A 57,671-nucleotide genomic window follows, 5' to 3' on the forward strand; every position below is an offset into this window, starting at 1 on the left:
CGCGATGCCCAGGCACCAGGCCACGGCCACGATCGCGTTGGTGCCGATCTCCGAACCCATCAGCAATCCGCGCAGGGTCTCGGTGATGGGGGTGAAGGGCTGGTACTGCGCAACGTGCCGCACACCGGTGGGCATGGTGTCGGTGGGCACCAGGCCGCTGCCCAGCATCGGCAGGTAGGTGATGAGGCTGGGCGAATTGCTGGCGGCCTCCACGGTGGAGGCGGACATGCCGAAGCCTGCCCCGAGCCAGCACAGGGCGAACAGCACCAACCCGAGCATCCCGAAGGCGGCCAGCCACTCGAGCACAGTGGCGTTGGGCCGGAATCCGAGCAGGAGCGCCACCCCGATCATGAGCGCGAGCCCGATCAGGCCCTGGATCACGGTGCCGATGACCTGGCCGCTGAGCATCGAGGAGTGGGCAACCGGCAGGGACCGGAAGCGATTCACGAAGCCCTTGGTCATATCGGAGGCGACCGCGACCGACACGACGACGACCATCAGTGCCGGAATCATCAGCAACATTCCCGGCGTGAGGTAGTTGAGGTACTTGCCGCCGCCCATACCCTTGCTCACCGCACCACCGAGGATGTAGTTGAACAGCAGGAGCAGACCCACCGGCATCACGAGGACGAATCCGGTCATCGAGGGATAGCGCTTGGCGTGCAACAGGTTTCGATGCAGCATGGTCTTGGTGTCGACCATGGAATAGGTCATCGTGCTCATCGTGCGGTTTCCTTGTCGGGGATGGATTGTCCGGTGAGGGTGAGGAATACGTCGTCGAGGTCGGGGGTGTGCACGGACAGCGCCTGCGGTTCGACTCCGATCTCGTCCAGGCGGTCGAGCAGGAAGCGCAGTGACTTCACCGAGCCATCCCCGGGCGTCACCAGGGTGAGTTCGTCGACTTCGGTGGTGTTGCCGATGATGCGGGCGGCGGCGGCCAGTTCGGACCGGTCGGCGAAACTCAGCCGGATATGTCCGCCCGGCACCAGTCGCTTCAACTGATCCGCGGTGCCCTCGGCGACGATGCGGCCGTGATCGAGGACGGCGATCCGATCGGCCAGTTCGTCGGCCTCCTCCAGATACTGGGTGGTGAGGAAGATCGTGACTCCGCCCGCGACCAGTTCGCGGATGATGTCCCACATGCCCCGTCGGCTGCGCGGGTCGAGTCCGACGGTCGGTTCGTCGAGGAAGATGATGCGCGGATCGCCGACCAGGGTCATCGCCAGATCGAGTCGACGCGTCATGCCACCGGAATAGCTGCTCGCCGGTTTGTCGGCGGCGTCGACCAGGTCGAAGCGGTGCAGCAGTTCGTCGGCCAGCCGGCGGCTCTCGCTGCGCGGCAGATGATGCAGATCGCCCATCAGCACCAGGTTTTCGCGACCGGTAAGCAGTTCGTCGACGGCGGCGAACTGGCCGGTCAGCCCGATCGCCGCCCGCACCGCATCGGGTTCGGCGTCGATATCGTGGCCGCCGACCCGGATCTCGCCGTCGTCGGCGCGCAGCAGCGTCGACAGGATCTGCACCGTCGTGGTCTTGCCGGCGCCGTTGGGCCCCAGGAGCGAGAAGATGGTGCCCTCGGGGACGGTGAGGTCGATGCTGTCGAGCACGACGTGGTCGCCGAAGGATTTCCGCAGGCCGGCGACCGAAATCGCCGGGAGGGGATACCCGCTGTACATGGGCGTCCTTCCATCAATGAATAGGGATGAATGCATGGGTCGACCGAGCCGTGACCGCGGAAGCGTGCGGTCAAGGTCTGGTCGGTGTTGCTCGGTTGTGCGGGCCGCCGGGCCCGTCGGTCAGATGTCGAGATCCTCGATCTGCGGATGTTCCGCCAGGTCGAGCACCCGCGCGTAGAGCGTGTCCGGAATCCTCCCCTTCAGGTCTGTCACCGAGTCGTAGATGTCGAGGCTGAAGTCACCCCAGTCGGGATCGCCCACGCCGAGCAGGCGGCGCCAGTCCGTCAGCTCCTTGAGCCAGTTCTTCTGGGCCTGCGTGTTGCGGATCTGCGTAGGCATCTCCGCCCACTTGCTGTACTGGGTGTGCAGCGCGAACTTGCCCTTCCGGGTGCGGAAGACGCGAATGCGCTCCCACTGCTTATCGTTGACGTCGCGCCATTCACCCAGCAGTGCGCCGGAGAAGCGGACCTGGCGGGTGCCGCTGCTGCCGACCCGGACGACGACCTCGTCGTAACCTTCCTGTCGGCCCTCCTCCAGTTCGATGAACCGGCGCAGCGCCGTCACGATCGCGCCGGACAGATTGCCGCCGACCAGCTCCTGTGCGCGCTGGAACAGGGGCAGATCGTCGTCGGATACGTACACGGTCTTGTTGGGCATGACTCCACTATATGTAGACGTATACGTACATGCAAGGCTCGGGCGCGATGGGGCCGGTGAACGCCTGCTTTCGCGTATCGACGTGCTGATCACCCAGACGCAGCTGCCGACCAATCCGGTGATGGGCTGTGGCCCCACTCGCGCAGGCGCCCGTGCCCGGCGACGGCTGCGGTGTCGGGCTCGCAACGGCTCGGTCGTGCTGATGGCGGCCTTCGCGCATGCCGGGGATTTCGCGGGAGCGGCGGCGGTGCGCTACGACCTGACCCTGAGCGAGAACCCTTTCCCCCATTGCCTTCGGTGCTCGAGGCGATGCGGCACGCGCTGGGCCGCGCCAACCGATGTCCGGAATTCCTGCCCCAGCGACTGCCCTGCCTGATCGCCGACCATCACCGTGGTGCGCGCCGGCGAGCTGAAGGCGTTCCTGTTCGGAATTCCTGGCGACGTGCCTGTGGTGCTGGACGAGGCGTACGTCGAATTCCTGGTGCCACCGATACTCTCGATCACCTGGAGCTCATCGCGCGCTATCCGAATCTGCTGGTGTTGCGCACCTTCTTCAAGGCCTACGGCCTGGCCGGGCTGCGCATCGGCTACGCGTTCGGGCAGGCCGAACTGGTGCGTCGGGTGCGCAGGCTGCAGCTCCCCTCCGGGGTTCCGGAGACGGCGGCGGCCTCGTATGCCGCCGGGGCCGAGCTGTCCGAGCGGATCCTGCGCATCACCACCGAGCGAGAGATGTTGCGAATATCGTTGCGCAGCAACGGTATCCGGGTCCCGCGCAGCCGGGCGAACTTCCTCTACCTGCCGGGCCCGGGCATTGTCGAGGCGCCGGCGCGGGCCGGTATCGCGGCCAAGAGTTATCCGGACGGGAGCGCCCGCGTTGCCGTCGGCGACCCCGACGCGGCTGCGGCGGTGCGCCACGTGCTGGAAAGTGGTGCGCCGGAGGGTATTCGGCGCTCGCTTCGCCGAGAGGGCACCGGCCTGTGGTCGCTCACCGTCCGCTCCGACCAGCAGCGTCAGGTCGCCGCCCGCAGGATCGTCGTCCCGCTGCTCGACCTGATCTCGACGGACGCGATCTGCCCGGGTGCCAGGTCCGTGGTTCGCGACAGGGTCAGCGCGTCGCCGGGTCCGGCCGACCATCCGAACAGCTTCGACGCCGCTCCCGCTCGCGGCGTCATCCACAGCTCGAAGTTCGCCTGATAGGGCGGGCCGACCGTGGCGTACCGGCACGACATCTCCACCGTCGCCTTGCCGTCGGCATCGATCACCTTGACACTGGCCGAGACCGGTGTCTGGACGACCGGATCCAGCCGACGTTCGGCGACCACCTGGGTGGCGGCGTGTGGCGTGCCGCGTTCGGTCACCGTCACCGTGATCGGCACGGCGATCGCGACCGCCGCGGCAGCCGCGACCACCGCCCCGCCGATCGCCGCCAACCGGCCGCGCCGACGATGCTCACGCGTCCGTTCCACCAGCCGGGGAAGTATCTCCGGCGGGTCCGGGGCGGCGACGGTCTCCGGCTCGTTCGGCTCCGTCAGCGCCAGCGCAACGCTGCCCTCGACCCGGCCGAGCAGGCCCGGCAATCCGGCCAGCTCCGCCACCGCCGCGCGGCACGAGGGGCAGTGCGCCAGATGTGCCTCGTACTCCAGGCGCTCGGCGCGACCGAGGGCGCCGAGCACGTACGGCCCGTCCCACGTCGCGTACTCGTCGCCCCGCTCGGGGCCGGCCGCGGCCCGGTCGTCCCAGGGTCGCGGGACGTCCGTCACTTCGTCACCCCCATCTGCTGTAGTGCCGAGCGCAGCGCGCGCATGCCGTAATGCATCCGGGACTTCACGGTGCCCTCGGGTATGGCCAATTCCGTCGCGATCTGCTGCGTCGACAGGCCACGGTAGTAGGCCCGCACGATCACCTCGCGGTGGTCGGTGCTCAGCCGGGCCAGCGCGTCGGCGATCAGCCAGCCGTCCACGGCACGATCCGCTTGATCGGGAGTCGGCTGCTCGGGCGGCTTGTCGGTGCGGTACTCGCGCCGGCGCCGGGCGCTGCGATGCTCGTCGACGGCCAGATTGCGGGCCACGGTGAACAGCCACGCCCGCGCGGATGCGGTGGTTTGATCGAGGACGTGCAGGCGCTGCCACGCCCGCAGCAGCGTCTCCTGCACGATGTCCTCGGCCCGCCCCGAATCCCCGACGAGACTGTAGGTGTAGCGCCACAGCGCCGTCGCGTGCTCGTCGTAGAGCGCCCGCAGCAGCTGCGCCTGCTCCGAATCGCCGTCCCGGCCGTCCCCGGCCGGCGAACCGGCACCGCGCGAGGGCCGGGTCTCTGCCCCCTCCCCGGGCGGGCGTGGTGAGCCGGCCATGTGCTCACCGCGTCAGTCGATAGGGCCGAGGTCGCAAGGAAGTGCCCACACTCGGTACATACGTATGTCAGTTCCGCTCTAGTTCGATCGGGTGTGTCGCCAGCAGCGACAGCGGCAGGGGTTGGCGGCGCAGCACCTGCGCCCACAGGTCGGTGCGGCCCGCGATCGGATCCGACGGCAGTGCCGACAGCACGATCCAGTCGCCGCGCTCCAACTCGCCCTCCAGCTGTCCGAACGTCCAGCCCGCATAGCCGGCGAAGATGCGGATGCCCTCGACCAGCGGTGCGACCACGTCCGGATCCGAATCCAGATCCAGCAGCGCCACCCGGCCGTCCACTCGGCGCAGGCCCGTCATCCGGTCGATGGCCATCCCGACCCGCACGGTCGCCAGGCACAGCGCGGCGTCCCGCTTGACCGGGCCGCCCAGATACAGTGCGCGCGGCGCGGCGGCCAGTTCGGCCCAGCGCGGCAACACGTCGGCCACGGCCGTATCGCTGGGGCGGTTCAGCACCACGCCGAGGCTGCCCGCGTCGTTGTGTTCCACGATGTACACCACGGTGCGCCGGAAGGACGGCTCGACCAGATCGGTCGCCGAGACCAGCAGCGTGCCGGGCCGGACCGCCTGGTCCTCGTGCCGGAATTCGCGTCGCGAGCGATCGCCGTGTTCCTCTGCGCGTGCCACCCCGCCATCATCGCACCGGAATCGCCCCTCTGTCGTTCAAGCTATGTCCATTTGCCGCTCATCGCGGCAATCCGAATCGCTCCCGCGCCCAATGCGGCACCAGCGCTAGATATTCCGGACGGGATTCGACGAAATGGTGGACCATCGGGCACAGCGGCAGAATCCCGTAGCCTTCGTCGCGGGTGGTGTCCAAGGCCGCCTTCACCAATTTGCGGCCGTAGCCCTGTCCCTCGTAACGGGGGTAGATCTCGGTGTGCACGAAGGCTCGTTCGCCCGCCGTGTCCTGATATTCCGTGGTCCCGGCGAGGTTGCCGTCGATATGCAGCTCGAACCGATCGAGGGAGGTGTTGTTGGTGACTGTCAGGCCGGATGACACGCCCTGAGCGTAGGGCCTGCCGGTAGCCGATGGTGGCCAAGTGACCGGCTCGGCGCGTCTCGAGTTGTCGTCGTCGGCGCGGCTGCTCAGAATGCTGTAGATCGGTGGTAACGACCGGAGAGAATGACGCGGATGGTGACACGACGGGGAGCCCGCCTGTCGGCAGGGGTGTTTGCCTTGTGCCTGGCCGCGAATCTGCTCGGTGCGACGGCCGACGCCGACGCCGCGGCGGTCTTCGGTCCCTGTCCGGACGGCGCGGTGACGCAAGGCCGGGGCGCCGAATGCGCGGTGATCGCGGTGCCGCGGGACTACACCACACCCGGCGGGCCGCGAGTCGAGTTGACGGTCAGTCGTATTCGGGCCACCGGCGAGCGATACGGCACGATCTTCGCCAATCCCGGCGGGCCCGGCGCCGATGCCCTCGATTATTGGGCGCGCCGCGCACCGGAGTTCCCCGCAGACCTGAGCGCCCACTACGACCGGGTCGCGGTGCAGCCGCGCGGGATGCCCTTTGCGACGCCGCTGGACTGCCGCGGTGCCGGGCACAAGGATCGCGGCGCCACCCGATCGGCCTGCGACGCCGCCCAACCCGGTTACGTGCAGACCATCACCACCGAGAACACCGCCCGCGACCTGGATGTGGTCCGGGCCGCGCTGGGGCTCGAGCGCATCGACTTCCTCGGCATCTCCTACGGCACCTATCTGGGCGCGGTGTATGCCTCGCTGTTCCCGGAACGGATCGACAAGTTGGTGCTCGACTCCAACGTGAATCCGGCCTGGGTGTGGACCGAGCAGTTCGCCCAGCAGCAGGTGGCGGGCAAGCAGCGGCTCGACGACCTGTTCTCCTGGATCGCCGCGCACGACGACGACTATCACCTCGGCGCGACCGCGCTGCGCGTGTATCAGAACTGGGTGCGGCTGGTGGTGGCCCAGGGCGGTGGCTGGTACGCCAACCTCACGCCGCCACCGGCGGCCACCGATGATGTTCCGGGGAATCTGCCCGCACCGCTGGCCGATATCGCTCGCGACGGATTCAACGGCAGCCGCGATCAGGTCGGTCAACTGCAGAATCTGGTGCGCACGTTGGCATCCGGGGGAGTGTCGGCGCAGGTGCCGCTGGTGGCGGCCACCGCGGTCGCCACCTACACCCGCACGTTCTGGCCGAGTTTTGCCCGGGCCATGGCCGAGGCCCAGGCCAACCCGTCCGACACCGGCCGGTTGCGGGCGCTGGAAGGGCTGGCCACGACCGATCCGACGGGCCGCGACGTGTTCTCGGCGATCACCTGCAACGAGAATGCGGTGCCGGGTCGGCCGGAGCTGATCGGTTCGGCCGCGGCGACGGTGGCATCGGGCGGTAATGCGTTCGACGCCCGCGCCGACCTGATTCGCTCCGGAGTGGCCTGTGACGGCTGGGATCCGGTGACCACCCCGGTGCCCATCGCCGACCACGGCCTGCGCACCCCACCGCTGGTGCTGCAGAGCCGTCACGATGCGCTCACCAAGTACGAGGGCGGGCCGGTCATGGCCGCGGCCCTGCACGGCAATCTGATCACGGTCGAGGGCGGCGACCACGGCACCTTCGCCCGCGGCAACACCGCGCTGGACCGGGCGGTCCTCACCTACCTGTCCACCGGCAAGGTCACCATCGACCGCGTGGACCAGGCTCCACTGGACTGAACGCCCGCCCGTCCGTCTCTCCGGCGGGCGTCGAGTCACTCGTCCGTCGAGTGCCCGGCGCGGTCGCGTGTCTTCTCCCATCGCAGCGCCGTCGAGTCGGTCTCGAAGGCGGACGGGCAGCAGAATGGCGTGATGCAGGAGAAACGAGTTCGGGTGGTGGTGGCGCCGGACAAGTTCAAGGGGTCGCTGACCGGACCGGAGGTGGCGGCGGCGGTGGCGGCGGGGATCGTGCGGGTGCGGCCGGAGGTGGAGGTTCGGCGGCTGCCGGTGGCCGATGGCGGGGACGGGACCGTCGAGGCGTTTCTGGCGGCGGGATGGGAGCGGGTGCCGGTGACGGCTGTCGGGCCGACCGGGGAGACGGTCGAGACCGCCTATGCCGTGCAGGGCTCGACGGCGGTCATCGAATTGGCGGCGGTCGTCGGATTGTCGAAACTTCCTGGCGGGCAATTCGATCCGCTGCATTCCAGTACCCACGGTCTCGGTCTGGCGATCGGGCATGCGCTGGACCGCGGGATGCGCGACATCGTGCTGGGGGTGGGTGGGAGCGCCTCCACCGACGGCGGCGCGGGCATGCTGCAGGCGCTCGGGTTGCGGATCCTCGATGCGGACGGACATGAATTGCCCAGGGGCGGAGCGGAACTCGTGCGAGCGGCGCGGGTGGATCGTTCCGGACTGCATCCGGCACTGGCCGGTGCGATGTTCACACTTGCCAGTGATGTGGACAATCCCCTGCTCGGAACACGCGGTGCCGCAGCTGTTTTCGGGCCGCAGAAGGGCGCCGATGCCCATCAGCGCGCGATTCTCGAAGCGGCGATGGCGAATTGGGCGGGACTGATAGACCCCGACTGTGCGGAGTGGCCCGGCGCGGGAGCCGCGGGCGGTACCGGATTCGGTGCCATGGCCGTGTTGAAGGCCGTCGAGCGCTCGGGTATCCGGGTGATCCTCGACCTGATCGACTTCCGCGCCCACCTGGCCGGTGCGGAGCTCGTGATCACCGGTGAAGGGTCGCTCGACGAGCAAACCCTGCACGGTAAGGCCCCGATGGGCGTGTGCGCGACGGCTCGTGCCGCCAACGTCCCGGTGGTCGCCGTCGCCGGGCGCTGCCTGCTCCCCGAGAGCAGGCTGCGCGCGGCGGGTTTCGACGCCTGCTTCGCCCTGAGCGATCTCGAACCCGATCCGGGTCGGTCGATGGCCGACGCGGCGCGGCTGCTCGAACGGCTCGGTTCGCTGATCGCCGAGCGCTACCTCGGTACCTGAGTTCAGGCAGGTGCCAGGGCGCACCCGAGCAGCTTGTCCCGATGCTTGTCACCCCAGGCTTCCAGCGGGCGCAGGGCCTCGTTGAGTTCCTCGCCGAGCGGGGTGAGTGAATACTCCACGCGCGGCGGCACTTCCGGATAGATCTCGCGGCGCACGATGCCGCTGGCCTCGAGTTGGCGCAGATTCTCGGTGAGCACCTTCTCGCTCACGCCGTCGAGCAGCCGCCGGATCTGCCCGAACCGCTGGGGGCCCAGGCCCAGCACCCACATCAGGTGCAGCTTCCACTTACCGCCCACCACATCGATGGCCACCGACATCCCACACACCGTCTCGTGATCTGCATCACCGTCTGCCCGCACCGCAATCCTCCTGACCGTATTTCGAACCTCTAGGTAAGCAACCCCATATCGAAGTGCGTTATTGCCGGGTTGCCGGTTCGTGGCAAGTATCGCAGTGCATCCCGGCCGAAAAGCAGGCCGGGAAACGAAGACCGGGCAGGCCGGGAAACGAAGACCGGGCAGGCCGGGAAACGAAGACCGGGCAGGCCGGGAAACGAAGACGGCTTGCCGGAGAACCGGAGGAAACACCATGTCAGAGCGTCGATCTGTGACCGTTGTCGGCTTGGGGCCGATGGGGCAGGCGATGGTGCGGGCCTTCCTGGATGCCGGTGTCGCGGTGACCGTCTGGAACCGCAGCGCCGACAAGGCCGAGGCCATGGTCGAACTGGGCGCGCAGCGGGCCGCGACGATCACCGAGGCGCTGGACGCCAACGAGGTGATCGTGCTCAGCCTCACCCACTACGCGGCCATGTACGACGTGCTCGGCCCGGCGACAGACCACCTGCCGGGCAAGGTGATCGCCAACCTGTCCTCGGATTCGCCCGAGAACGCCCGCAAGGGCGCCGCCTGGGTGCGTTCGCATGGCGCCGAGTTCATCTCGGGCGGTTTCATGTCCGCGGGGGACAACATCACCCACCCGGCCTCCTACCTGTTCTACAGCGGTCCCGAGGAGGTCTTCGAGGCGCACGCCGAACTGCTGCGGCCGCTGAGCCCGCAGGAATACCTGGGCACCGACGACGGTCTCGCGCAGGTCTTCTATCAGGCCCTGCTCACCATCTTCCATCCGTGGACCCTGGGCTACTACCAGGCGCTGGCCATGATCGAGAACTCCGGCCACGATGTCGAACAGTTCCTGCCCTACGCGCTGCGCTCGCACGAGGCGTTTCCGTTCTTCATGACCGAGTACGCGGCGGCGGCGAAGGCGGGTGGCTGGGGCGATCTGGCGAGCTACAAGATGATGGACGCCGGTGCGCAGCACATCATCGACGCCAGCGAGGAGGTCGGTGTGGATGCGACGCTGTCGCACACCGCACAAGCCTTGTGGCGCAAGGGTGTCGAGGCCAACCGGCAGTCCCGCCCGATCACGCTGTACCAGTTGATGCGTGGCGAGCGGCGGGAATGATTCCGCCGACCCGGGGCTGGGTGACCCTCAGGCACTTTCGCTGTTGGAGCCCAGCCTCGGGAACGGGCGGATCGAGAAGATCACCTCCACCGGGACCTCGAAATATTCCGAAAGTCGCAGCGCCAGATACAAGCTCGGGCTGTACTCGCCGCGCTCGAGATATCCGATGGTCTGGTAGTGCACGCCCAGCGCGTCGGCGAGCTGGCGCCGCGAGATGCCGCGCTCGGCACGCAGCATCGCGATGCGGTTGTAGATGACTTCAGTAGGCACGCTGCATCGCCTTCTCGCGGCGGGCCGCCACGCGGGAGCCGGATTCCCGGCGGGCCATGCGCCGCAACACGATCGGAGCGATCAGCAGACCGACGACGGTCCAGGCGGCCAGCACCCCGAGGGTCTCCCAGTGCCGCCAGGACTGGCCGAGTTCCACGACGGCCGCGTCGGCGGGCAACAGCGCCGAGCGCATACCCAGCCCCAGCCAATAGATCGGGAACACCTGCGCGATCCCCTGCACCCAGCCGGGCAGCGACGTGATCGGGTAGAAGATTCCGGAGATCGCGATCAAACCCATGATGGGGAACGAGACGAAACCGATCGTGCGCGGGTTTTCGAACAGGGATCCGAAGACGGCTCCCATCGGCAGGGTCGCCAGCATGCCGAGTGCGAATACCCAGATCAGGGTGAGCCAGGCGGTGGGACGGCCGAGGTCCAGGCCGCCGACGATGAGCTGGCCCAAGATCAACACCAGCAAGACCTGCAGCAGCACGGTGCTGGTGACGGTGACGATCTTGCCGACCAGGTATCCGGCCATGCCGTGCGGGGTCGCCTTGGCGCGCAACAGGGTTCCGTCCTCGCGATCCACGGCGAGGAACTGGGAGATGCCGAGCAGGCCGCTCGAGGCCACCAGCATGCCGAGCACGCCGGGCAGTGCCAGCGAGCCCAGCCCGATCCCGGTCTCCTGGAAGTGCCCGTCCCGCATGAAATACAGCGCTACCAGCACCAGGATGGGCCAGAAGTACTGCGAGAAAAGGTCCATGCCGTTGGTGAGCATCTGGCGGGTCTCGATCAGCCCGCGGACGACTCCGGCACGGGTCGCCGTGGTCAGCGGTGTCATCGGGTGACCTCCTCCAACGTGCGGACCTCGGCGTCGCCCTGACCGGATTCGAAGCGCTGAACCAGCGTCATGTAGGTGTCCTCCAGGGAGGCCCGGCGCACCTCGAGTTCGCCGATGTCCTTGCCGTACTGCATGAACAGCTCGTAGACGAACTTGGTCGATTCGGTCGTGGTGTGCACGAACCGCTGCCCGTCGCGGGTCCACTTCACCTCGGCCTCGCCGGCGATGCGCCGCGACAGCTCATCGGCGGAACCGTCGGCGATGATGCGGCCACCGGCCAGGATCAGGATCCGGTCGGCGAGCTTCTCGGCCTCGTCCAGGTCATGAGTGGTGAGCATGATGGTGGTCCGGTCGTCGTCGGCCAGTCGATGGATCAGATCGTGGAATTCGCGCCGCGCCTGCGGGTCGAAGCCCGCGGTGGGTTCGTCCAGGAACAGTAGTTCGGGACGGCCGACGATACCGATGGCCACATCGAGGCGGCGGCGCTGACCACCGGAGAGCTTGGCGATTTTGGTGTCCGCCTGTTCGGTCAGCCCGACGGCCGCGATCAATTCGTCTGTGTCCCAGGGACGTTCGATCGCCGCCGTCGAGTACGGGGCGTAGTAGGAGCCCAGATGTGACAGCAGTTCGCGCACCCTCCATCGGCCGTGGTCACGCCAGGACTGCAGGACCACGCCGATGCGGGCCCGCCAATCCTCGCTCGCATGGGCCGGGTCGACGCCGAGCACCGAAACCTGCCCGGCCGAGCGCATGCGGAACCCCTCCAGGATCTCGATCGTGGTGGTCTTCCCCGCCCCGTTGGGCCCCAGCAGGACCAGCACCTCTCCGGCACGCGCCTGAAAGGTCACATCCTGCAACACATCTCGGGTGCCGTACCGCATCCGCAAACCCTGTACGTCGAGCACGACATCGTCGCCTACCGTCATCCCGCCTCCGTAGCAAACCCAGGATGACATGTAGCATATCTACTACATCTTCCGTCCGACAAGACATTTTCCGGCTCCGTCGAGCCCCTGGCCCCGGCGCTGGCGCGCCGGGGCCAGGGATGTGAGAGGGGCTTTCGCCAGGGATGTGAGAGGGGCTTTCGCCAGGGATGCGAGACGGGCTCTGGCCAGGGATGCGAGACGGGCTCTGGCCAGGGATGCGAGACGGGCTCTGGCCAGGGATGCGAGAGGGGCTCTCGCCAGGGATGCAAGACAGGCTCTCGCCAGGACGCGGAACAAGCTCGCCAGGACGCGAAACAAGAAGGCGCCTGCCGGGAACGGAACGCGAAGGCGCGCCGGCTCCCCTCGCATCCCTGGCCCGGGGGCCTTCTCGCATCCCTGGCCCGGCGCGCCAGCGCCGGGCCAGGGTCAATGAATTACGTTCGCAGGCATAAGAATTCGATGGCTGCCGCGTAGCCTTGAATGCCCATGCCTGCGATTACCGCGGTGGCGATGGGGGAGATGTAGGAGTGGTGGCGGAATTGTTCGCGGGCGTGCACGTTCGAGATGTGCACCTCCACGATCGGGATCTCCGGGATGACCAGTGCGTCGCGCAGGGCCACCGATGTGTGGGTGAGCCCGCCGGGGTTGATCACGATGGCCGACTCCGCCTCGCGTGCGGCGTGGATGCGGTCGATGAGTGCGCCTTCGGAATTCGACTGGAAGGTAGTGATCTCGCGGTCGAAGCGGGCGGCGGTCTTGCGGCACAGCTCGATCACGTCGTCGAGGGTCTCCGAGCCGTACACCTCGGGCTGGCGGGTGCCCAGCATGTTCAGATTCGGGCCGTTGAGCACGAGGATCGGTGCCATGCCGGTCACCCTACCGCTGCGCGGGGTAACGATTCCGGAGGCTCGTATCGACTGCGCACTCGGTCTACAGCCCGCGGGGTCCCTCGGCGCGTAGATCGTCCACCTTGCGCATGGCCGCCCGCAGTTCCTCGAGCCATTCCTCGGCGTGCTTACCGGCCAGCTTGACAGTCCAGGCGAGGGCGTCGGCCCGGGAGCGCGCGACGCCCGCGTCGACGAGGGTGTCGAGCACCTTGCGCTCGGGCTGGCGCAGCCGGGTCATCACCGGAACGGCCAGGTGGGTGAACAGGGTCCGCTCACCGTTGACCGAGACGCCCCAGGCGACGTTGCGGCCGAAGCGGGCCTGCGCCTCCTGGGCGATCTGCATCCGGGCCGGGCGGGTCGACTCGCGGAAGCGCGCGATCAACCCCTCCCGGGTGGCCCGCGGAACCTCCGCCGTCGGCGGTTCGGCGTCGGCCGGTTGTTCGGCGTCGGCCGGTTCGGGCGCGGGCATGGGCAGTTCGCCGATCACGACGATCTCGTCGCGGTCGATCTCGACCACCGGAGGTCCACTGAACCAGTCGGCGGGCAACCTTCCCGCGAACCAGTCGGGGGCGTCCGCGGCATCGGGAAGATCGGCCTGCTGCCAGCCGCCCGGGCGGCCGAATCCCCGCCCTCGATGTCCGTGTCTCATGCGTTGTACCTCGCTTACCAAGAGGTCTTTGTAACAGTGATTACAAGATTACGCCGAAATCGGATAGATGGATTCCGCCCTGGGAGAACGGCCTGGAGGTGGCGACACAGTGAACACGGCTAACGATTGCGTGACCGGTCCCGCGGATGACGGGATCCGGGCACTATTGTGGTCCCTGAGCATGGTGAATGTGGGCGGCGCCAAGGTGGCACCGCGGGCATCTCCTTCGGGTACCGTTGGTCTTGTTGCTGAAGTGACAAGAGTGAAGAGTGGGCGATATGGATGTGTGGGGATCCCGCCGCTTTCGCGTTCGGGTGGCAGTGGCACTAGCGGCGATTGCTGCCCTCGCGATCGTGATGGGGTCGTGCGGGTTTCACGACAAGCCCCACGATCCCCAGGCCATCGTCAAACGCTTCACTCAGCTGCTGGACTCCAAGGACGCGACGGCCGCGGCACAGCTGACCTCCTACCCCAGCGGGGCCGAGGCCACCCTGAAGCAGATCTTCGACGGGCTCAATCCTGGCAAACCCGATTACGAGATGGCGCAGTACATCGGGCTCGACGGCGATTCGGGCATGTTCAATCTGAAGGCCGACTGGAATTTCGGGCCGGGTAAGGATTGGACCTACGACCTGCAGGGCACCATTCGCAAGTTGGCCATCGGCTGGCGAATCTCCTGGGAACCGTCGGTGGTGATGCCGCAGCTGGACTACAAGCGGACGGTCAAGCTGGTGAAAACCGACGCCACGCCGTCGCCGAAGGTGAACGACAACGCCGGCGAGCCGCTGATGACCGAGCAGATCATCAACGTGATCAAGCTCGATCCCAGCAAGACGCCCGACCCGGTCGCCTCGACCAATGCGCTGGCCGACGCCATCGCCCCGGTCGCCCCGCTGATCACCGGTCCGGCGCTGATGCAGCAGCTGAGCGCCTCTCACGGCAAGCCGATCGTCGCGGTGAACCTGCGCGAGGACGACTTCGCCATCCTGGAACCGCGGATGGCGCCCATCCCGGGCGTGGTGATGGACAAGCAGCCCCAGCTGATCGCCGCCGACCGCCGCGTCTGGTCACCGCTGCTGGACGCGCTGCGCAAGGTATGGCAGGAGAACCGCGACCAGCATGCGGGCTGGGGTGTGCAGGTGTTCGAGCCGGACGGTAAGCGGGTGGCCCAGCTGGCCGGACAGCAGGGCCCGCCCGGACCGGATATCGCCTCGACCATGGACCAGCGGCTGCAGCGCGCCGCCGAGGACGCGGTGGTCAGCGCGGGCACTCCCGCCTCGATCGTGGCCATCCAGCCGTCCACCGGCGCCGTGGTGGCCGCCGCCCAGAACACCTACGCGAGCGCCAAGGGCCCGGTGGCATTCACCGGGGCATACCCCACCGGCGGGATGAACGAGCTGTTCAAGTCCGTCGCGGCGGTCGTGAAGAAGAAGGCGCCGCAAGACGTTTCGGTGCAGGATACGGCCGAGGCCGCGGCCCTGCTCGGCGTCGGCATCGGATTCAAGGTGCCCGGCCTGGACCAGACCACCGGTCGGCTGCCGATCGGCGGCCGCGGTGTCGAACAGGTCCGCCAGGGCGGCGCGGACCCGATCCTCGCCAGTCCGTTCGGTATGGCGATCGCCGCGGCGACCGTCGCGCGCGGTTCGGTGGCTCCGCCGATGATCGAGATCGGCCGACCGGCGACCACCGAGGCCGATCTGGCGCCGCTGCCCGGCGAGGTCACCGATCGGCTGCGCGGCATGTTGCGCGACGCCATGGGGGGCCCCGAACTGGCCGGGCTGCGCCGCTACGCCGACGTCACCGCCTATGCGGCCACCGCCGGATCGAGCGGCTGGCTGCTGGGCACCATGGGCGATCTCGCCTTCGCCCTGCACATCGACGACGTCGACAGCGGCGACGCGACAGCCCGCATGGCCGCGCGCATGCTGCAGTCGCTGGCCGCACCGGACGACCGGTAATTCCGATCAGCCCAGGGCTTTCCAGGCGACTCGCCAGCCGAGCAGGAACAGCGCCAGTACCGTCGCCGCGACCAGGACGAAGCTGAATGCGATGCCCTGCCCGCTGATCACCCGCAGCACCATGCCGCCGATCAGGGTGGACAGCCACACCACCACGCCGGTGGGCCACAGCACGCGGCCGTCGAAACGCCGTACCGCGGCGGCGAATTCGCCGCGCGTGAAGATCCACAGCCCGAGCAGCCAGCCGATGATCAGACCGGTGCCGAACGGCCACACCGTCCGTAATAGGCCCGCCAGCACGGCCTCGCTGTGACTGCGCCGGCCGATGGCGCAGAACACGATCACCAGCAGGGCGTCGATCACGAACGGCACCAGTTTCTTCACGCCGCACAGGGTAATGGGGGCCCTCAGCCGGCCTGCGCGTCGCCCTCAGGACGGCGTCGCTCGGCGAGGATCGCCGAACGCTGCTCGAATTCCTTCTCGAATTCCTCGTCCTCGGCCTGCGGCTTGCGGAACAGGAACGCGAAGACGATCCAGCCGACGATCGCCACCAGAATGAGGCTGATCAGCCGGTAGACGAAGGCGGCCGTCACCGCCTGCGCGAACGGCAGGCCCGCGGCGGCGGACAGGCTGGCGACCAGCGTGAGCTCGACGTAGACCAGCCCACCGGGCGCGAAGGGGATGGTGCCGACCGCCTTGCCCGCGCTGAACGCGATCATCAACCCGGCCAGACGCGGATCGGCGCCGACCGCGTAACAGGCCGCGCCCAGGCAGGCCACGTCGCCGAGCCGGTGCATCAGCGCCCACAACCCGACCAGCGCCCCGTCGCGGCGGCCCAGGTCCACCGACTCCAGCTGATGCAGGATCTCGTCGACCCTATCGATACCGTCGTCGGCGGGGCGTCGCCGAATTCTGTTCATCAGCTGCACGGCCCGCCGCGTCAGTGCGCGCACCGAGCCCGGATGATTGGAGATGTAGTTGCCCGCCCACACCAGCGCGATCACCGCGCCGAGGGAGAAGATCAGCTTCCAGGGTCCGACCGTCTTACCGGCCAGGAAAGCTCCGCCCACGGCCAGCAGCACCATGCCCGCGGCGGCGACCAGCCCCGACATCGCCAGCTGCCAGGAGGCCAGGATCGGGCTCGCGCCCCAGCGTCGGGTCTGGCGGTAGGTGAAGGCCGTCGAGAACACCTGCCCGGCAGGCAGTGTCACCGACATCGCCGTGGCGCCGTAGACCACCGAGACCGAGGTGCGCTGACTGACGTTCACGCCGCCGGCGTGCAGTAGTTGTTTCTGGATCCGGCCGTAACCACTCATCGACACGGCCTGCATGAGGATGCAGGCGGCGACCCAGCCCCAATGGATTTCGGTGAGCGACTTCCACGAGTCGTGCAACCGTGGCCACAGGTAAATGCCCTCGGCGATCAGCAAGCCCGTGACGGCAACGCCGAGAACCCATTTCACCCACCGGAACCGATTTCGACGGCCCGGCTGCCCAGGCGACGCGGGGTCGCCGGCTAGTTCACCGTGGGCCGTCACGTCGTCAGCCTAACAGCGCCGAATTGCGCCGCCCCCGACCTCGTTGTTCCCGGCCCGCTATCCCGGCGAATGGGATTCCTCGGCGTCGAGCGCGGTATACGGGTCGAAACTCTCCTTCGGCCAGGCCAACTTCGTCTTGCGCCGCCGCCCGCGCAGTTGCACCTCGTCGCCGGATTCCCAGAATTGCTGTTCGAACTCGTCGGCGAAATACAGTGCACTGCCCGAGGCGAGCACCCGTCCGGGATGTTCCTTGGCCAGTTCCGTGAGCCGGGAAGCCTCGTTGACGGGATCGCCGATCACCGTGTATTCGAATCGGTTGGCCGCGCCGATATTTCCGGCGACCGCCAGGCCCGCCGAAACTCCGATTCCGATATCCAGGCCCGGCACCTCGCGCAATGCCTCGCGCAGTTCGCGGGCCGCACCCAGGGCGGAGGTCGGTGCGTCGGGCCGGTCCAGCGGCGCACCGAAGATGGCCAGGGCGGCGTCGCCGACGAATTTGTTGATCAGGCCGCTGTGCCGGTCGACGACGTCGACGACGATCCGGAAGAACTCGTTGAGCAGGCTCACCACCTCGGTCGGCGGTCGTTCCGCGGCGGTCGCGGTGGAGCCGACCATATCGACGAACAGCACCGCCACGAACCGGGTCTCACCGCCGAGTTCGGTGCCGTACTCCAGCGCGCGCCGGGCCACCTCCTCGCCGACGTGCTGGCCGAACAGTTCCTGCAGTTCGCGGCGCTGCGCGGCCTCCTCCATCATCCGGTTGAAACCCACCTGCAGCAGCCCGATCTCGCTGCCGTCGAACACCTCCACCTGCACATCGCGCGCACCCTCCTGCACCCGGTCGATGGCGCGCGAGAGCTGGCGCACCGGATCGGAGATGCTGGAGGCGGTCAGCATGGACAGCGCCAGCGCCTGCAGGATGACGACCCCGCACAGCAGCAGGATCGACACCGCCAGCGAGCGCGCCGAGAACTGCACCTGCGAGGTGATCTGGGTGACGCACAGCAGCACGATCGCGATGGTCGGCGCGAATGTGCCCATGCCCCAGGTCATCGCCATCCGGGTGCCGACGCCGGGGGTGAGGGTGTGGTCGAAGGTGCCGGTCTGCAGCGCATGCGCGGCGACCGGGCGCAGAATGCGCTCACCGAGCATGTAGGTGAAGCCGAACACGATGGTCGCGGCCATACATTCGGTGACGATGACCGCACCCGCGAGCTGCGGGGTGTCGACGATGATCGTGGCGGCCAGCACCGCGCCGCCGACCAGCCACAGCAGCAGATGCACGATGGCCTGCCGCAGCGGGGCGTGCAGGGCCGCCATCTGTTCCTGGCGGCTCGGCGGCCCGCCGCGCACCTGCCAGCGCATCACCGGGCGCAGCATCAGCGCCGACGCGGTCAGGCTGAGGGCGCCGCCGACGAAGAACACCAGCGCCGGGACCAGCAGGCCGGTGCGGCGGATGCCGTTCGGGCTGCCCTCGGGGGCGGGCAGACCGTATTGAATGAACGCGTACACCAGAATCGCACCGAAGGCGTTGGCCGCCAGCATCGATGCGAGGTACAGCGGCCAGCGCGTTCGCATGGTCTGTTTGACCGCTTCCAAGGGCGCTGACACGATCACCAATCTAGCGTTCGGTACCGACTCGGCGTCGCTCCCGGCACCCTCTGCGGTGACTCGAGCTGCCGCATCCGCCCGCCACACGGCGGGCGCTGGCGTGCCCGCCGCGGCCGAGCCGGATAGGCTCGCGGCGTGAGCGAGCCTGCGAGCGAACCATCGGCACAGCGCGCATCGCGCACGGCGGCGCCGAGCGCCAGCGAGGTGGCGGCGTGAGCGAGCCTGCGAGCGAACCATCAATACAGTGCGCGTCGCGCACGGCGGCGCCGAGCGCCAGCGAGGTGGCGGCGTGAGCGGGCCCGTGAGCGCATCGACACAGCGCGACGGTAAGGCAGGGCCGCGGAGCCGGGTGCGCGGTGACCGGGACGGGCGGGCGGCGGCCGAAGCGGTGCATCCGCTGGTTCGCGAGGCCGCCGAGTGGTGCTGGCGGTTGTTGATCATCCTGGTCGCGGTCCTGGCCGTCGCCTATCTGGCGCACAGGCTGACCACCGTGGTGATCCCGCTGGCGATCGCCCTGCTGGCGGCGGCGCTGCTGGCACCGTTGGTGGACTGGATGCAGCGGCTGGGAGTGCCGCGCGGCATCGGGGTGTTCGTGGCCCTGGTCGGGTCGCTCGGACTGGTGGCGGGGATCTTCACCTTCGTGATCGAGCAGGCGGTCACCGGTGTGCCGCAGCTGACCGACGAGTTCAAGACCAGCGTTCACCAGATCCAGGACTGGCTCATCAACGGCCCGATGCATCTGAGCAACGATCAGATCCGCGACGTCGGCAACAAGATCATCAAAGCCATCGAGTCCAACCAGGATGCGCTCACCAGCGGGGCGTTGACCACGGCGGCCGCGGTCGGCGAGTTCCTCACCGGCACGTTCCTGACGCTGTTCATCCTGATCTTCTTCCTCTACGGAGGGGATCACATCTGGGAATTCGTGACCCGGATCGTGCCGACACCGCAGCGCGAGCGGGTCCGCAACGCCGGGCGGCTGGGTTTCGGAACGCTGATCGGGTGGGTGCGCGCGACGGTCATGGTGGCCGCGGTGGACGCGATCGGCATCGGGTCGGGCTTGGCGATTCTCAATGTGCCGCTGGCCCTGCCGCTGGCGTCGCTGGTGTTCATCGGTGCGTTCATTCCGATCGTGGGTTCGGTGCTGGCCGGGTCGATCGCGGTGTTCCTGGCGCTGATGACCAAGGGGTGGGTCACGGCGCTGATCGTGCTCGGTATCACGATCGCGGTGATGCAGTTGGAAGGCCACGTGCTGCAACCACTGCTGCTGGGACGCGCGGTCGATATCCACCCGCTGGCCGTGGTGCTGGCGATCACCGCCGGCGGGGTCCTGGCCGGAATCGCGGGTGCGCTGCTGGCGGTGCCGTTCGTGGCGGTCATGAATACCGCGATCCGCTCGTTGCTGGCCGACAGCCCGCAGGAGCTGTATCAGGAGCTGAACACCGGCGACGGGGAGCTGTATCACGCCGAACCCGACGAACCGGACGAGGGCCGATTCGACTCGACACCCCCGGCAGCGCAGGCCGAGTCCGCGCGCCCGGGGACACCGGGCACCAATTCCGGCGGCGAGGCGGGCGACCGCTGAATATGAGCCCGCCACCTCAGGGATTGCCCTGATGTGCGGGCGCGGCCGCGTCGGTACCCTCGACCGCATGGGTGGTGAGACGATTTCCACTCCCGGGATGCAGTCTCCACAACCGACCGGGGGTGCGGTGGGCGATCGGGATCTGCGGGTGTCGGATGCCGAACGCGAACATGTGGGGATGCTGCTGCAGCGGGCGGTCGGGCTCGGCATGCTGTCGCTGGGTGAATTCACCGAGCGGATGGATACCGCGCTGGCGGCCAAGACCCGCGGCGAGCTGAATGCCGTTCTCGTCGACCTGCCCGGAATCCGGTTGGCGGGACAGCCGAACCCCGTGGTGCCGCCGGTTGCGCGGCCGCCGCGCCCCGGTGTGCCGCCCGCCGGGGGCAACACCATTCGCGCCCGCCTATCAGGAGTGACGCGCAAGGGCCCCTGGCAGGTGCCGTCGAGCCTGTACCTGAACAACTTTCTGTCCGGCATCACGCTGGACTTCACCCAGGCGATCATGTCCACCCAGGTGGTGGAGCTGCGGGTCGACGACTTCTGCAGCTCACTGACGCTGATCGTGCCGGCCGAGGCCACCGTCGACCTCAACGGCCTGGAGCTGGTCGGCTCCAGCGCGAACAACAAGGTGCGCACCGGACCGCCGATCGGGCCGCTGCATCTGGTGGTGCACGGCCGGACCCGATTCGGCTCGGTCACCGCCAAACACCCCTTCGCAGCACAGTGGCGCCGCCTGATGTCGGGCCTCTGACGGCGGCGCAACAACGGGTTTCGTGAGGATATTCGGGTACGCCCGGGACTTGGTGATCGGCTAACGTTGGACCTGTGACCAAGTCGAGTGGCTCCCAACTGGTACGGCCTGAAGACGCGGAGAGGCGGGCTAGCGTGGTGGTGCCGGAGCCCTGTCATCGCGCCGGTCGAGGGGAACCCTTGCTGCTGGTGCACGGCATGTTGCTCACGTGGCAGTCGTGGGGCACGGTCCTCGACGAATTGGCAAGCGACTACGAGGTTCTGGCGCCGACCCTGCCCGGCCACTGGGGTGGGCCGCAGGCCCAACGGCCCGCCGGAATCACCGCCCTCGCCGACTTCGTGGAGTCGGTGCTGGACGAAACAGGTTGGTCGACAGCACATTTGGTAGGGAACTCGCTCGGCGGCTGGCTGGTCCTGGAATTGGCCGCGCGTGGCCGCGCCCGCTCGGTCACGGCCATCGCGCCCGGTGGCATGTGGGATTCGGATGCGCGCGCCGCTCGCCAACTCATTCGCAAATACCGGGCGCTGGGCCCGGTCATCGGAGTCGGCGCGGGCCCCGAGGCCCATCCGATGGCCCGCAGCCTGGTGACACCGCTGCTGGCGCACCGCCCGGCCGACGTCCCGCACCGCCTCGCCACCGCCAACGCCGCCGCCCCCGCCCACTGCGTGATCGTCGACGACCTGGCCGAAGACCCCACTCTCTCGGCGGGTTTCACCCGCTTCGCCGATATCACCGCCCCGGTCACCATCCTGTTCTGTGAACACGACCGAGTCCTCCCACCCCGCTTCCACAGCCACCTCCCCGACCTCCCCACCATCCACTCCCGCACCCTCCCCGCGGTGGGCCACGTCCCCATGCTCGAGTCCCCCGCCCTGATCACCAGCGAAATCCGCACCGCCATAGCCCGCGCCCACCCCGCCCCCACGCCGTAAGACCCTGCGGCGCGGGGGAATCGACGGGCGGGTCAGCCGTCTCCTTCGGATGACCGTGTTCGACGAAGTGCTCGAAAGGTTCGGCCCCGGTAGCCGAGGTCGTCAGTCGCGGTTTTGGCGGCGGAGCAGTTCGTTGACGCTGACCGTGCGGCCGGGGGTGTCGGTGTGTTTGCCGTCGTCCGGGTCGGGCGAGCCGGTGCGGCGGCGGGAGGAGCGCAGGTCGGCCATCCACTTTTCGATGCTGCTGCGGTTGGAGTCGTCCGGCTGGGTGGGCTGGGTCGGCTCCGCCGGTGGTTCGGCCGGGGTGTCCGCCGTCGGCTCCGGTTCGGGGGACTCGGTGCCCTGGTACAGCTGGGCGCGGCTGGCCGGGTGCGGGGGGACAATGGGCAGCTTCGGCTGCGGCGGCAGGACGCGCGGAGTCGCGCCGACAGGGGCCGTGGGGGCGGCCGGATCGGCCGGTGCGGAATCGCCCTGTCCGTCGGTCGGTTTCACCAGGCGCGGGGGTGCGGCCGGACGGGAGATCTGCGGGGTCGATGGGGTCGACACCGTGGGCAGGGGCGGCGACGGGGGAGCCGCGGGATTCGAATCCTGTTGCGGCGCAGTCGGAGTCGCCGGGGGTGAGGGCGGAACCGCGTCGGCCGACTTCGGTCCCGGTTGCGCCGGAACCGGAACTACCTGGGGCGCGGCGGACGCCTCCGGAGTGGACGGCGGTGTGCCCGGTGCCGATGCCTCGGAATCCGAAGCCGCGGACAGTCCCCGCAGGAGGGTGGGTTCGGGCTGCGCGGTCGCCTCCGGCGACGGGGACTCCGCGGGCGCCTGGTCCAGCCGCTCGGTCGGCGCCTCGCTGTCGACGTTGCGAATGAACCTGGCCCGCTTGGGCTTGCGGGCGGGTTTGGCCGGGGTGCCGTCGGGCAGCATCGGAATCTGCATGGTCACCGGATCGGTGACCGGCGTCGTCTTCACCAGATCGACGACGGCGTCGCTGCCCGGGCGCTCGCCGTGCAGAATCGGCTCGCCGAGACCGATCTTCTGCTGGATGCGCTTCATCCAGGCCGGGGCCCACCAGCAGTCGTCGCCCAGTAGCTTCATGGTGGCGGGCACCAGCAGCATGCGCAGCACGGTCGCGTCGATGAACAGCGCCGCCACCATGCCGTAGGCGATGTACTTCATCATCACCAGTTCGGAGAAGGCGAACGCGCCTGTGACCACGAGCAGGATCAGGGCCGCCGCGGTAATGATGCGGCCCGTCTGTGCGGTCCCGACGCGGACCGCCTCGGTCGTGGACGCACCTTGGCTGCGCGCCTCCACCATTCGCGACAGCAAGAAGACCTCGTAGTCGACCGACAGGCCGTAGACGATGGCCATGATCAGCACCAGGACCGGCGACATGATCGGCTGCGGGGTGAAGTTCAACAGCCCGGCGCCATGACCGTCGATGAAGATCCACGTCAGAATGCCCAGTGTCGATCCGAGGCCGAGCGCACTCATCAACGCCGCCTTGATCGGCAGCACCAGCGAGCCGAAGGTCAGGAACATCAGCAGCGTGGTGGCGAGCACGACCAGCGCGATCATGATCGGCAATCGCGTCATGAGCGAGTCGATGCTGTCCTTCTGCAGCACCGGCGCACCCGTGATGAGGACCTGCAGGTCATCGGGCACATCCATGGACCGCAGGTAGTCGATCGTGGCGTCCGGATTATCGGGATCCTTCAGCTGGGCAGTGGTTTTCCAGACGTCCGAACCCTTGGGCGGGGAGCCCGGGGTCGGGAACGGCTGCGCCAGCCCGGGGGCCTTCCCGGCCTCCTTGACGATCGCGCCGATCTCTTTTCCGTTGGTGCCGACGATGACCAGCTGGATCGGATTGGTCCGGTAGCTCGGGAAGAGCTTGTCGAATTTCTCCTGCGCCACCCGGGTCGGATTGTCCGGCGGCAGATAGCTCTCGCTGATTCCGCCGAACTTCAGATTCTTCACCGGAATGATCAGCAGGAGCAGGATGATACACAGCGGGATGGCCACCTTCAGTGGATGCTTCATCACCCACTGGGTGCTACGGCCCCAGAAGCCGTTTTCCACCTCTTCGGCGGTCTTGGTCTTGCGGAACCGCTTGAGGCCCAGCCAGTCCACCCGGCGCCCGAGGATGCCGAGGATGGCGGGGAGAACGGTAATGGACCCCAGCGCCGCCAGCAGGACGGTCGCGATCGTGCCGTAGGCCAGCGACTTCAGGAAGCCTTGCGGGAACAGCAGCATGCCCGCACTCGCCGCGATGATCATGATCGCCGAGAAGGTGACCGTCCGGCCCGCGGTCATCACGGCTCGCCGCACCGCGGCGGGAGTGTCGTACCCCTCCGCGAGTTCCTCGCGGAACCGGCTCACGATGAACAGGCCGTAGTCGATGGCCAGACCGAGACCGATCATCGAGACCACCGCACTGACGAACGAATTCACCTCGGTGAAGTTGGTGATGATCCGCACGATTCCATTGGCGCCCAAGATGGTCAGGCCACCGATGATCAACGGCAGGGCCGCGGCGACGATGCCGCCGAAGATGAAGAACAGCAGGACGCCTACCGCCGGGATGGCCAACAGTTCCATTCGGTGCGTGTCGGTGGCGATGGTGTCCTGCAAGGTGCCCGAGACGGCCTGCAGGCCCGCGACCTGAACATCGATGCCCGGGATGTCGAAGACGTCCTTGACGTCCCGGAAGTTGTTCATCGTGTCGGTGTCGTTGTCACCCTTGATGGCCAACGCCGCGAAGGCCACCTTCTTGTCGGAGGTGGCCAGGAACGGCGTGGAGGTCGTCTCCGGGTTGTTGAGCCGCCAGTACGAGTAGTTGATCTTGGTGATCTTGTCCGGATACTGCTGCGGCAGGCTGTTCAGCGAATCCTTGATCTTGCCGCTGAACTCCGGATCGTCGACGGTCTTCCCGTCCGGTGCGGTGTACAGCAGCAGGACGTCGCCGGAGTGGTCGCGACCGTAGGTCTCGTCCAACATCTGTGACGCCCGCGAAGCCTGCGAGCCGGGATCGAACCACCCGCTGGAGCTGAGGTGTTTCTCCAGCCCGAATCCGTAGCCGCCCAGGCCGAGCAGCGCAACCACCACCACGCCGAGCACGGCGTAGCGCAGTCTGTAGACCAGGTCGCCCCAGCGGGTGAACACTAAGCGACTCCTTGAGCGGGGCGGGAGGTGAGCAGGGCCGACAGCGGTCGGAAGGGCTGCAGCCAGGCTCCCTCTTCGGGCAGCGAGTCGAGGCTGACCCGGGGCAGCGGTTCGCGGAACACGCCCGGGATGTCCTCGAGATCGATGAACTCGAGGATATCGGACGTCACCGCCCAGCTGGCGTGCTCACGGAACCCCAGCACCTGCACCGGGATTCCGGTCCCGGCGATCTCCTCGAGCGGTTCGCGGAAGGCCTGACCGTCGGCCGAGGCGACCATGATCCCGGCCAGTCCCGCGCCGCGACGGCGTGCTTCGATGTGCGCCAGCATGTCGCTGTCGACATCGGAGTCCTCATCGATCTTGGGTTTGGCGAAGACCGCATAGCCGACGTTGCGCAGCGCCTCCACCCACGGCCGCACCACATCGGCGGTGCCGGGCGCGATATTGGTGAAGACCGTCGCCTCCGCCTCCACCCGGTGCACGCTGCCCACCGACAGCTCCGCGGTGCGGGCGAGCAGCCAGCGTCCGAGCGCGTCGAAGCGCGGCCGATAGGCGGCGGTGGGTCTGCCGCCGAGGATCGCGCCCAAGCCCATATCGAGATTGGGCGCGTCCCACACCAGCAGCACTCTGCGCACATCGGTCCCGCCCGGCAGCCCGGGGACCGCACCGGGCCCGGGGGAGGTGCCGTTCATGATTTCGGCAACATCCATGACCTCATGCGCCATCTCGCTCACGCTCATGATCGGACCTCGCCCGTGCTCGGCACGATCATGGCGACCATGATCGCTGAGCTAATTTTTCGCTCGCTGCGCTCGCTCATGATTCGATCTTCCCCCAAATAAACTCCGTAATGGCGCTACCGGCGCGATGCGCCTTGCTCTCGAATTTTGTGACGGGGCGTTCGAACCCGATCGGAGCACTGTCGCGGAAGGCGTCCGGATCGCCTCCGGTCGCCTTATTCATGCCGATGAACTGCGGTTCTGCCGCACCGACCTCGGCGATGTGCTCGGCATAGCCGGCGTGGTCGGTGGCCACGTGCAACACGCCGCCGGATTTCAGGCGACTCGCGATAAGCGACATCGTGTGGGGCTGCAGCAATCGCCGCTTGTGATGGCGCGCCTTCGGCCAGGGGTCCGGAAAGAAGACGCGAACTCCCGTCAGCGAATTCTCGGCAACCATGTGTTCGAGAACGTCGACGGCATCACCGCGCAGCAGCCGGATGTTATCGATGCCCTCCCGCTCGATGCGCTGCACCAATTGCGCCAGGCCGGGCTTGTAGACCTCGATGCCGATCAGGTTGAACTGCGGCTCGGCCTGCGCCATGGCGGCGGTCGCGGTGCCGGTGCCGCAGCCGATCTCGACGATCAGCGGCGCCTCGCGCCCGAACCAGGCCGTCGCGTCGAGCGGCTCGTCGGACACCTCGCGGCCGATGCGGGGCCAGGTCCGCTCCCAGGCCTGCTGCTGGGTGGCCGTGAGTGCGCCCCGGCGGGAGCGAAAGCTCGTCACCCGCGGATACAGGCGGGAGCCGGTGACACCCCGGCCGCCTCGGCCCGGGGCCCCGTCGACGGACAGAGAGGCGGTGGACCGCGGCCCGGGGACTGACTCTGCAGTGTGGTTCGCGGCGTCGTTCACGGCGTCCATTGTCCAGTATTCGATGATTAGCGCAGCAATCGACCGCGCGACGGGGCGGTCGCCCCGCTCAGGCGGCGAGGGTGCGGGCCGGTCGCAGCACCGGCTCGGACTCCTGCCGCAACGGCCGCCCGAGTGCGACTCGCGTTGCGGTGCCGATCATTTCGAGGAGACCGCGCCAGCTCCCCGGCGCGGCCGCCACGGACCAGACCGTGCGCGTCGTGGTATCGGTCACGGGACGCCCGGCGATGCGGTCGGCCAGCCAGTCCAGGCTCAGCGGGGTGGTCAGCGGCAGTAGCGAGAAGTGGTCGCTGAGCCGGTCGCGCACGTAGGCGACGGCGGCGCCGCCGCGACGGTACCGGTCGACCTGGCCGTCGATGCCGTCGACGTGGATGATCTGGTCGTGGACCGGTTGCACCACCAGCAGCGGACACGCCGGGGTGCTGCCGCCCAGCCGCATGTCGTCGAACATGGCCCGCAGTCCGGGCTCGTCCAGCACTTCCTCCAGCGGTCGGTGCAGGTGATCGGCCACGTTCTGGTTGGCCAGCCGCGCCAGCGCGACGATCGGGGTGAGGCGGGCGGCGCTTTCGACCATGCGCAGGCCGCGGGCCGTGAGGTCCTCGTCGATCACCCGGGTCAGCGCCGGGTACACGTTGCGCAGGGCCGCGATCACGATGGCCGGGAATCCCGCGTACCGGCCGCCGTTGAGCCGGATGAAGACCTGCAGCGGATCGCCGACGGGCGCGCCGAGCACCGCGCCGACGATATCGAGTTCGGGGGCGTAGGTGGGCGCCATCTCCACCAGCCAGGAACTGGCCATTCCGCCGCCCGAATAGCCCCACACGGCGATGGGTGTCGCGGAGTGCAGGCCCAGCGGTTCGAAGCGCAGGGCGGCGCGGATGCCGTCCAAAGCGCGGTAGCCGGGTTCGCGCGGGGCGCCGAAGGCTCCGTGGCGTCCCTCGTGATCGGCGATGCTCACCGCCCAGCCGCGCCGCAGCGCATTGGCGACCAGCAGCCATTCCAACTGGGTGATGGATCCGGGAGCGAAGGCGCCGCGGCGCAGGGCATACGAGGGTGCGCAACGGTCGGTGACGGCGTCGATGGCGGATTGGAACGCCAGCAGCGGCCGCTGTTCGGCGGGGTCGGCACCGGCGGGCAGCAGCACGGTGGTGACGGCGGCCTCGGGGCGCCCGTGTAGGTCGTTGCTGCGGTAGAGCAACTGCCAGGCCGAGACCTGCTGCGGCACCAGGCCCAGCAGGGCCACTTCGACCGGGCGGCTGCGCAGGATGGTGCCCGGCGGCCGAGCGGCCAGATCGGTGGGCGGCCGAAGGAACGGATCCTTCGACGGTGGCAGTGGTCGCCTCGTGCCGGTGGCCTCGGCCCGGCCGGACGCCGAGTCGACCTGCTCGATGACGTCGCCGATGACGGTCATCGCAACCTCCTTCCATCCCGGCGGCCCGTGGCGCACAGACGCCGGCCGAATCCGGGGACTGCACCGCCGAAGCCGCGCGTCGGCGGTGCCGCCGATCGCCCCAGGGTAGGCGATCGATCGACTGACCAGAAAGATCGCCTGCACTGAATTGTGCTGTCGCACAGCACAAACCATGACGCGTAGTGACGGATTCCCCGCCCGCCCTCGCGATGGTCCGGTACCGCCCCACCTGCACCGCGGCCGCCCCGGCCCGAACCCCCCAGGACCTGCGCGAAGGCCGCCGAATGTCGAACGACTGTGATACACGGCACATTCCGTACTCTGCGATCATGTTTCCGGCGACGGCCCGATCCCGCGCTGCCTACCGACAAGTGGGTGTGCTTCTGACAGAATCGTGCGCCGGAAGGGGGTATTACTCGTGTCGACAGGCACCGCATCGTTCGGGCTGGTGAGTGAATACGGCGGGCGCGCACCGGCACTCGATCGGCTGGTCGCCGACCTGCGGCTGAACGCGGGCGGGGAGGCTCGCCTCGCCGAACGGCTGGTGGGGGCGGTCGCGGCGTGGCGGCGGCCGTTGCGCATTCAGGTGACCGGGCGGGCGGGGGCCGGGAAGAGCACGCTGCTGCGGGCCTTGGCGCTCATGTCGGCGGAGGAGACGGCGCCGGTGGACGAACCCGGACGGCCGGATCCGCTGCTCGACGGCGATCTCGTCGTCTATGTGCTCGCGGCGGCGCCGCAGCCCGCCGACCGTGCCGTGCTGGCCACGCTGCCGCGCGAGCGCACCCTGGTCGTGTTGAACAAGGCCGATGCGATCGGCTCCCGCTGGGCCGATGCGGTCGGCGCGGCCGAGCGCTGTGCTCGCGACTTCGGCGTTCCGGTGCTCCCGGTGGTCGCGGAACTGGCCGCGCGCACCCGCACCGGCACGCCGACCGAGGACGACCTGCGCACGCTGCGGCGGCACGCCGATCACGCCGATTCGTCGTTCACGCTGTCCCCGGAGCTGTTCGTCTCCGCTGCCGCCGGATCCGATACCGCCGAACGGCAGGCGGTCCTGGATCGCTGGGGCCGCTACGGCGTCGCCTGCGCGCTGACGGCGCTGCGCCACGAACCACGGCTGGGCGCGCAGCCGCTGCTGCGGCTGTTGCACGCGGTCAGCGGGATCGACGCCGTGCACACCCAGCTGCATCATCGCTATCAGCAGATGGCGGCCCAGCGCGGCGGCGACCTCCTGGACGAGCTGGCCCGGTTGGCCGCGGCGGCGATTCCGGATGCGACGGGCGGCCGCGGTCGCGCCCGGGACCTGATCGAGGACTATCTGGCCGGTGACGAGGCGCTGGGGCTGGGTCTGCACGCCGGTCTGGCCTGTCCGCAGGTGCGGCACCTGGCCGCCGGATACCCGGCGACGGAACCGTCGGACGCCGACGACGCGCTGGCACGTGCCCAGCGCTGGCGCGCGGTGGTGTCCAGCGATATGCCCGCCCCGGCACGCCGGGCCGCGATCCGGGTGCACAACGGGTACGTGCGGATCTGGGAGCGGATGAGCAGTGCCGGACTCTGAACCGAGAGCAGCCGCCCCCGACCTGTCGCCGGAGATGGAAGCCGTTGTGGCGCGCTGGAATCCGCAGGGCAGTGCGCTCCTGCGGGCGGTACCCGCCGCACCCGCGGCCCCGGGCACGACAACCGTCACGCTGATCGGGCCGGACGATGCCAACACGGCACTGCTGCGCACCGAGCTGTCCCGCTTCGAACCGCATGTCCCGATATCCCCGCCGGTCACCGACCCGGCCACCCTGGGAACGCCCCCGGTGGTGGCGCTGATCCTGCTCGACGCCGGAACGGCTCTCGGCGCCTCCTTCCTGGACCTGGTGTGGCGGCTGCGGGCCGCGGGAACCCGAATCCTGTTCGCTCTGGACGGGTTTCATTCCTATGCCGAATGGCGCACGATCCTGGACCGCGACCGTGACCTGCTGAATCAGGTGCTGGACGGCGAGCCGGATATCGTGCCCACCTCCGCGCGGCTGGCGGTGGCCGCCCGTGGCGGCGGCGATGCCGCCCTGCTCGACAGGTCGGGACTGGGCACGCTGCACGCCTATCTGACCGCCGCGGTGGGCAGCGCCGCGGGGACCCGCCCGGCCGCGGTCGTCGAACGAGTGCTGGCCGACACCCGCCAGCGCATCCTCGACCAGGCCGAAGCCTTGCGCTCCGGCGCAGCGGTGAGCCGCCTGCGGGAGGAGCGCGCCACCCTGCTGGCCAACCGCGACGGCGGCCGCGCGCAGGCGATGGCGGCGCTGCGCAACCGGCTGCACCTGGCCCGCGTCGATCTGCTGCACGAGGTCGGCGCCCGCATCCGCGCATTGAATACGATGGCCCGCGCCGATCTGGAACGGCTCGGTCGCCGTGCGGCGCAGCGCTATCCGGAACAGCTGCAGCTGTCGGTGGATCAGCTGACCGCCGAACTGGACACGGTGGTCGGCCACCGGCTGGCCGAACTGGCCCGCCAGCTCGAGGCGGTCACCGGGCCCGCACCCGAGGCGGGTGCGCCGGTGCCGCGCACCGATCCGCCGCCACGGATCGGCCCGGATCCCGAGCCCCGGCACCGCGGCGTCGAGGACCATCTGATGATCGCGCTCGGCGCCTCGGCCGGTTTCGGCCTGGGGCGGCTGGTCGTCGCGCCGCTGTCGCTGGTGCCCGCGCTGGATTACGCGACGGTTCCGGTGACACTGCTGCTCGGTGCCGGGGTCGCCTACTGGGTGGTCCGGGCGCGCGGTCATCTGGCCGACCGGGCACACCTTCGGCAATGGGTGTCCGACGCCCTGATCAATGTGAAGGCTCAGCTCGAGCAGCGGGTCGCCACCGCGCTGGTGGAGGCGGAATCGCAACTCACAGACCAGGTGGTCCGATCCAGTACGGCCCGGGTCGTCGAGGCCGACCGCCGCGTCGCCGAACTCGAGGCACAATTGCGCCAACTGAAATCGCAACAGCCCGCCCAACTGGCCGCATGCGAACGCGACCTGGCAGTTCTCGGTACGGCGACCGGCTCTCAGTGATCTACGACCGAATCCGGTGCGGAAGGTTTCGACCGGGTACCGAGTGAGCAACCCCATTCCGTACCGCGGGTCACACCGCGTTAACCTCTTTACACAGGAACCTGGGCGTCCGCTTCGTCCTTGTACGCCGCCCAGCCGGGGCGTGCTGTCGGCAAGCCGGAGCGGGTACCCACCGCCAACGGTGGCTCTCCGGCGACGCGAGCTGCCGGGAGCCGCCCATCTCAGGAGAGTTTTCATGACCTCAGCGACCATTCCTGGTCTTCACGGATCCGATGGCACCGCACCGACCGAGCATGCTGGGCTGCTCGCCTGGGTACAGGAGGTCGCAGAGCTCACTCAGCCGGACCGGGTGGTCTGGGCGGACGGTTCCGACGAGGAGTGGGACCGGCTGACCGTGCAGCTGGTGGAGGCCGGCACCTTCAAGCGGCTGAATCCGTCGAAGAAGCCCAACTCGTTCCTGGCGCTCTCCGACCCCTCCGACGTGGCTCGCGTCGAATCGCGCACCTTCATCTGCTCGCGCAGCGAGGCCGACGCCGGCCCGACCAACAACTGGGTCGACCCGGCCGAGATGCGCAAGACCATGACCGATCTGTACCGGGGCTCGATGAAGGGCCGCACCCTGTACGTGGTGCCGTTCTGCATGGGCCCGCTGGGCGCCGCGGACCCGAAGCTGGGCGTGGAGCTCACCGACTCCGAATACGTCGTCGTGTCGATGCGCGTGATGACGCGCATGGGCAAGGCCGCGCTGGAGAAGATGGGCAAGGACAAGCCCTTCGTGAAATGTCTGCACTCGGTCGGCGCGCCGCTCGAGCCGGGCCAGGCCGACGTGCCGTGGCCGTGCAACGACACCAAATACATCACCCACTTCCCCGAGGACCGCGAGATCTGGAGCTACGGCTCCGGCTACGGTGGTAATGCCCTGCTGGGCAAGAAGTGTTACTCGCTGCGGATCGCCTCGGCCATGGCCCACGACGAGGGCTGGCTGGCCGAGCACATGCTGATCCTCAAGCTGATCTCCCCGGAGAACAAGAACTACTACATCGCGGCCGCCTTCCCGAGCGCCTGCGGTAAGACCAATCTCGCGATGATCCAGCCGACCGTGCCGGGCTGGCGCGCGGAGACCCTCGGCGACGACATCGCCTGGATGCGTTTCGGCGAGGACGGCCGCCTGTACGCGGTGAACCCGGAGTACGGCTTCTTCGGTGTCGCGCCGGGCACCAACCGCAAGTCCAACCCGAACGCCATGGCCACGATCGAGGCCGGCAACACCGTCTTCACCAACGTCGCGCTCACCGACCACGACGACGTGTGGTGGGAGGGCCTCGAGGGCGAGCCCGATCACCTGATCGACTGGAAGGGCAACGACTGGTACTTCCGGGAGACCGAAACCCTTGCCGCCCATCCGAACTCGCGGTACTGCACGCCGATGTCGCAGTGCCCGACGCTGGCGCCGGAGTGGGACGATCCGCAGGGCGTGCCGATCTCGGCGATCCTGTTCGGCGGCCGCCGCAAGACCACGGTGCCGCTGGTGACCGAGTCGTTCGACTGGCAGCACGGTGTGTTCATGGGCGCCACGCTGTCGTCGGAGCAGACCGCCGCGGCCGAGGGCAAGGTCGGCACCGTGCGCCGCGACCCGATGGCCATGCTGCCGTTCATGGGCTACCACGTCGGCGACTACCTGGGCCACTGGATCAATATGGGCAAGGGCGCCGATGCCCAGAAGCTGCCGAAGATCTACTACGTGAACTGGTTCCGCCGCGGCGCCGACGGCCGCTTCCTGTGGCCGGGCTTCGGCGAGAACTCGCGCGTGCTGGAGTGGATCATCAACCGCATCGAGGGCAAGGCCGAGGCCGAGGCCACCCCGATCGGCAATGTCCCCGTCGCCGCCCACCTCGACCTGGACGGCCTGGACGTGAATCCGGCCGATGTCGACGAGGCGCTGAGCGTCGACGCCGACGAGTGGCGCAAGGAGATCCCGCTCATCGAGGAGTGGTTCGAATTCATCGGTGACAAGCTGCCCTCCGGTGTCCGCGACGAATTCGAGGCCCTGAAGCAGCGCCTGGGGTAGGGGTTCGCGCCCGCCCGTCCCACGATTCCGCCCGCACCGCGCCCTGGCGCGATGCGGGCGGAATCTTTTTGTCGCCCCGTCGCGACCGGATTTTCGGACCGCGTGTCCTATTCTGAGTGTGTTCTACATCTCATGACTGACCAGTTCGATTGCAGGTAGTTAGCCAAACGAGTGAACTGATTGCCACGCCGTTGCACGCGGATTCGGTCCGTCCGCGGCCGGTCGGGCCGAATGTGTGAGAGGTGGGTGGTTGGCATGACCGATCTGCGATTCGACGCGCCGGTCGCATTGGGGGTGGCCGACTCCGGGGTCCCCGCGATGAGCACTCCGTTGCACCGCGCCGCGTGCCGGTTGCAGGCCGCGCTACCGCTGGGTTGGGCGGTGGACATCGTCGATGGCACGGCCCCGCACGAACCGACCCGTCAGCCGATTCTCCGAGTGCGGATGCCGGAGAACTGAGGGGAACATCGGCCACTCCAGTTAACTGGTAGCACTCGAATTCACCAAACCCTACCTGCCGGTTCGCTTTTCGCAGAACGCACTATTGCGTTCTGCGCCTTGTCGGAGCATGCTTATAGCAATCTGCTTTGCCCGCTCGATTTTTCAAATGCAATCGCAGGGGAGTCAGAGTCATGGCGGTGCAAGTGGTCGGCCGATCGCTGATGACCAGCGATCAGACCCCACATCAGGCAAGATGTGTCGGCATGGGCGGTTGGGTCGTGTCCTTCCTGCCCGGCCGGACGCTGACACTCGAACAGGCGACCGCCGCCCTCCAGGCGGCCGAGGCGGTAGCTGCGGTGCGCGCGCTGGCCGGCCGGGTGGGACTGACCCCGCTCGAGACGGTCGGTTTGGCGATGCAGGAGCCACCGTGGAGCGAACCCTCCCACAGCGGTGGCCGACGGACCTGGCGCCGCGGTCTGCTGGAACGCTAGTTCGCCGATCCGGGCCTAGTTCTTCGCCACCACGACGACCAGGTTGCTGACCAGAAACTCCCGAATGCCCGGCACCCGTACCAGCCACCATGCCCACCGCGGGTGATAGCGCGGGAAGACCGCCAGAATCCGGCCCCGGCCGCGAACCCGTTCCGCCCAGCGCAGCCCGTCGGCGGCGGTGACGGCGAACAACGAAGTCCCGAAACGATTCTTGGGCTCCCGGCCGGTCTTGCGGCGGTAGCGCCGCGCGGCGAACTCGCCGCCGAGGTAGTGCCACGGGCCTGTCTCGTGACCGCCGAACGGGCCCAGCCACACGGTGTACGACAGCACCATCAACCCGCCCGGCTTCGTCACCCGCAGCATCTCCTCGGCCATCTGCCAGGGCCGGGACACATGTTCGGCCACATTGGACGAGAGGCAGATGTCCACGGCCTCGTCGCGGAACGGCAGCGCCATTCCGGAGCCGCGGACCGCCCCCGGCACCGTGCGCCCGGCGGCATGCATTTCGGTCGGATCCGGTTCGACCGGAACATACCGAGCACCCACCGCACCGAACTCGTCCGCGAAATACCCGGGACCACCCCCCACGTCCAGCACGATGGTCCCGGACAGGTCACGACCGGTGAGGTCGCGATAGAAGTCCCGCACCAGATCGGCGGTGTCCACGGCGATCCCCCCATAGAACAGGGCCGGATCGGTCTGCTCGAAGCGAAAACTCCCGAGCAATCGCAACGACCGGCGCAAGGTGGCCCGGCGCGCGAAGCTCGGACGCGGTCGGTTTCCGTCGGCTCGAAGCATGGCGCCCCAGTTTCGCATAGCTGGGACGGCGGGAGTGTGCCGCGTTCCTACGCCCGGACCGTGGCACGGGTGCCCTGTAGGGTGGAGCCCATTGTCCGTCCGAGTGCCACCTGGAGATATGCCGTGCCCGATACCGGCCTTGTGGTTTCGCAGGGCGCCGACTCCGGGGCCGAGGGCGATGCCGGGAGAGTGCGGGAGGTGTTGCTGCTGTGCTGGCGCGACACCGGTCATCCCCAGGGTGGTGGTAGCGAACGCTATCTGGAGCGGGTCGGGGCGCAGTTGGCCGCTCGCGGGGTCAGAGTGACCTTGCGGACCGCGCATTATCGGGGGGCGGCCAGGCGAGAGCGGGTCGACGGCATCGAGATCAGTCGCGGCGGTGGCCGCTACACCGTGTATCCGCGGGCGTTGGCGGCGATCGTGCTCGGGCGGCTCGGCCTCGGTCCCTTGCGCGGGCTGCGGCCGGATGCGGTGATCGACACCCAGAACGGCATCCCGTTCTTCGCCCGTGCGGCCACGCGTGCCCCCGCGGTGGTCCTGGTCCATCACGGACATCGTGAACAGTGGCCGGTGGCCGGTCGGCTGGTCGGCCGGATCGGCTGGTGGATCGAGTCGCGGCTGTCCCCGCGCGTGCATCGGCGCAACCAATATCTGACGGTATCGCTACCGTCTGCGGAGGAACTGGCCTCGCTGGGTGTGGATCGGGAGCGAATCGCGGTGGTGCGCAACGGCGCCGAACCGGTGCCCGGCCAGGTTCCGACCGGCGCCGCGCAGACCCGGACCGCGCATCCGAGCATCGTGGTGCTGTCGCGCCTGGTGCCGCACAAGCAGATCGAGGACGCGCTGGCGGTGCTGGCCGGGCTGCGCGCGCGGGTACCCGGCCTGCATCTGGATGTGATCGGCGACGGGTGGTGGGCCGAGAACCTGAAAGACCGCGCCCGCCACCTGGATATCGCCGACGCGGTCACCTTCCACGGCCACGTCGACGAGTGCCGCAAGCACGAATTGCTGTCGCGCGCTTGGGTCCACGTGCTGCCGTCGCGGAAGGAGGGCTGGGGTCTGGCGGTGATCGAGGCCGCCCAGCACGGGGTTCCGACGGTCGGCTACCGCAGCTCGCGCGGGCTGACCGATTCGATCGTCGACGGTGTGACGGGAATGCTGGTCGACGACGCCGAGCAACTGACCGAGGCGGTCGGCGAGCTGTTGATCAGCGCCGAAGCGCGAACGGTCATGGGGGAGAAGGCCCGTGCCCGGGCCCGCGAATTCTCCTGGGAGCAAACCGCCAACGGCGTCTACGAGGTGTTGGCGGCCGCCGAGCGCGGGGAGTTCGTCTCCGGCCTGGTCAGCGGCCGCCCGGTGGCGTTCGACGCTAGCTTTCCGGCAGCATGACGAACATGCAGAAGGTGTGTCCGGCCGGATCGGCGTAGATGTACATCGGTTGTTCCGGACTGTCGAACTCGTCCACGAGCATCGTCGCCCCCAGGGCCAGCGCCCGCTCGTGATGCGCCGCGAGATCCGGCACCTCGGTGAATTCGAAGTCCAGGTGAACTTGTTGCGGCACTTCGGTTGTCGGCCAGGTGGAGCGGGGGAGTTCGGGAACCTGCTGGAAGGACAGGCGCACGTCCGGGCCCTGTAGTGCGAGCCAGTCGGCGGTGTCGGGTTGGTTGTGGCCGGGCGGTTCATCGCCGGGAACGTAGTCGTAGCCCAGCAACTGGCGATAGAACTCGGCCAATCGGCGCACGTCGGTGGTGTCGAGGACGATCGAGCGCAGCGTGGGGAAGCCCGGCTTCGGCTGTTCGGCATCGGGCACGGCGATGACGCAGAACGGGTGGCCCGACGGGTCGGCATGGACGTAGAGCGGTTCCGGGTCGTCGAAACGGTCGAACAGCAGCGGGGCGCCCACGGCCTGGAGCCGTTCGCGCTGTTCGGTCAGCCGCTCGGCATCGGGCACGATGAAATCCGGATGGAGTTGCTGTGGCACATCGGGTTTCGGCCAGGTGGAGCGCGGCAGCTCGGGCACCCGCTGGAAGGCGAGGCGCGGTCGGCCGGACGGCGGCAGAAGCGCCACCCACTCCGGGTTGTCGGACTCCCCCCGGGGTTCGTCCCCGGGTACATAGGCGTAGCCCAGCAGCTGGTGGTAGAACTCGGCCGAGCGCCGGGTGTCGGTGGTGTCGATTACGAGTGAGCGCAGCGCGGGGTATGTCTGAGCCATAGCAACATCATGTCGGCCCATGCTTCCGAATGGGTGGATTTGCTCGACCCGATGAACGGACGCTACGACAGGCTGCGTGCCGACCGGGCGCGACGCCCGAGCAAGGCCAGCGGCCCGGCGAGGAGAAGTAGCGCCCAGAGTAGGTGGGCGGCCACCGCGATATGCCGATGGGTGGCATGTGATGCGGTGCGCGTGTCGGTGGCGGCGGGTACGCGATACAGCGCCAGGTTGTCGTCGGAATAGACCGTATCCAGCTGGGACAGGGTGTTTTTCGAGTCGCCCAGCGGTCCCGGTGTCGTGCGTTCCACCAGCACCCAGCCGACTCCGTGTGCGGCCAGTTCGGTGGGTGGGCCGCCGTGCAGGAGCAGCTGTTCGACCTCGCGCGCACGATTCCCCTCTCCGGCGACCGTGCGACCGCGCACCGGCAGTTCACCGGTTTGCAGGACGTCGCGGGGCAGCATGCGTGGTGCGGGGTCGAGCACCGGAATACGGCCGCTGTAGGGGAATTTGCGGAACATGCCGCCGGGCAGCATCGCGACATCGCCCGGGCCATCGACGAGTGCGGCGACGCGCTGCCAGGACGTTGGATAGTGAACGGGTCGCAGGGCACCACCGACGCCCCAGGCGAGGTCGGGCAGCGTGACAAGCAGTAGCGCTATGAAAAGCGTTGCTGATAGGGGTATTCCGTTGCTCGCGTGTGTCACGACTCGAATACGTCGCAGCCCGTCCGCCGCCGCCTTGCAGCCCGCGGCCGCGCACAGGGAGTAGGCGGGTACGGCCAGGGCGACGTATTTCTGGGTGTCGCGCAGCAATCCCGCGCCCGGTACTCGGCTGATGAGGGCCTCGCCCACCTGCATTCCCCAGCCGGTGGCTCCCAGTGCGGGCACCACTATTGCCGCGGCCGCGAGGAACAGCAGGGTGCGTCGCGTGTGCCGCGTCGCCGTCTCCCCTTCCGCTGCGACCCGGCGGATACCCAGCGCGACCATGACCACCAAGATCGCCGTGGCAGCCAGCGCGAAAACCGTTGTGCGCGAGCCGGGAACAGCATCGCCGTTCCAGATGCCGCCGAGCCCCGCGAGGCTTCCGACAGTGGCGAGACCCGGTTCGGCGCGGGCCGCGAATGCCGCGACGCCCGCCGGATCCGACGGCTCGGCGCCCGCACCCGACAGGGCCGTGGCCGCGAGCCACGGAGCCGATGCCGCCGCCCACAGCGCCAGTGTGCCGACGAGACGTCGCCGACCGACCACGAGCAGCGCGACGAGCCCCGCCAGAAGAGCACCGGTCGGTGTCAGTCCCGCGGCGGCCAGACACCCGCCCAGCGCCGCCCAATCCCGGAAGGAGGTAGCGGACAGCCGGATTCGCTGCGCTGCCAGCACGGTCCACGGCAGGGCGGCGTAGCCGGTGAGCAGGCTCCAATGGCCCTGCAGCAGCCGCTCGGCCACGTACGGATTCCACACGGCCACGGTGGCCGCCACCAGCTGCGGTCCCAGCGACGCCTGCAGCAGGCGCCGGGCCAGCACGGCGGCACCCCATCCCGCGGCCCAGAGCGCCCCTACGAGAATCGCTTTGACGACGATCCCACCATCCACCACCGCCGACACCGCGGCCAGCAACGCATCCTGCGGCACCGCCCGCGGCGCGGCATCCCCCAACCCGAGCGCCGAATCGGTGAGATACGACCGCGGCGTGCTCACCGCATCCCGCAGCAACAGATACCCGGACCCCAGCAGCGGACCCACCACCACCAGCGCCAACCCGAGACTCCACGCAACCGGCACGACCCGGCCCCAGCCCCCACCACCTTCCCGACCACCCGCCGTCACGCTCAGCCACCCTACGTGCTCCCAGCGCGCACCGGCCGTGGGCGTGGTCGTGGTTGTGAGCTCGCGGTCGTGCTGGGTGTGGGGGATCGGGGATGGGGTGGCAGCATGGCGGGGTGCCTGTCCTACGTCGTCTGCCCGCGGTCGCGGATCTGACGTTGGTGACGGCGGGGGCGATGACGGCGAATGTGGCCGGATATCTGCTGCAGCTGTTGGCCGGTCGGTGGTTGGGGGTGGCCGGGTACAGCGAATTCGCGAGCTTGCTGGCGGTGCAGTTGTTGTGTGCGGTACCGGCGCTGGCGCTGCAGAACGTGGTGGCGCGGGAGGTGGTCCGGGGTGCCCCGGTGGCCGCGGCCCGTGCGCTGGGGCTGCGGTGTGCGGCGGTCGTCGCGGTCGTCGCGGCGGTGCTGGTCCCGGTGGTGGCCATGGTGCTGCACGTGAGTGTGGCCGCCGCCGCGGGCGCCTTGGTCGCCGCCCCGGTCCTGGTCGTGCTCTCCCAGGAGCAGGGCCTCCTGCAGGGCGCCCACCGCTTCCGCGCTCTGGCAACCGTCCTCGGCGGAGCAGGCATAGCCCGCGTAACCCCGGCCCTCATCACCCTCGCCCTCGGCGCAGGCGCCGCCCCCGCCCTCTGGTCCGCCGCCCTCGGCCTGACCCTTACCGCCCTCACGGCCCACCACCTCACCCCGCCCACCCCCTTCGCAGGACGCCGCACCGCCTCGACCCCCGAGGCGGACAACGAAACTGCCGCACCCTTTATCGCTTCCCGCACCCCCTCTGACGCGTCGCAGGGGGTGCGGGAGAACGAAAAGGGTGCGGCTGCGGAGCGTGGGGGGATCGGGGCGGTGTTGCGGGCGGCGCAGGTGCAGGCGGCGTTGATGGCCTTGTCGTCGGCGGATTTGATTGTGGCGCGGATTGTGTTGGGGGATGTGGATGCGAGTCGATATGCGTTGGGGGCCATTGCCACCAAGATCGCGTTCTGGTTGCCGCAGGCGGTGGGGGTGGTGCTGTATCCGCGGATGGCGCAGCCGCGGTATTCGGCGCGGGCGGTGCGGGATGCGCTTGCCGTGTTGTCGGCGGTCGGAATCGTGGCCGTCGTCGGGGCGGCCGTTCTCGCGCCGCTGGCACCACTGCTGGCCGGGCGCGACTATGCCCCGATCGAAGGGCTGCTGTGGTTGTTTGCCCTCGACGGGGCCCTGCTCGCGCTGCTGCAGGGCGCGCTGCTGTCGGCGATCGCGGTCGATCGCACGGCCCCGGCGATAGTGATCTGGGTGGGCCTGGCCATCGAAATCGTGGTGATGCTGGTATTCGTCCGCTCGCTGCCCGTGCTGATCACCACCGCCACCGCTGTCACCGCGGCGGTCACCGTCGCAATCATCGCCGTCGCCCTCGCCGCAGTCCGCCGGGTGGGGCCGGAAAAGTAAGCGGCTCCCCCGGATTCGCATCCAGGGGAGCCGCTCGGGGCAAGCCAGGTCTACAAATTCTTGCCGAGGTTGATCTGCTGGGTGGGCTGGTCGTCGGCGGCCGGTTGGTTGGGCTGCGTCGGCGTGCGCTTGCGCACGACCCGGCCGGGCTTGTCGTCGCCGCCGCCGATCAGGCCCAGCACAATGCCGACGATCAGGGCGATCGCACCGACGACGCCGAGGACGATGGGCAGCGTGCGGCTATAGAGCGACAGCTCGTCGGAGTACTTCTTGGCCTCGGCGATCTGCGAATCCACCGTCTTGGCGTCGAACACCAGGTTCGACTTCAGCGCGGTGACCTCGGGCTTCTCGGCGGTGCGCGCGTAGTACAGGTGCAGCTGCTCGGCGCCCTTGATGACGGTGCCGGTCTTCGGCTCCACCCACAGATCCCGGACGTTGCTGTAGAAGCGAGACATCGTCACGTTGGCGTCGCCGCCCTCCACACCCCACTTCGAGGCGGGCAGGGTCAGCTTGTTGGTGGGTGCGTTGACCACCTTCGACAGGTCGGTCGCGGGAATCTGCTGCCGGAAGTGGTAGACCTTCAGATCGTTGATCTCGGTCTCCTCCACGAACTGGACATCGAACGACTTGCGCACGTTGATATCGAAGTACGGGTAGGTCTTCTTCTCGGTGCCGATCGGGAACCGGTACTGCAGCCCGGTGTGCTGCACCGGGTCGGCGACGCTCTGACCCTTGTTGTTGACGGTGGCCGCGACCGACCCGTTGGGATCGGTGTCGACCGGCATACCGTTCTTGCGGTCGATGGTCACCCGGTCGATGGTGGCGGTCAGCAGGCCGGTGTCGCCCTGCTTATCGATGCGCCGCAATGTCGAGCCGGCCTGAATGGTCATATCGGTCTTGTTGGACGGGTCCTCGACGGTGAGGAAACGCTGCGAGATCAGCGAGACGTTCTGATCCACCTTCGCCGGACCGTCCCCGGAGGTCAGGCTCTTGGAGTCCAGCACCTCGCTCGGAGCATTCGGGTTGTTCGTTGCGATGGTGGTGATTTCGAGGTCGAGGGGAGTCTTGGCCAACTGGCCCACCGCATAGGTCGGGATCAGCAGCGCCGCGACGATCAACAGCGTGCCCAGTCCTACGAGCAGGCAGGCCACCGTCCTTTTGGTACCGGCACCGAGTGCCATGCAAACTCTCCTCGTCGTCCAAACAGGTCGTTCCGGGCGAACTCTGCCGCCAAACAGCGTTCGTGAGCCCCGACACTAACAGTCCGATGCCCGACCTTGCCGAGCTGAGGCCGGAAAAACATTCCGCGCGGACCGGGAATGTTCCCGGCGGCGTCGACCCGGCACACTGGATCGCGATGACCGCGACTCTCCCACCGCCCGCCCACCCGCAGTCGGCCGCGCCGATTCCGGTGGCGCCGAGGGCTTTCGTGCCTGCTCTGGAGGGTATGCGGGGGCTGGCCGCGCTCGGCGTGCTGCTGACCCATGTGGCCTTCCAGACCGGCGCCACCGGCATGCCGGTGCTGGGCCGGGTGTGGGGCCGATTCGATATGGCGGTGGCCGTCTTCTTCGGTTTGTCCGGATTTCTGCTGTGGCGTCCGCATGCCGCAGCGGCCCGCGGATCGGGTTCGGCGCCGCGGGCCCGCCGGTATCTCCTGCACCGGGCGGCCCGCATCCTGCCCGCGTACTGGGTGGTGGTGTGCGCGGTGCTGATACTGCTGCCGACCGCGGCGCAGTCGGCCGGGCTGCGTGTCTGGATCGCGAATCTTGCGCTGCTGCAGGTATTCGTGCCGTTGACGCTGACCGATGGGCTCACCCAGATGTGGAGTCTGTCGGTGGAGGTGGCCTTCTATCTCCTGCTCCCGGTGCTGGCGGTGGCGGTGGTGCGGTTGCGCGGCCCGCGGGCGCGGTGGCGGCTGCCGGTGGTGCTGGCATTGGGCATGGTGAGCCTGGGGTGGAATTTCCTTCCGGTACCGACTCCGGAGGCCATCCACTCCGACAACTGGCTGCCGGGATATCTGCCGTGGTTCGTCGCGGGCATGGTGCTGGCCGAACTGGTCGAGGATGCGGCGCACGAGGCGGCGGTGCCCGGGTGGCGTCGCGTGCTCGCCAACCCCTGGATCATGTGGTCGCTGGCGGCGGTGGCATTCCTGCTGTCGACCACGGATCTGGCCGGTCCGGCCGGGCTGACCCGCGGCGTCGCCTGGCAGTACGCGATGAAAATGGGACTCGGTGCGCTCATCGGTTTCGGCCTGCTCGCGCCGCTGGTACTCGGCGACCGGCCGCACCGCTGGCTGCAGAGCAGCCTCGCCGCGACGGTGGGCCGCTGGTCCTACGGCATCTTCATCTGGCATCTGGCCGTGCTGGCCATGGTCTTCCCGGTCTTCGGCATCGTCCCGTTCCGCGGGAATTTCCTGCACGTGCTGGTGCTGACGGTGGCCTTCACCCTGCCTCTCGCCGCCGCCAGCTACGCCTTGGTCGAAGAGCCTGTCCGCCACTGGGTTCGCCGCCGCTTCGGCTGACCCGCAGCGCGGCGATGCCGACGGCGACGACCGCGACCAGCGCCGGGAACTGCACCCAGAGCGACCCGCCCATATAGCCCTGCGGCGAGCGCCACGGCCCGGTGGACAGCGCCGCGGCCGAGACCGCGGTGCCGAGCCCGGCGAGGCCGACGAGCACGCGCGGCATGATGCGCGGGAAGAACCGATCGGCGACCAGGCCCGCGACGGTGAGGCCCAGTCCGACAGGCCCGGAGATCACGGCAGCTGCCACGCCCAACCCGGCCGCACCGACCACGCGAGTTCCCCATGTCCGCATCGAAAGAGTTGGTGTGCCAATGCCATCGGAATCCCCACCCGGACCGTCGTCGGTGGTGCGGGCGCGCCGACGCCGCCACGGAACGGCCAAAGCGACCAAGGGGATCAGCAGCAGCAGTCCACCGAAGATGGCCGAGCGGTACCAGCGGTCGAGCGGGAATTCCACAGTGATCGGCCCGCGGGCATCGGCGGGCAGCAGCCACCCCTGTTCCCAGCCGTCCACGACGATCGGGGTGAGGGAGTGGCCGTCGGCCGTCTGGGCGCGCCACCCGACATTGGTGCTCAACGGAAGTACCAGCAGTCGCGTGCCGGGGGGAGCCGAAACAGGTTGTTGCGCGGCATCGAGCCGGTTCAGGCGCAGGTGGTCGACGGAGAACAGATCGGTCGGTGCGACGGTTACGTCGACGCGGCCGGGCGGGAGATCCACCGCAGACTGATCCGGTTCCTCGGTCGAGGAGCTATCGGTGGCCGCCGAATCAATACTGCACAGATGCGCGGAAACCGGTGCGCCCGACCGCAGTTCCTCGGCGGTAGCGGTCACGGACAGGTGCACCATGCGCCCGGCCACCGCAATGGTCGGTCCGTGAGCGCAGTCGACGGTGATCGGACGGTCGAGCGGGGCGGGCGCCGGATAGTCGGGTCCGAGCACATTTACCTCGGCCAAGCCCGGCGGCTGTTCCAGGGTGAAACCCAGAGCGGTCCGGTCCAGCACGGACTTCCAGCTGTTGATACTCAGTTCGATCCGGTCGGTCACCCGCGGATGTAGGGACAGCCGGACCGCTGTGCCGGGTTCGCCGTCCGGATCGATCGACCGGACCTGCGGCCCGTCCCCGAGATTCACCGCCACCTCGGTCGGCCGGGCGGGCAGGTCGCCGAGCGACGGCGTCACCTCCACCCCGGTGACCAGGGTCGGTCGCGGAAGTTCGATCGTGAGGGTCGGTTTGGGCCCGGCCGGGTTGCGCACGGCATCCTCGGGGGCGATCCAACCGGTGCGCACATCACCGTCGGTGGCGGCGAAGGCCGAGCCGCGCAGATCGCCCACATCCGCCTTACCGCGGGCGATGGGCCGATCGTGATCGGTGAGCAGCGCCTCCAGGGCGGGGCCCTGCCGGGTGCGCACGGTCAACTCCGGCGTGACGGACATCGGCGCGGGCACGTTCAGGGTGCGTTCGAAGGTTCCCGGTTCCTCGGCGGGCAGGCCCAGGCCCTTACTGCAGCGGACCCGATCGGGAGCGTCGAAACACCCGCTGCGACCGGGGAATTCCTGTCCGAGATTCCAGCCCTGCACCTGCGCGCCCGCCGCCACCGGGGGCAGCACCGTGCGATGCCGAATCTCGACCGGCACCGGCGCATCGAGATTGCTGTATTCGTCCAGACCGAGCTCGCTGATGCCGAATTGGCCGCCCGGCGTGCCGTTCTCGGTGCGGGTGGCGGTGATGGTCAGCCAATCGGTGCGCCCCGGTGGCAGCGAAACCGACACCGGGACACCGGGTTCGGAGATCCGTGCCGCCACGGTCCCGTTGCGGGTGCGCACCTCGACCCATTTCACCGGGTCACCGATCGCCGCCGGACTGGTCGTCAGGTGCAGCACACCGGCGCGGATCGGATGGTCGAGATCGAGCCGAAGCCATTGCCCGACGGCATGTTGGGCGCTGTTGCTCAGCCAGGCGGTGGACGGGTCCCCGTCGACCACGGCGGCGGTGGAGCTACCGGGTGCGGCGCCGCCCAGCTGGGTGGCGTCGGCGGCGGAGCCGGAGGCGGTGATCGTCGCGCCGGACCATTCGCCCTGCACCGGTTGTGTGCCCGGTACCGGGTAGTCCGGCACGAGGTTGTGGGTGCGCCGCGGGTCGGTGGGTGCGCGCAGGGCGGAGTTGTGGTTGTCGACGCGGCCGAAATCGGCCTCGCGGTCCATCGGAGTGTCGGTGACGGTCACCGAGCCGCCCGCCACTCCCGCCCGTGCGGCATCGGCGGCCAGCACGGCCGGACCGTTCGGGCCGGTGCCGTTGCGGCGCAGGCGTTCGAGCACCTCCGGGCCGCCTTGGACCACCGGAACCGAATCCAGCGGCACCGTGTACGCGCCGGGGAAGGACGCGGGCGCGCCCCGGCCACTGCGGACGTCGGCGGGGTTGCCCGGTCGAGGAAGGTCCACGCGATAGATCTCGACCGCCGGATACGCCGGGCGCAGATCACCATCGACGACCAACCCGTCCCCGTGGCCGATCTCGATCTTGTTGCCGAATTCGGCCACCTTCGTCAACCCCGGAGAGCCGTCGACCGCCTGATGCGCGAGCATCGGCCGGGTCGAGCGCGAGGTGTCGGGATCGAGATCGTTGCGCAGCACCAGAATTCCGATGCCCTGATCGATCAGGGTCGGCGCGAGCGAGGTCGAGGGCCGCCCGTCCGCGATGAGCCGCTGCACCGAATCCATGGCCCGGATCGCACCCGGCGGGGTGAGCGGTACGGCGTCGCGCACCGCCCAGGGTGTGCGCGCCAGGGCCTGCAGCGGTTCGTCGCGGGTCAGCCCCCAGATCTGGCTGCCGAACGGCGCCCCGGGAACCACCAGCGCCCGGGTGTCGGAGGCATTGTGCGCCAACCAGTCCGCGGTCTGCTGCCAGTAGGCGGGCACCTTGTCGTAGGCGCCGCGTGGAGCGAGCCTGCCGGTCCAGGCCAGCGAGGTGGCCAGGGCCAGGGCGGCCAGCACCAGCGCGGTCACGGCCACCATCCGGTCGCGCTCGGGATGGGCGAATGCGTTCCGCCAGACCGGCATCGGCACCGACGCGGGGAGCGGAACCCGGCGCAGCAGATGAGCCAGGCCCACCACCAACGGAATCCGGATCAGCGGTTCGAGCTTGTGCACATTGCGCAGCGGGGCGCCGCCGGAGTCCAGGAAGATCCGGACGGATTCGGCGAACGGACCACCGAGCTGCCCCACGTATCCAGCGCAGATGCCGACCAGCCCGACGATCAGGATCAGCGCGAACCGCCCGCGACAGGGCATCGACCGCAGGGCCAGCCCGGCCATTCCGGCCGCCGCCAGCAGTCCGGTCGCCAGCACCGCGGCGGGCTGGGTGACCAGGACCGCGCCCGCGATGCGCTCCGGCGAGACGAACGGCGTCCAGCTGTCGGTGCCGCGCAGCACCTCACCCAGCGACGCCCACTGCGTGGTCACACCGGAGGATTCGATGTAATCCAGGAACGGCGGGCTCACCTTGCCGAGCAGCAGCAACGGCACCACCCACCAGAAGGTGGCCAGCACCAGCAGCGGAATCCAGGCGCGCGTGAACCGCCACCACGGACGGTTCGGCCGATACGAGGCCCACCAGAGAGCGGCGGGCAGGAACGCGGCCGCGGTCGCGACGGCGTTCACCGACCCCATCAGCGCCAACGCCAGTGCGCTTCCCGCCGGGGATGCCGCGCCGCGCACCGACGCGGTGCGCGGGGCCGCGAACACCCTGCCGAGGGCCGCCGGGGCCAGCAGGACCCACGGCGCCAGCATCATCGGCAGCGTTTCGGACGAGATCGAGCCCAGGGTGGTCAACACCCGGGGCGAGAGCGCGAACACCACCGCCGCCAGCACCCGGGAGCCGCGGGTTCCGATGCCGAGCAGCTCGCACAGCCGCACGATCCCCCAGAACCCGGCCAGAATCAGCAGCGCCCACCAGATCCGCTGGGTCACCCAGGCCGGTAGGCCGAGGATATGTCCGAGTGAGAAGAACGCCCCGTGCGGAAAGAAGTAGCCGTAGGCCTGGTTCTGCACCTGGCCCATCGGCGCCTGGCTGCTCCACAGGTGCGCGGCACGCTGCAGAAAGCCCAGCGGATTCTGGGCCAGATCGTATTTGGTGTCGGCGACCGTGCGCCCCGGAGCCTGCAGAAAGGTCAGCAGGAATGCCGCGACGACGGTCCCGGCGAACCAGCGCCGGCCCAGCGGCGCGGTGGGATCGGCGACGTGCGGCGACTCAGCGAGAGCCGTACTCAACGTTGTTGAGCAGCGACGAGGACTCGTTGCCGCTGCGATCCACCTCGGGTCGCGTGTTCTGCTGCGCCGCGATCGTGATGACGAATACCGCCACCGCACCGAGCACAGCCCCAGCGACGGCGCTCGCTACACCAGGAACGGCAAACTTCATCGCGGTACTCCCATACATCGACGCAGGCGTATTCCGAGTCAACCTACAACATGTGCCCGCGATCGGGCAGCCGGGAGCCGATCAGTGCTCGGGAAGTCGGCAGTGCAGGCCGCCGAGGAAAGTCCGGAGCTTGGCGGTGGTTTCGTCGAGTTCGGCGTGCGGGTCGGAGGCGGCGACGATCCCACCGCCGCCGAAGGCGCGGACCGTGCGGCCGTCGGCGGACAGTTCGGCGCAGCGGATGGCGACCACCCATTCACCGTCGCCGTGGGTGTCGCACCAGCCGACCGCGCCGCCGTAGAAACCGCGCTCCTCCTCCAGTTCGCAGATGGTCTGCAGGGCCAGATCGGAGGGCGTGCCGCAGACGGCCGGGGTCGGGTGCAGCAGCAGCGCCAGATCGAGGGCGGTGACGCTCGGATCGCGCAGTCGGCCCTGAATCGGGGTGGCGAGATGCCACACCTCGGCCGTGTTGATCAGTTCCGGCCCGTCGGGAACGGTGAGCTCGCCGCACACCGAGCCCAGCCGCTCTCGGATCCAGTCGATGACGAAGGCGTGTTCGGCGCGGTTCTTGGTGCTGGCGAGCAGTTCTCGAGAGCGTTCGGCGTCGATCTCCGGATCGGGGTGGCGCGGCGCGGTTCCGGCGAGCGGGCGCAGGGTCACGGTGTCGCCGTAGCGTGCGACCAGGACCTCGGGCGTCGCACCGACCAGGCCGGCTCCCGGCCGCCCGGCGGGGGTCAGATCGACGGCGAAGATGTTGGCGAGCGGATGCCGCGAGAGCAGATGCGCGGCCACGATCACCGGATCCAGCGGCTGGTCCGCCTCCGCGAGCACCGACCGGGCCGCCACCACCTTCCGCAACGGCTGCCCGGGATCCGACAACTGTTCGACCAGCTTCGTCACGCGGGCGATATGCTCTGCGGCACTGGGGATTTCGGTGACGACCTGAACGCCGGGCAGCGGCGGCAACGCGGCCGGGCGCCACGGCCCGGCGAGGTGCTGGGACCTCTCCGGCACGCACAGCGCCGCCGGGTTGCGCGGATCGAACGCCAGCGCACCCACGATCAGATCCGCTTCCCCCTGTTTCAGCGCCGCCGCCGCCCGCCGCGCATCGTCGAACGCCTGCCGGACACCGGCCGTGCGGAGCACGCTTCCGGGCTGTGCGAGCAGAAAGCCGTCCATGGACCCGACCATAGTCCGCGCCTCTCACCCCGGCGTCCGACAGCGACCGAGATCTCAGTGTGAAGGGGCCCACCGGGTATGAAGCCATCGTCATCCCGGCGTGCTTTCGGCCGGGACGCTAGTGCTCGTGGTCGGTGGGGTTCTTGCCGGGTGGGACCAGCAGGATGGGGCGGTGGCAGTGTTTGAGCACCGCCTCGGCGACGCTGGAGTGCAGCAGGGCGCGGATGCCGGTGGCGCCGCGGGTACCGGCCACGATGATGTCGACGTCCAGCTCGTCGGCGGCGTCGACAATGGCGTTCCAGATGGTGGAGGTGCATTCGGCGGTGCGGGCCTCGGCGTTCAGCCCGGCGAGTTTGGCCAGCCGCACGCCCTCGGCATTGATGTGCTTGGCATCGACGTAGGCGATGTCCTCGATCTCCTCGTCGGGCATCCACTCGGGCTGCATCACCCCGGACAATCCCGACAACCGCGCGGCCTGGCGCACCATCGGCTCCCACGCGGTCAACACCACCGCCCTGGTCGCCGACAGGAACCGGCCCGCGTATTCCACGGCCCGCTTCGCGTTCTCGGACCCGTCGTAGGCAATGAGCATCAGGTCGCACGGCATGACGAACCTCCCAGGGTTCCGGTGCTCGGCTACGCCCTGAGGGTACCCGGCAGATACGCCCGAAACGGGTATCTCGTGCCCGTCGACCCGGATGGTTCGAAATGCAAAGTGGACGTTTGTCTGAATATCGACGGAATGTCGTCCGTGCTCGAGGTGGGCGGCCGGTACGCCCCTACCGGCACGGGCTCGTCCTTCATAATTCGCTAACGATTCACCGAAAGCGGTGTCCTGGCTTCTGTTTCGGGTCTTGACTGATATGACCACCCACCGGCGCCGGAATCGATGCCGGTACGGAAAAAGAGCCGAGCGAGGTTTATCGTGCGGTTGGAAGAGCTTGCTACACCGCAGGATTGGGCGGCGGCCTATCGATGCCTGTTCGGGCTGCCCCGGGTTCATGTCACCGCCCCGGGATTCGTGGTGCTACCACTGGTGGATTCGATTGCGGCGGTCAATACCCCGGAGCCGCTGGGTGCTTTGATCCTCGGCCAGTTGACCGTGCGCGGGACCCCCGGGCCGGTGCTGGTGCGAGATCGGCCGCCGCGCCGCACCTTTCTGGCGGTCTTCGACGGATATCCGTCGCTGGACTGCGCCGTCGCGCTGCAGCGGCACGGCGTGGACATCGGCCCGCATCGCAGCAATGTCATCCTGCCCACCGGCTTCGGCCGGCACACCCACGAGGGACGCTGGTGGGCGCGGGCGCCGCAGCGCGACGAATCGCTGCCGCTGCTGTCGGAGATCGTCGACGCGGTGCTGACCACCCTGCACGCGCCCGGTCCGACCGCGGCCCGATGAGCCGGTGCGACGCAGTGGCGGATTCCGCGCCCCCCGCACGGGGTATCCACCGATCGAACCCATCCCGCCTCACCTTGTGAAGGTCATGGAATCCATCGATTCGGCCTACTTCGGCCATCCCGAGGGTGACCCGCGTGCGCTGCTGTATTTCGAATGGTTGCAGCGGCGGGAATCCGGTTATCTGGTCGACGATTTCGCGGAGGAGGTGCGCGATCTCGCCCACACCGAGATCCCGTGCGCCGGTGCCTGCTGGCGCCTGCTCGACCGCGTCGAGGACGCGCCCCGGGACCCGCACTGGCCGTATGTCGAGGACGAGGACGCGGCTGCCGACTCTCCGATATCGGCCGCGATCGGCGATCCGGCCTCGCTCACCCATCTCTACGACCGAATTCTCGGGGGCTGGCTCGGCCGCTGCGTGGGCTGCACGCTCGGCAAGCCGCTGGAGAACGGTGTCCGGTGGACTCCCCAGCGCATCCGCGCCTATCTGGAGCGCGCCGAGGCCTATCCGCTGACCGACTACGTGCCCGTGCTCACCCCCATGCCGGAGGGTTTCGAACTGCAGGGCAATTGGCCCGAGTCCACGCGCGGGCGCATCGACGGCTGCCCCCGCGACGACGACCTGGATTACACCGTGCTGGGACTGGATCTGCTGGAACGGCAGGGGTGGGATTTCACCGCCGCCGACGTGGCCGCACAGTGGCTGGAACTGCTGCCGTTCCTGCAGACCTACACCGCCGAACGCGTCGCCTACCGCAACCTCATCGACGGTTACGAACCACCCGACACCGCCCGCTTCCGCAACCCCTACCGGGAGTGGATCGGCGCCCTGATCCGCGCCGACATCTATGGCTACGCCTGTCCGGGCGATCCGGCCCGCGCGGCCGAACTGGCCGCCCGCGACGCGACCGTCTCCCATACGGGCAACGGCATCTGGGCGGCGAAGTGGGCCGCGGCGCTGGTGGCGGCCGCCTTCACCGCCGAGTCCGCCGCTGCGGCGATAAACACTGCGCGGCAGGTGATTCCGGAGCGATCCCGCCTCGCGGAGGCCCTGGACCACGTGCTCGAGGACCACGACCGCGGGATCGCGTGGGATCGGGCCCTGACCGCGATACATGCCCGCTACGATCACTACAACTGGGTCCACGCGATCGGCAACGCCTGTGTGATCACCGCGGGATTGCTGTGGGGAGCGGGCGATTTCACGACCACGATCGGCCTGACCGTCCAAGGCGGCTGGGACACCGACTCCAACGGTGCCACCGCGGGATCGGTGGCCGGAGTCCTCGTGGGCGCGAACGGAATTCCGAAACACTGGACAGCGCCCTTCCACGACACCCTGCACACCGCTGTCTCCGGATACGACGGCACCAGCATCTCCGCCCTGGCCCGTCGCACCTTCGACCTCGCCCGCAGGCACGTCGCCTGCCACTACCCCCGTCCGGCGGGCTGACCGAGTCGAAATGCGAAGGGCGGCGTGCCGATTCGACGATCGGCACGCCGCCCTGGCCCGATTCCGGCCAAGAGCATGCCGGAACGACGGGTGTTGGTCAGCGCTCCAGGATCGCCACCACGCCCTGACCGCCCGCGGCGCAGATGGAGATCAGCGTGCGGCCGGAGCCCTTCTCCGCCAACTGCTTCGCGGCCTGCGCGATGATGCGCGCGCCGGTCGCGGCGAAGGGGTGGCCCGCCGCCAGCGAGGAGCCGTTGACATTGAGCTTGCTGCGGTCGATCGAACCGAGCGCGCCGTCCAGGCCGAGGCGCTCCTTGCAGTACTGATCCGACTCCCACGCCTGCAGCGTCGCCAGCACGACCGACGCGAACGCCTCGTGGATCTCGTAGAAGTCGAAGTCCTGCAGGGTCAGGCCGTTGCGGGCCAGCAGCCGCGGCACGGCGTAGGTCGGGGCCATCAGCAGCCCGTCCGGACCCCACACGTAATCGACCGCCGCGACCTCGCTGTCGACCAGGTAGGCCAGCGGTTTGAGGTTGTGCGCGGCCGCCCACTCCTCGCTCGACAGCAGGGCCGCCGAGGCGCCGTCGGTGAGCGGGGTGGAGTTGCCCGCGGTCATGGTGGCATCGCCCAGTTTGGTGCCGAACACCGGCTTCAGCGTGGCCAGCTTCTCCAGCGAGGAGTTCGGCCGCAGATTGTCGTCGCGGGTCAGGCCCAGGAACGGGGTGATCAGATCGTCGAAGAAGCCCCGGTCGTAGGCGGCGGCCATATTCTTGTGCGACAGATAGGCCAACTCGTCCTGCGCCTCGCGGGCGATGCCGAACTCCTTGGCGGTGATGGCGGCATGCTCACCCATCGACAGGCCGGTGCGCGGCTCGGCGTTGCGCGGGATCTCGATGCCGATCATGCTCGGGCGCAGCCGCCCGACCAGCTTCACGTAGTCGGAGTTCTTCTTGGCGCGGTTGGCATCCAGCATCCACTCGCGGGCGGCCTCGCTCACCCCGATGGGCGCGTCCGAGGTGGTGTCGGTGCCGCCGCCGACGCCGGCCTCGATGCGGCCCAGGGCGATCGCGTCGCCCACGGTGACGATCGATTGCAGGCCGGTGCCACAGGCCAGCTGCAGATCGTGGGCGGGGGTGTAGGGCGACAGCTCACTCCCCAGCACGCTCTCCCGGATCATGCCGTGCTCGCCGACGCGCTTGAGCACCGCGCCGCCGACGACCATGCCCAGCCGCTCGCCCTGCAGCCCGAACCGGCTGACCAGTCCGTTGAGTGCGGCGGTGAACATGTCCTGATTGGAAGCGTGGGCGTAGCGGCCGTCCGAGCGGGCGAACGGAATCCGATTGCCGCCCAGAATCGCGACGGGGCGGGTCTGCTTGGTGTGCTTGGCCGCGTTGGAAGTCCCGGCCTTCGCCGAACGGGCTTTGGTTGTCACTCGAGTCTCCACTGTCTCGTCGGAAAATGTTCGGCGCTCGGAGCGAGTTCGGCACTCCGATGCCCCTTCGCTGTCGGTTTACATTAAACTTACTCTGGAGTAAGTTCATTGTCGACACCGTACCCCGCAGATGTGCTCCACCGAACCCTCGGGGACCGGAGACGACCACATACGACACGACATAAGGAAAAGGTAGGAACAGTGGCAGCCAGCAAGAGCAAGGGCGCTCCCAACCTCTACGGATCGTTCGTGAACTCGGCCCCCGGTCACTTCCTGGCGAACAAGCTGGGGCTGCCGCAGCCGGAGAAGCTGCGCCGCTATGTCCCCGGCGAGCCGGCGCTGCCCGGCCCGGTGCTGCTGGGGGGCAAGGGCCGCGCCGCCGACGCCGTGCGAAACCAGTTGTCGGACTACACCTTCGTCGACTCCATCACCCCCGGTGTGAAGTTCGGCGCCCTGGTGTTCGACGCCACCGGCATCGGCACCATCGAGGAGCTGGAGCAGCTGTTCCAGTTCTTCCAGCCGGCCATGCGCAGCATCGCCCCGTCCGGCCGCGTGCTCGTCATCGGCACCACGCCGGAGCTGGCCTCCAGCGTCGAGGAGCAGATCGCGCAGCGCGCCCTCGAGGGCTTCACCCGCAGCGTCGGCAAGGAACTGCTGCGCGGTGCGACCTCGAACCTGGTGTACCTGCACCCGGAGGCGTCCACGAGCGCCACCGGGCTGGAGTCCACCCTGCGATTCATCCTCTCGGGCAAGTCCGCATTCGTCGACGGCCAGGTCTTCCGGGTCGGCAAGGACGACAACGCCGCCGCCGACATCAACTGGGACAAGCCGCTGGACGGCAAGGTCGCCGTGGTCACCGGTGCCGCGCGCGGTATTGGCGCCACCATCGCCGAGGTGTTCGCCCGCGACGGCGCGAAGGTGATCGTCGCCGATATCCCGGCCGCCGGTGAGGCATTGGCCGAGACCGCCAACAAGGTCGGCGGCGTGTCGATCGCGGTCGACGTCACCGCGCCCGACGCCGCCGACAAGCTCGCCGAGTTCGCCACCGAGCGCTTCGGCGGCATCGACATCATCGTGCACAACGCCGGCATCACCCGCGACAAGCTGCTCGCCAACATGGACGACGCGCGCTGGAATTCGGTGCTGAACGTGAATCTGGCCGCGCCGCACCGGATCACCGAGGGCCTGGTCGCCAAGGGTGCGCTCAAGAAGGGTGGCCGGGTCATCGACGTGTCCTCGATCGCCGGTATCGCCGGTAACCGCGGCCAGACCAACTACGGCGCCTCCAAGGCCGGTGTGATCGGCATGGTCAATGCCGAGGCCCCGAAGCTGGCCGAGAAGGGCATCACCATCAACGCCGTGGCCCCGGGCTTCATCGAGACCGCCATGACCGCGGCCATCCCGCTGGGCACCCGGGAGGCGGGCCGCCTGCTCAGCTCGCTGTACCAGGGCGGTCAGACCGTCGACGTCGCCGAGACCATCGCCTACTTCGCCAGCCCGGCCTCGAATGCGGTGAACGGCAACATCGTTCGCGTGTGCGGCCAGGCCATGATCGGAGCATGATGACCCAGACCATCACGCTGAGCGAGCCGCCCAAGACGGGCAACCTGTACCTGAAGGCGGCGCTGGGGGCGGTTCCGCTGCCACTGGTTTCGGGGCGCAAGTCCGAAATCCCGGACCGGGCCGTCGAAGTGAGTGGCCTGCAGGTCGATATCGACAATCTGGCCGCCTACTGCCACGCCACCGGACTGCGCTTCGGCGATTCGCTGCCGCTGACCTACCCGTTCGTGCTCACGTTCCCGATGGTGATGCAGCTGGTGGTCGCCCGCGATTTCCCGTTCGTCGCCGTCGGGGCGGTGCACGCGGAGAACGTGATCGAGCGCAGCCGCGACATCTCGGTGAGCGAGCCGCTGGACATCCGCGCGCATGTGGAGAATCTGCGCGAGCATCCCAAGGGCCTGCTGGTCGATGCGATCAGCGAGGTCAGCGTCGGCCGCGAGCTGGTGTGGCGGCAGGTCACGACCTTCCTGCATCAGCAGAAGACGTCGCTGTCGGGCGGCCCGAAGCCGGAGCCCAAGCCGGAGGAGGTGCCCCCGCCGCCACTGCGCACGCTGAAGGTGGATCAGGCGCAGATCCACCGCTACGCCGCGGCATCGGGTGACCGTAACCCGATCCACATGTCGGCGCTGGGCGCCAAGGCCTTCGGTTTCCCGCGCTCGATCGCGCACGGGATGTGGTCGGCCGCCGCGATTCTGGGTGTCATCGAGGGCCGGGTGCCCGCGAAGACGACCTACTCGGTGAAGTTCGGCAAACCGATCCTGCTACCGTCGACGGTCAATGTGTACGCCGATCAGGTCTCCGGTGGCTGGGATCTGGCGCTGCGGCACCCGAAGAAGGGCTACCCGCACCTGACGGCCACATTGCGCTGAGCTTCGGCCACCGGCCGAAACGGGCACAGCCGCACGTCTTTTCGTGCGGATCGGATCGCATGGGGGATCCGATCCGCGAAAAGATGTGCGGCTGTTCTGTTTACTCGGCCTTCTTCTTGCCCGCCAGACCGCGCCAGGCCAAATTGTCCAGCAGGTCCACCGCCTCGGCCACATCCACCTCGCCGCTGGCGATGCGGTCGGCGATGGCCTCACCGGCGCCGATCACCGCGACCGCCACGATGTCGAAATTCGTTCCGGGCTCGGCATATTTGGCGCTGGATTCGAGCAGTTTCGCGGTCAGCTCGATCACCCGCTCGCGGCTGTTGGCGATCTCGGAGGCGAACGGCTGCTGGCCCAGCGCCTGCCGGTAGAGGACCTGCCAGGACAGCCGGTTGTTGTCGACGTAGGACAGGAATGCCTCGAGGCCGGCGCGCAGCTGCTCGTGCGGGGTCAGCTTGGGGTTGCCCGCCACCGCGACCGCTTCGATGAAGCGCAGGCTCTCGCGGGCGATACAGGCCCGGAACAGCTCGTCCTTGGACCCGTAGTACAGGTAGAGCATCGGCTTGGAGATCTTGGCCTCGGCGGCGATGGCATCCATCGAGGTGTCGTGATAGCCCTTGCGCGAGAACACCTCGACGGCGGCGTCCAGCATCTGCTGCTCACGAACCGCCCGGGGAAGCCGCTTCGTTCCGCCTGCCATCTACTCTCCTAGACCACGTCGAAATCCCTATCTTACTCCAAGGTAAGTTCTGTGGTGTGTCATTGCCCGCGATTCGCCCGCGATCAGCAGGGCAGCATAACTCCCTTGAACCGGGCCATTCGCAGCACCGAGTCGTCGACCTGCTTCATCGTCAGCCGCCCATCACGAACCTCCTGCTCCAGCCGGTTCAGTACCTGCGAGACTTCATCGGTGCTGATCCACAGCGCGTTGTCGGCCCCGGCCTCGAGCGCCGCGGCCACCGCATCCGCGATCCCCATCCGGTCGGTGATGGCGGCCATACCGCTGAGATCGTCGGTGAAAATCGGCCCGTCGAACGGTGCCGCCCCATATCCCCCGCCTTGCCGCAGTAGTGCCATGGCCTGCGGGCTGATGCTCGCCGGGGTGTTCGGGGTGGTCAGGCCGGGCACGTCGAGATGGCCGACCATCACCCCGGCCCCCGAGCCGACCAGATTCCGGAATGGCACCAGGTCCACCGCCTGCAGCCGATCCAGCGGCGGGGTGCGGACCTCTCCGGTGTGTGAATCGCCCGAGCCGGAGCCGTGGCCGGGGAAGTGTTTGATCACTGCGCCGAGTCCCCCGTCGTGCATCGCACGGATGTAGGCGCCCGCGTAACGTGTCACCACCTCGGGATCGTCGGAGAACGAGCGGTCGCCGATGACGCTGTCGTCGGGCTGGCTGCTGACGTCGACGTCGGGGGCGAAGTCCACGGTGATGCCGAGGTCCTTCATCGCCCGCGCCCGGGCCACGCTCTGCCTGTAGAACTCGTCGTCGGACATCGTCTGCGCGGTCACCCGGGCCGAGGGCGCATCCCCGATCAGATTGCGCAGCCGCGAGACCCGGCCGCCCTCCTCGTCGATGCTCACCAGCAGCGGGGTCCGGGTGGCCGCCTTGACCCGGTCGATCTGCTTGTCCGCCAGCAGCGTCTGATCGGTCCAGCTGCCCACGAAGATGCCGCCGACCTGTTCGGTGCGCACCACGTTCTCGGCGTCGGCCGCGCCGGTGACGCCCACCGTCAGCAGCTGAGCCAGCTTCTGGCGGGTGGTGAACTGGGCGAGATAGCCTGCGGCGCAGTCGGGTCGGCCCGTGGCGGCGGCCGCGCCGGTCGTGGGAGCCGGACTCGTGTGCGAGGCCGCCCCCGGTGTGCTGGTGGTCGAGGGCGACGGCGTGGTGCCGCCCGAACAGCCGGACAGCACGACCGCGGTCATGGCGAGCAGAATCCCCGGAACGATGCGCATGGCAATCGACCGTACAGCGTGTGGCCCCGGCCGTTTCCCCCTTGTAGGCGATCGGTAGGCCCTGCTCCGCACGGTGTCGGCAGCACATCGGCCGCGCGCTATTTCTCGTTACCGTTTTGTGATATCTGTCATGTCAATTACCTGGCTGGTGCCCGGTGTTCGAGTTAGCCGAATCCGCAAATACCGCTACCACCAGGCAATTTGGGCGATAAATACGATTCGCCCGATGTGCAAAGTCATCCCATGACTGATTTGAACTGCAGGTAACAGTCGTTGGTAACGTGCCGGTAA

At 68.6% G+C, this 57,671-nt stretch carries 50 protein-coding genes and 1 pseudogene (1 of these 51 only partly in view); 20 read left to right on the forward strand and 31 right to left on the reverse strand.

What is annotated here, in order from left to right; all coding sequences use genetic code 11:
- From IU452_RS10465 to IU452_RS10475, 3 genes are all read right to left on the reverse strand, one after another.
- Positions 1–723, reverse strand: the 5' portion of a protein-coding gene (locus IU452_RS10465) for an ABC transporter permease (protein ID WP_195108749.1). It extends 51 nt beyond the left edge of the window; only the first 723 of its 774 coding nucleotides appear in the window; it begins with the start codon at positions 721–723; the stop codon falls past the left edge of the window.
- A complete protein-coding gene (locus IU452_RS10470; RefSeq protein WP_195108750.1) occupies positions 720–1,676 on the reverse strand; it encodes an ATP-binding cassette domain-containing protein in 957 nt (318 codons plus the stop codon). Before IU452_RS10470 ends, IU452_RS10465 begins: the two co-directional genes overlap by 4 nt.
- Before the next feature lie 120 nt (positions 1,677–1,796).
- Positions 1,797–2,333 (reverse strand): EXLDI protein, encoded by a 537-nt coding sequence (locus IU452_RS10475; protein WP_195108751.1) that lies wholly within the window; start codon positions 2,331–2,333, stop codon positions 1,797–1,799.
- 309 nt (positions 2,334–2,642) lie between these two features.
- Here IU452_RS10475 and IU452_RS39160 point away from each other — a divergent pair.
- Positions 2,643–3,077: pseudogene (locus IU452_RS39160) on the forward strand (aminotransferase class I/II-fold pyridoxal phosphate-dependent enzyme); the annotation flags it as partial.
- A gap of 266 nt (positions 3,078–3,343) precedes the next feature.
- On the opposite strand, the gene IU452_RS39165 reads toward IU452_RS39160, so the two are convergent.
- From IU452_RS39165 to IU452_RS10500, 4 genes are all read right to left on the reverse strand, one after another.
- A complete protein-coding gene (locus tag IU452_RS39165) occupies positions 3,344–4,093 on the reverse strand; it encodes an anti-sigma factor family protein (protein WP_195108752.1) in 750 nt (249 codons plus the stop codon).
- Positions 4,090–4,683 (reverse strand): sigma-70 family RNA polymerase sigma factor, encoded by a 594-nt coding sequence (locus IU452_RS10490; RefSeq protein WP_228817111.1) that lies wholly within the window; start codon positions 4,681–4,683, stop codon positions 4,090–4,092. The genes IU452_RS39165 and IU452_RS10490 overlap by 4 nt, the downstream gene beginning before the upstream one ends.
- Before the next feature lie 67 nt (positions 4,684–4,750).
- On the reverse strand, positions 4,751–5,365 hold the full coding sequence (locus tag IU452_RS10495; RefSeq protein WP_195108753.1) for a YqgE/AlgH family protein: 615 nt from the start codon (positions 5,363–5,365) through the stop codon (positions 4,751–4,753).
- A 58-nt stretch (positions 5,366–5,423) separates the two neighbouring features.
- Positions 5,424–5,741: a GNAT family N-acetyltransferase gene (locus tag IU452_RS10500; RefSeq protein ID WP_324192540.1), complete on the reverse strand. Its 318-nt coding sequence runs from the start codon at positions 5,739–5,741 to the stop codon at positions 5,424–5,426.
- A 132-nt stretch (positions 5,742–5,873) separates the two neighbouring features.
- On the opposite strand from IU452_RS10500, the gene IU452_RS10505 reads away from it, so the two are divergent.
- Together IU452_RS10505 and IU452_RS10510 are read left to right on the forward strand one after the other, a co-directional pair.
- Positions 5,874–7,418: an alpha/beta fold hydrolase gene (locus IU452_RS10505; protein WP_195108754.1), complete on the forward strand. Its 1,545-nt coding sequence runs from the start codon at positions 5,874–5,876 to the stop codon at positions 7,416–7,418.
- Between the two features lie 132 nt (positions 7,419–7,550).
- Positions 7,551–8,675 carry a glycerate kinase gene (locus tag IU452_RS10510; protein WP_195108755.1) on the forward strand — a complete coding sequence of 375 codons (1,125 nt, stop codon included), beginning with the start codon at positions 7,551–7,553 and terminating at the stop codon, positions 8,673–8,675.
- Positions 8,676–8,677: 2 nt separating this feature from the next.
- Here the strand turns inward: IU452_RS10510 and IU452_RS10515 are convergent, their stop codons facing one another.
- A complete protein-coding gene (locus tag IU452_RS10515) occupies positions 8,678–8,992 on the reverse strand; it encodes a winged helix-turn-helix transcriptional regulator (protein WP_195108756.1) in 315 nt (104 codons plus the stop codon).
- Between the two features lie 271 nt (positions 8,993–9,263).
- Here IU452_RS10515 and IU452_RS10520 point away from each other — a divergent pair, with 271 nt between their 5' ends.
- The gene (locus tag IU452_RS10520) at positions 9,264–10,136 is read left to right on the forward strand and encodes an NAD(P)-dependent oxidoreductase (RefSeq protein WP_195108757.1); all 873 of its coding nucleotides are present in this window, start codon (positions 9,264–9,266) and stop codon (positions 10,134–10,136) included.
- A gap of 27 nt (positions 10,137–10,163) precedes the next feature.
- Here the strand turns inward: IU452_RS10520 and IU452_RS10525 are convergent, their stop codons facing one another.
- The 5 genes from IU452_RS10525 to IU452_RS10545 form a co-directional block, all read right to left on the reverse strand.
- Positions 10,164–10,406: a helix-turn-helix transcriptional regulator gene (locus IU452_RS10525; protein WP_324192541.1), complete on the reverse strand. Its 243-nt coding sequence runs from the start codon at positions 10,404–10,406 to the stop codon at positions 10,164–10,166.
- Positions 10,396–11,247, reverse strand: a complete 852-nt coding sequence (locus tag IU452_RS10530; RefSeq protein WP_195108758.1) for an ABC transporter permease — start codon at positions 11,245–11,247, stop codon at positions 10,396–10,398. The genes IU452_RS10525 and IU452_RS10530 overlap by 11 nt, the downstream gene beginning before the upstream one ends.
- Entirely contained in the window at positions 11,244–12,173 is a 930-nt protein-coding gene (locus IU452_RS10535) for an ABC transporter ATP-binding protein (protein WP_195108759.1), read from the reverse strand. Before IU452_RS10535 ends, IU452_RS10530 begins: the two co-directional genes overlap by 4 nt.
- A 434-nt stretch (positions 12,174–12,607) precedes the next feature.
- Positions 12,608–13,039, reverse strand: coding sequence for a type II 3-dehydroquinate dehydratase (gene aroQ / locus IU452_RS10540; RefSeq protein ID WP_195108760.1), 432 nt, complete (start codon positions 13,037–13,039; stop codon positions 12,608–12,610).
- Between the two features lie 64 nt (positions 13,040–13,103).
- Positions 13,104–13,709, reverse strand: coding sequence for a hypothetical protein (locus tag IU452_RS10545; protein WP_195108761.1), 606 nt, complete (start codon positions 13,707–13,709; stop codon positions 13,104–13,106).
- 314 nt (positions 13,710–14,023) lie between these two features.
- On the opposite strand from IU452_RS10545, the gene IU452_RS10550 reads away from it, so the two are divergent.
- On the forward strand, positions 14,024–15,667 hold the full coding sequence (locus tag IU452_RS10550; RefSeq protein WP_324192542.1) for an NTF2-like N-terminal transpeptidase domain-containing protein: 1,644 nt from the start codon (positions 14,024–14,026) through the stop codon (positions 15,665–15,667).
- Between the two features lie 6 nt (positions 15,668–15,673).
- Here IU452_RS10550 and IU452_RS10555 read toward each other — a convergent pair whose 3' ends face one another.
- The 3 genes from IU452_RS10555 to IU452_RS10565 are packed head-to-tail and all read right to left on the reverse strand — an operon-like array spanning position 15,674 to position 18,783.
- Positions 15,674–16,051 (reverse strand): DUF3054 domain-containing protein, encoded by a 378-nt coding sequence (locus tag IU452_RS10555; protein WP_195108763.1) that lies wholly within the window; start codon positions 16,049–16,051, stop codon positions 15,674–15,676.
- 23 nt (positions 16,052–16,074) lie between these two features.
- Entirely contained in the window at positions 16,075–17,205 is a 1,131-nt protein-coding gene (locus IU452_RS10560; RefSeq protein WP_195108764.1) for a lysylphosphatidylglycerol synthase transmembrane domain-containing protein, read from the reverse strand.
- A 57-nt stretch (positions 17,206–17,262) separates the two neighbouring features.
- Complete coding sequence (locus IU452_RS10565; RefSeq protein ID WP_195109006.1) at positions 17,263–18,783, reverse strand: adenylate/guanylate cyclase domain-containing protein; 1,521 nt, start codon at positions 18,781–18,783, stop codon at positions 17,263–17,265.
- A 421-nt stretch (positions 18,784–19,204) separates the two neighbouring features.
- On the opposite strand from IU452_RS10565, the gene IU452_RS10570 reads away from it, so the two are divergent.
- The 3 genes from IU452_RS10570 to IU452_RS10580 all read left to right on the forward strand — a co-directional run bounded on the left by IU452_RS10570 (position 19,205) and on the right by IU452_RS10580 (position 22,084).
- Entirely contained in the window at positions 19,205–20,401 is a 1,197-nt protein-coding gene (locus IU452_RS10570; RefSeq protein ID WP_195109007.1) for an AI-2E family transporter, read from the forward strand.
- A 127-nt stretch (positions 20,402–20,528) separates the two neighbouring features.
- Entirely contained in the window at positions 20,529–21,152 is a 624-nt protein-coding gene (locus IU452_RS10575; protein ID WP_195109008.1) for a DUF1707 SHOCT-like domain-containing protein, read from the forward strand.
- Between the two features lie 134 nt (positions 21,153–21,286).
- Complete coding sequence (locus IU452_RS10580) at positions 21,287–22,084, forward strand: alpha/beta fold hydrolase (RefSeq protein WP_195108765.1); 798 nt, start codon at positions 21,287–21,289, stop codon at positions 22,082–22,084.
- 102 nt (positions 22,085–22,186) lie between these two features.
- Here the strand turns inward: IU452_RS10580 and IU452_RS10585 are convergent, their stop codons facing one another.
- From IU452_RS10585 to IU452_RS10600, 4 genes are all read right to left on the reverse strand, one after another.
- Entirely contained in the window at positions 22,187–25,240 is a 3,054-nt protein-coding gene (locus IU452_RS10585; RefSeq protein ID WP_195108766.1) for an MMPL family transporter, read from the reverse strand.
- Positions 25,240–25,980, reverse strand: coding sequence for an NYN domain-containing protein (locus IU452_RS10590; protein WP_416382298.1), 741 nt, complete (start codon positions 25,978–25,980; stop codon positions 25,240–25,242). Before IU452_RS10590 ends, IU452_RS10585 begins: the two co-directional genes overlap by 1 nt.
- A gap of 76 nt (positions 25,981–26,056) precedes the next feature.
- Positions 26,057–26,881: a tRNA (guanosine(46)-N7)-methyltransferase TrmB gene (gene trmB / locus IU452_RS10595; RefSeq protein ID WP_195108767.1), complete on the reverse strand. Its 825-nt coding sequence runs from the start codon at positions 26,879–26,881 to the stop codon at positions 26,057–26,059.
- A gap of 58 nt (positions 26,882–26,939) precedes the next feature.
- Positions 26,940–28,301 (reverse strand): lipase family protein, encoded by a 1,362-nt coding sequence (locus tag IU452_RS10600; RefSeq protein ID WP_195108768.1) that lies wholly within the window; start codon positions 28,299–28,301, stop codon positions 26,940–26,942.
- Between the two features lie 418 nt (positions 28,302–28,719).
- Between IU452_RS10600 and IU452_RS10605 the strand changes: the two genes are divergently transcribed.
- The 5 genes from IU452_RS10605 to IU452_RS10625 all read left to right on the forward strand — a co-directional run bounded on the left by IU452_RS10605 (position 28,720) and on the right by IU452_RS10625 (position 34,348).
- Positions 28,720–29,859 (forward strand): hypothetical protein, encoded by a 1,140-nt coding sequence (locus IU452_RS10605; protein WP_324192543.1) that lies wholly within the window; start codon positions 28,720–28,722, stop codon positions 29,857–29,859.
- Complete coding sequence (locus IU452_RS10610; RefSeq protein ID WP_195108769.1) at positions 29,846–31,348, forward strand: hypothetical protein; 1,503 nt, start codon at positions 29,846–29,848, stop codon at positions 31,346–31,348. The genes IU452_RS10605 and IU452_RS10610 overlap by 14 nt, the downstream gene beginning before the upstream one ends.
- A 235-nt stretch (positions 31,349–31,583) precedes the next feature.
- The gene (locus IU452_RS10615) at positions 31,584–33,416 is read left to right on the forward strand and encodes a phosphoenolpyruvate carboxykinase (GTP) (RefSeq protein ID WP_195108770.1); all 1,833 of its coding nucleotides are present in this window, start codon (positions 31,584–31,586) and stop codon (positions 33,414–33,416) included.
- A 255-nt stretch (positions 33,417–33,671) separates the two neighbouring features.
- Positions 33,672–33,875 (forward strand): hypothetical protein, encoded by a 204-nt coding sequence (locus tag IU452_RS10620; protein WP_195109037.1) that lies wholly within the window; start codon positions 33,672–33,674, stop codon positions 33,873–33,875.
- A gap of 173 nt (positions 33,876–34,048) precedes the next feature.
- Positions 34,049–34,348, forward strand: a complete 300-nt coding sequence (locus IU452_RS10625; RefSeq protein ID WP_195108771.1) for a hypothetical protein — start codon at positions 34,049–34,051, stop codon at positions 34,346–34,348.
- A 15-nt stretch (positions 34,349–34,363) separates the two neighbouring features.
- Here the strand turns inward: IU452_RS10625 and IU452_RS10630 are convergent, their stop codons facing one another.
- On the reverse strand, positions 34,364–35,146 hold the full coding sequence (locus IU452_RS10630) for a class I SAM-dependent methyltransferase (RefSeq protein ID WP_195108772.1): 783 nt from the start codon (positions 35,144–35,146) through the stop codon (positions 34,364–34,366).
- 189 nt (positions 35,147–35,335) lie between these two features.
- On the opposite strand from IU452_RS10630, the gene IU452_RS10635 reads away from it, so the two are divergent.
- Positions 35,336–36,532: a glycosyltransferase family 4 protein gene (locus IU452_RS10635; protein WP_195109011.1), complete on the forward strand. Its 1,197-nt coding sequence runs from the start codon at positions 35,336–35,338 to the stop codon at positions 36,530–36,532.
- Here the strand turns inward: IU452_RS10635 and IU452_RS38080 are convergent.
- Positions 36,513–37,355, reverse strand: coding sequence for a VOC family protein (locus tag IU452_RS38080; protein WP_228817116.1), 843 nt, complete (start codon positions 37,353–37,355; stop codon positions 36,513–36,515). The genes IU452_RS10635 and IU452_RS38080 overlap by 20 nt on opposite strands.
- 62 nt (positions 37,356–37,417) lie before the next feature.
- Positions 37,418–39,178 carry a hypothetical protein gene (locus IU452_RS10650; RefSeq protein WP_324192544.1) on the reverse strand — a complete coding sequence of 587 codons (1,761 nt, stop codon included), beginning with the start codon at positions 39,176–39,178 and terminating at the stop codon, positions 37,418–37,420.
- Between the two features lie 173 nt (positions 39,179–39,351).
- Between IU452_RS10650 and IU452_RS10655 the strand changes: the two genes are divergently transcribed.
- Positions 39,352–40,596, forward strand: a complete 1,245-nt coding sequence (locus tag IU452_RS10655; protein ID WP_195109014.1) for a polysaccharide biosynthesis protein — start codon at positions 39,352–39,354, stop codon at positions 40,594–40,596.
- A 50-nt stretch (positions 40,597–40,646) separates the two neighbouring features.
- Here the strand turns inward: IU452_RS10655 and IU452_RS10660 are convergent, their stop codons facing one another.
- Positions 40,647–41,777, reverse strand: a complete 1,131-nt coding sequence (locus tag IU452_RS10660; protein ID WP_195108773.1) for a DUF3068 domain-containing protein — start codon at positions 41,775–41,777, stop codon at positions 40,647–40,649.
- 176 nt (positions 41,778–41,953) lie between these two features.
- On the opposite strand from IU452_RS10660, the gene IU452_RS10665 reads away from it, so the two are divergent.
- Complete coding sequence (locus IU452_RS10665) at positions 41,954–43,117, forward strand: acyltransferase family protein (protein WP_195108774.1); 1,164 nt, start codon at positions 41,954–41,956, stop codon at positions 43,115–43,117.
- On the opposite strand, the gene IU452_RS10670 is transcribed toward IU452_RS10665, so the two are convergent.
- The 4 genes from IU452_RS10670 to IU452_RS10685 form a co-directional block, all read right to left on the reverse strand.
- Entirely contained in the window at positions 43,038–47,387 is a 4,350-nt protein-coding gene (locus IU452_RS10670) for an alpha-(1->3)-arabinofuranosyltransferase (protein ID WP_228817118.1), read from the reverse strand. The two genes, IU452_RS10665 and IU452_RS10670, sit on opposite strands and share 80 nt — an antisense overlap.
- Positions 47,368–47,538 carry a DUF2613 domain-containing protein gene (locus IU452_RS10675; protein WP_195108775.1) on the reverse strand — a complete coding sequence of 57 codons (171 nt, stop codon included), beginning with the start codon at positions 47,536–47,538 and terminating at the stop codon, positions 47,368–47,370. Before IU452_RS10675 ends, IU452_RS10670 begins: the two co-directional genes overlap by 20 nt.
- Before the next feature lie 81 nt (positions 47,539–47,619).
- Entirely contained in the window at positions 47,620–48,714 is a 1,095-nt protein-coding gene (locus IU452_RS10680; RefSeq protein WP_195108776.1) for an isochorismate synthase, read from the reverse strand.
- 118 nt (positions 48,715–48,832) lie between these two features.
- Positions 48,833–49,321, reverse strand: a complete 489-nt coding sequence (locus IU452_RS10685; RefSeq protein ID WP_195108777.1) for a universal stress protein — start codon at positions 49,319–49,321, stop codon at positions 48,833–48,835.
- A gap of 318 nt (positions 49,322–49,639) precedes the next feature.
- Between IU452_RS10685 and IU452_RS10690 the strand changes: the two genes are divergently transcribed.
- Together IU452_RS10690 and IU452_RS10695 are read left to right on the forward strand one after the other, a co-directional pair.
- Positions 49,640–50,113 carry a hypothetical protein gene (locus tag IU452_RS10690; protein ID WP_195108778.1) on the forward strand — a complete coding sequence of 158 codons (474 nt, stop codon included), beginning with the start codon at positions 49,640–49,642 and terminating at the stop codon, positions 50,111–50,113.
- Between the two features lie 85 nt (positions 50,114–50,198).
- A complete protein-coding gene (locus tag IU452_RS10695) occupies positions 50,199–51,563 on the forward strand; it encodes an ADP-ribosylglycohydrolase family protein (protein ID WP_195108779.1) in 1,365 nt (454 codons plus the stop codon).
- A gap of 97 nt (positions 51,564–51,660) precedes the next feature.
- Here the strand turns inward: IU452_RS10695 and IU452_RS10700 are convergent, their stop codons facing one another.
- The gene (locus tag IU452_RS10700) at positions 51,661–52,995 is read right to left on the reverse strand and encodes an acetyl-CoA C-acetyltransferase (RefSeq protein WP_195108780.1); all 1,335 of its coding nucleotides are present in this window, start codon (positions 52,993–52,995) and stop codon (positions 51,661–51,663) included.
- A 201-nt stretch (positions 52,996–53,196) separates the two neighbouring features.
- On the opposite strand from IU452_RS10700, the gene IU452_RS10705 reads away from it, so the two are divergent.
- Together IU452_RS10705 and IU452_RS10710 are read left to right on the forward strand one after the other, a co-directional pair.
- Positions 53,197–54,558, forward strand: coding sequence for a 3-oxoacyl-ACP reductase (locus IU452_RS10705; protein WP_195108781.1), 1,362 nt, complete (start codon positions 53,197–53,199; stop codon positions 54,556–54,558).
- Positions 54,555–55,424 (forward strand): MaoC family dehydratase, encoded by an 870-nt coding sequence (locus IU452_RS10710; RefSeq protein ID WP_324192545.1) that lies wholly within the window; start codon positions 54,555–54,557, stop codon positions 55,422–55,424. Before IU452_RS10705 ends, IU452_RS10710 begins: the two co-directional genes overlap by 4 nt.
- A gap of 100 nt (positions 55,425–55,524) precedes the next feature.
- On the opposite strand, the gene IU452_RS10715 is transcribed toward IU452_RS10710, so the two are convergent.
- Together IU452_RS10715 and IU452_RS10720 are read right to left on the reverse strand one after the other, a co-directional pair.
- Positions 55,525–56,124, reverse strand: coding sequence for a TetR/AcrR family transcriptional regulator (locus IU452_RS10715; protein WP_195108782.1), 600 nt, complete (start codon positions 56,122–56,124; stop codon positions 55,525–55,527).
- A gap of 83 nt (positions 56,125–56,207) precedes the next feature.
- Positions 56,208–57,380: a glycoside hydrolase family 3 N-terminal domain-containing protein gene (locus IU452_RS10720; RefSeq protein ID WP_195108783.1), complete on the reverse strand. Its 1,173-nt coding sequence runs from the start codon at positions 57,378–57,380 to the stop codon at positions 56,208–56,210.
- Positions 57,381–57,671 lie beyond the last annotated feature (291 nt).

This window comes from Nocardia transvalensis (genome assembly GCF_015477765.1).
Taxonomy (GTDB): Bacteria; Actinomycetota; Actinomycetes; order Mycobacteriales; family Mycobacteriaceae; genus Nocardia; species Nocardia transvalensis_A.

Excerpts from the sequence above, each read along its gene's own strand:
- IU452_RS10475 (WP_195108751.1), bottom strand. The coding sequence starts at position 2,333 with ATGCCCAACAAGACCGTGTACGTATCCGACGACGATCTGCCCCTGTTC.
- IU452_RS10630 (WP_195108772.1), bottom strand. The coding sequence starts at position 35,146 with ATGCTTCGAGCCGACGGAAACCGACCGCGTCCGAGCTTCGCGCGCCGG.
- IU452_RS10695 (WP_195108779.1), top strand. The coding sequence starts at position 50,199 with ATGGAATCCATCGATTCGGCCTACTTCGGCCATCCCGAGGGTGACCCG.
- IU452_RS10520 (WP_195108757.1), top strand. The coding sequence starts at position 9,264 with ATGTCAGAGCGTCGATCTGTGACCGTTGTCGGCTTGGGGCCGATGGGG.
- aroQ (WP_195108760.1), bottom strand. The coding sequence starts at position 13,039 with ATGGCACCGATCCTCGTGCTCAACGGCCCGAATCTGAACATGCTGGGC.
- IU452_RS38080 (WP_228817116.1), bottom strand. The coding sequence starts at position 37,355 with ATGGCTCAGACATACCCCGCGCTGCGCTCACTCGTAATCGACACCACC.
- IU452_RS10675 (WP_195108775.1), bottom strand. The coding sequence starts at position 47,538 with ATGAAGTTTGCCGTTCCTGGTGTAGCGAGCGCCGTCGCTGGGGCTGTG.
- IU452_RS10590 (WP_416382298.1), bottom strand. The coding sequence starts at position 25,980 with ATGAGCGTGAGCGAGATGGCGCATGAGGTCATGGATGTTGCCGAAATC.
- IU452_RS10720 (WP_195108783.1), bottom strand. The coding sequence starts at position 57,380 with ATGCGCATCGTTCCGGGGATTCTGCTCGCCATGACCGCGGTCGTGCTG.
- IU452_RS10545 (WP_195108761.1), bottom strand. The coding sequence starts at position 13,709 with ATGAGACACGGACATCGAGGGCGGGGATTCGGCCGCCCGGGCGGCTGG.
- IU452_RS10660 (WP_195108773.1), bottom strand. The coding sequence starts at position 41,777 with ATGGCACTCGGTGCCGGTACCAAAAGGACGGTGGCCTGCCTGCTCGTA.
- IU452_RS10490 (WP_228817111.1), bottom strand. The coding sequence starts at position 4,683 with ATGGCCGGCTCACCACGCCCGCCCGGGGAGGGGGCAGAGACCCGGCCC.
- IU452_RS10615 (WP_195108770.1), top strand. The coding sequence starts at position 31,584 with ATGACCTCAGCGACCATTCCTGGTCTTCACGGATCCGATGGCACCGCA.
- trmB (WP_195108767.1), bottom strand. The coding sequence starts at position 26,881 with ATGGACGCCGTGAACGACGCCGCGAACCACACTGCAGAGTCAGTCCCC.
- IU452_RS10515 (WP_195108756.1), bottom strand. The coding sequence starts at position 8,992 with ATGTCGGTGGCCATCGATGTGGTGGGCGGTAAGTGGAAGCTGCACCTG.
- IU452_RS10685 (WP_195108777.1), bottom strand. The coding sequence starts at position 49,321 with ATGCCGTGCGACCTGATGCTCATTGCCTACGACGGGTCCGAGAACGCG.
- IU452_RS10620 (WP_195109037.1), top strand. The coding sequence starts at position 33,672 with ATGACCGATCTGCGATTCGACGCGCCGGTCGCATTGGGGGTGGCCGAC.
- IU452_RS10535 (WP_195108759.1), bottom strand. The coding sequence starts at position 12,173 with ATGACGGTAGGCGACGATGTCGTGCTCGACGTACAGGGTTTGCGGATG.
- IU452_RS10565 (WP_195109006.1), bottom strand. The coding sequence starts at position 18,783 with ATGCGAACGCGCTGGCCGCTGTACCTCGCATCGATGCTGGCGGCCAAC.
- IU452_RS10625 (WP_195108771.1), top strand. The coding sequence starts at position 34,049 with ATGGCGGTGCAAGTGGTCGGCCGATCGCTGATGACCAGCGATCAGACC.
- IU452_RS10600 (WP_195108768.1), bottom strand. The coding sequence starts at position 28,301 with ATGACCGTCATCGGCGACGTCATCGAGCAGGTCGACTCGGCGTCCGGC.
- IU452_RS10505 (WP_195108754.1), top strand. The coding sequence starts at position 5,874 with ATGGTGACACGACGGGGAGCCCGCCTGTCGGCAGGGGTGTTTGCCTTG.
- IU452_RS10510 (WP_195108755.1), top strand. The coding sequence starts at position 7,551 with ATGCAGGAGAAACGAGTTCGGGTGGTGGTGGCGCCGGACAAGTTCAAG.
- IU452_RS10655 (WP_195109014.1), top strand. The coding sequence starts at position 39,352 with ATGACGGCGAATGTGGCCGGATATCTGCTGCAGCTGTTGGCCGGTCGG.
- IU452_RS10665 (WP_195108774.1), top strand. The coding sequence starts at position 41,954 with ATGACCGCGACTCTCCCACCGCCCGCCCACCCGCAGTCGGCCGCGCCG.
- IU452_RS10710 (WP_324192545.1), top strand. The coding sequence starts at position 54,555 with ATGATGACCCAGACCATCACGCTGAGCGAGCCGCCCAAGACGGGCAAC.
- IU452_RS10715 (WP_195108782.1), bottom strand. The coding sequence starts at position 56,124 with ATGGCAGGCGGAACGAAGCGGCTTCCCCGGGCGGTTCGTGAGCAGCAG.
- IU452_RS10470 (WP_195108750.1), bottom strand. The coding sequence starts at position 1,676 with ATGTACAGCGGGTATCCCCTCCCGGCGATTTCGGTCGCCGGCCTGCGG.
- IU452_RS10530 (WP_195108758.1), bottom strand. The coding sequence starts at position 11,247 with ATGACACCGCTGACCACGGCGACCCGTGCCGGAGTCGTCCGCGGGCTG.
- IU452_RS10680 (WP_195108776.1), bottom strand. The coding sequence starts at position 48,714 with ATGGACGGCTTTCTGCTCGCACAGCCCGGAAGCGTGCTCCGCACGGCC.